This window comes from Streptomyces sp. NRRL F-5122, assembly GCF_001507435.1.
GTDB lineage: Bacteria > Actinomycetota > Actinomycetes > Streptomycetales > Streptomycetaceae > Streptomyces > Streptomyces lannensis.
Genome location: NZ_LMWH01000093.1, coordinates 1 through 57,671 on the forward strand (window position 1 = coordinate 1; position 57,671 = coordinate 57,671).

General features: G+C 71.0%; 44 protein-coding genes and 1 pseudogene (1 of these 45 running past the window's edge). 26 read left to right on the forward strand and 19 right to left on the reverse strand.

Annotation, left to right across the window (positions count from 1 at the left end):
• Positions 1-453: 453 nt before the first annotated feature.
• The 5 genes from ADL25_RS11700 to rbsD all read left to right on the forward strand — a co-directional run bounded on the left by ADL25_RS11700 (position 454) and on the right by rbsD (position 6,402).
• The gene (locus ADL25_RS11700) at positions 454-1,542 is read left to right on the forward strand and encodes a LacI family DNA-binding transcriptional regulator (protein ID WP_059127622.1); all 1,089 of its coding nucleotides are present in this window, start codon (positions 454-456) and stop codon (positions 1,540-1,542) included.
• Positions 1,539-3,068 carry a sugar ABC transporter ATP-binding protein gene (locus tag ADL25_RS11705; RefSeq protein WP_059127623.1) on the forward strand — a complete coding sequence of 510 codons (1,530 nt, stop codon included), beginning with the start codon at positions 1,539-1,541 and terminating at the stop codon, positions 3,066-3,068. Before ADL25_RS11700 ends, ADL25_RS11705 begins: the two co-directional genes overlap by 4 nt.
• Positions 3,058-5,004 (forward strand): substrate-binding domain-containing protein, encoded by a 1,947-nt coding sequence (locus ADL25_RS11710; protein ID WP_059127624.1) that lies wholly within the window; start codon positions 3,058-3,060, stop codon positions 5,002-5,004. Before ADL25_RS11705 ends, ADL25_RS11710 begins: the two co-directional genes overlap by 11 nt.
• Before the next feature lie 112 nt (positions 5,005-5,116).
• Positions 5,117-6,016 carry a ribokinase gene (locus tag ADL25_RS11715; RefSeq protein WP_059127625.1) on the forward strand — a complete coding sequence of 300 codons (900 nt, stop codon included), beginning with the start codon at positions 5,117-5,119 and terminating at the stop codon, positions 6,014-6,016.
• Positions 6,013-6,402: a D-ribose pyranase gene (gene rbsD / locus ADL25_RS11720; protein WP_059127626.1), complete on the forward strand. Its 390-nt coding sequence runs from the start codon at positions 6,013-6,015 to the stop codon at positions 6,400-6,402. The genes ADL25_RS11715 and rbsD overlap by 4 nt, the downstream gene beginning before the upstream one ends.
• 191 nt (positions 6,403-6,593) lie before the next feature.
• Here rbsD and ADL25_RS11725 read toward each other — a convergent pair whose 3' ends face one another.
• The 3 genes from ADL25_RS11725 to ADL25_RS11735 are packed head-to-tail and all read right to left on the reverse strand — an operon-like array spanning position 6,594 to position 9,726.
• On the reverse strand, positions 6,594-7,430 hold the full coding sequence (locus tag ADL25_RS11725) for a sugar phosphate isomerase/epimerase family protein (protein WP_059127627.1): 837 nt from the start codon (positions 7,428-7,430) through the stop codon (positions 6,594-6,596).
• Positions 7,427-8,578: a dihydrodipicolinate synthase family protein gene (locus tag ADL25_RS11730; RefSeq protein WP_059127628.1), complete on the reverse strand. Its 1,152-nt coding sequence runs from the start codon at positions 8,576-8,578 to the stop codon at positions 7,427-7,429. Before ADL25_RS11730 ends, ADL25_RS11725 begins: the two co-directional genes overlap by 4 nt.
• The gene (locus ADL25_RS11735; RefSeq protein WP_059127629.1) at positions 8,575-9,726 is read right to left on the reverse strand and encodes a Gfo/Idh/MocA family protein; all 1,152 of its coding nucleotides are present in this window, start codon (positions 9,724-9,726) and stop codon (positions 8,575-8,577) included. Before ADL25_RS11735 ends, ADL25_RS11730 begins: the two co-directional genes overlap by 4 nt.
• Before the next feature lie 356 nt (positions 9,727-10,082).
• Between ADL25_RS11735 and ADL25_RS11740 the strand changes: the two genes are divergently transcribed.
• From ADL25_RS11740 to ADL25_RS11755, 4 genes and pseudogenes are all read left to right on the forward strand, one after another.
• Entirely contained in the window at positions 10,083-11,138 is a 1,056-nt protein-coding gene (locus ADL25_RS11740) for a LacI family DNA-binding transcriptional regulator (RefSeq protein WP_059127630.1), read from the forward strand.
• A gap of 111 nt (positions 11,139-11,249) precedes the next feature.
• Complete coding sequence (locus tag ADL25_RS11745; RefSeq protein ID WP_059127631.1) at positions 11,250-12,185, forward strand: bifunctional helix-turn-helix transcriptional regulator/GNAT family N-acetyltransferase; 936 nt, start codon at positions 11,250-11,252, stop codon at positions 12,183-12,185.
• 37 nt (positions 12,186-12,222) lie between these two features.
• Positions 12,223-13,023: a sugar phosphate isomerase/epimerase family protein gene (locus ADL25_RS11750; RefSeq protein WP_059127632.1), complete on the forward strand. Its 801-nt coding sequence runs from the start codon at positions 12,223-12,225 to the stop codon at positions 13,021-13,023.
• An 84-nt stretch (positions 13,024-13,107) separates the two neighbouring features.
• Positions 13,108-14,390: pseudogene (locus ADL25_RS11755) on the forward strand (MFS transporter).
• Positions 14,391-14,454: 64 nt separating this feature from the next.
• Here the strand turns inward: ADL25_RS11755 and ADL25_RS11760 are convergent.
• On the reverse strand, positions 14,455-15,096 hold the full coding sequence (locus ADL25_RS11760; protein ID WP_059127633.1) for a GNAT family N-acetyltransferase: 642 nt from the start codon (positions 15,094-15,096) through the stop codon (positions 14,455-14,457).
• A 436-nt stretch (positions 15,097-15,532) separates the two neighbouring features.
• Between ADL25_RS11760 and ADL25_RS11765 the strand changes: the two genes are divergently transcribed.
• Both ADL25_RS11765 and ADL25_RS11770 read left to right on the forward strand, forming a co-directional pair.
• Positions 15,533-17,359, forward strand: coding sequence for a glycoside hydrolase family 3 protein (locus ADL25_RS11765; protein WP_059127634.1), 1,827 nt, complete (start codon positions 15,533-15,535; stop codon positions 17,357-17,359).
• Between the two features lie 102 nt (positions 17,360-17,461).
• Positions 17,462-18,085, forward strand: a complete 624-nt coding sequence (locus ADL25_RS11770; RefSeq protein ID WP_059127635.1) for a hypothetical protein — start codon at positions 17,462-17,464, stop codon at positions 18,083-18,085.
• 114 nt (positions 18,086-18,199) lie between these two features.
• Here ADL25_RS11770 and ADL25_RS11775 read toward each other — a convergent pair whose 3' ends face one another.
• From ADL25_RS11775 to ADL25_RS11810, 8 genes are all read right to left on the reverse strand, one after another.
• The gene (locus ADL25_RS11775; RefSeq protein WP_059127636.1) at positions 18,200-19,621 is read right to left on the reverse strand and encodes a S28 family serine protease; all 1,422 of its coding nucleotides are present in this window, start codon (positions 19,619-19,621) and stop codon (positions 18,200-18,202) included.
• A 122-nt stretch (positions 19,622-19,743) separates the two neighbouring features.
• Positions 19,744-20,130 (reverse strand): hypothetical protein, encoded by a 387-nt coding sequence (locus tag ADL25_RS11780; RefSeq protein WP_059127736.1) that lies wholly within the window; start codon positions 20,128-20,130, stop codon positions 19,744-19,746.
• Positions 20,131-20,254: 124 nt separating this feature from the next.
• The gene (locus ADL25_RS11785) at positions 20,255-24,022 is read right to left on the reverse strand and encodes an ABC transporter ATP-binding protein (RefSeq protein WP_059127637.1); all 3,768 of its coding nucleotides are present in this window, start codon (positions 24,020-24,022) and stop codon (positions 20,255-20,257) included.
• Between the two features lie 249 nt (positions 24,023-24,271).
• Positions 24,272-25,315, reverse strand: a complete 1,044-nt coding sequence (locus ADL25_RS11790) for an esterase-like activity of phytase family protein (protein ID WP_059127638.1) — start codon at positions 25,313-25,315, stop codon at positions 24,272-24,274.
• 70 nt (positions 25,316-25,385) lie between these two features.
• Entirely contained in the window at positions 25,386-26,306 is a 921-nt protein-coding gene (locus tag ADL25_RS11795; RefSeq protein WP_059127639.1) for a serine hydrolase, read from the reverse strand.
• Positions 26,307-26,498: 192 nt separating this feature from the next.
• Positions 26,499-28,190 carry a thiamine pyrophosphate-binding protein gene (locus tag ADL25_RS11800; protein ID WP_059127640.1) on the reverse strand — a complete coding sequence of 564 codons (1,692 nt, stop codon included), beginning with the start codon at positions 28,188-28,190 and terminating at the stop codon, positions 26,499-26,501.
• Positions 28,187-29,194, reverse strand: a complete 1,008-nt coding sequence (speB, locus tag ADL25_RS11805) for an agmatinase (RefSeq protein ID WP_059127641.1) — start codon at positions 29,192-29,194, stop codon at positions 28,187-28,189. Before speB ends, ADL25_RS11800 begins: the two co-directional genes overlap by 4 nt.
• Before the next feature lie 101 nt (positions 29,195-29,295).
• Entirely contained in the window at positions 29,296-30,756 is a 1,461-nt protein-coding gene (locus tag ADL25_RS11810) for a sodium:solute symporter (RefSeq protein ID WP_059127642.1), read from the reverse strand.
• A 200-nt stretch (positions 30,757-30,956) separates the two neighbouring features.
• Here ADL25_RS11810 and ADL25_RS11815 point away from each other — a divergent pair, with 200 nt between their 5' ends.
• Both ADL25_RS11815 and ADL25_RS11820 read left to right on the forward strand, forming a co-directional pair.
• Entirely contained in the window at positions 30,957-32,573 is a 1,617-nt protein-coding gene (locus ADL25_RS11815; RefSeq protein WP_059127643.1) for a PucR family transcriptional regulator, read from the forward strand.
• Positions 32,574-32,661: 88 nt separating this feature from the next.
• Entirely contained in the window at positions 32,662-33,450 is a 789-nt protein-coding gene (locus ADL25_RS11820) for a phosphatase (RefSeq protein ID WP_059127737.1), read from the forward strand.
• A gap of 236 nt (positions 33,451-33,686) precedes the next feature.
• Here ADL25_RS11820 and ADL25_RS11825 read toward each other — a convergent pair whose 3' ends face one another.
• The 3 genes from ADL25_RS11825 to ADL25_RS11835 all read right to left on the reverse strand — a co-directional run bounded on the left by ADL25_RS11825 (position 33,687) and on the right by ADL25_RS11835 (position 36,543).
• Positions 33,687-34,553: an acyl-CoA thioesterase gene (locus tag ADL25_RS11825; protein WP_059127644.1), complete on the reverse strand. Its 867-nt coding sequence runs from the start codon at positions 34,551-34,553 to the stop codon at positions 33,687-33,689.
• Between the two features lie 35 nt (positions 34,554-34,588).
• On the reverse strand, positions 34,589-35,746 hold the full coding sequence (locus ADL25_RS11830) for an acyl-CoA dehydrogenase family protein (protein ID WP_059127738.1): 1,158 nt from the start codon (positions 35,744-35,746) through the stop codon (positions 34,589-34,591).
• 188 nt (positions 35,747-35,934) lie between these two features.
• Positions 35,935-36,543, reverse strand: a complete 609-nt coding sequence (locus ADL25_RS11835) for a TetR/AcrR family transcriptional regulator (protein ID WP_059127645.1) — start codon at positions 36,541-36,543, stop codon at positions 35,935-35,937.
• Between the two features lie 86 nt (positions 36,544-36,629).
• Between ADL25_RS11835 and ADL25_RS11840 the strand changes: the two genes are divergently transcribed.
• The 10 genes from ADL25_RS11840 to ADL25_RS11885 all read left to right on the forward strand — a co-directional run bounded on the left by ADL25_RS11840 (position 36,630) and on the right by ADL25_RS11885 (position 49,771).
• Positions 36,630-38,246 (forward strand): carboxyl transferase domain-containing protein, encoded by a 1,617-nt coding sequence (locus tag ADL25_RS11840; protein ID WP_059127646.1) that lies wholly within the window; start codon positions 36,630-36,632, stop codon positions 38,244-38,246.
• 8 nt (positions 38,247-38,254) lie between these two features.
• Positions 38,255-40,204 (forward strand): acetyl-CoA carboxylase biotin carboxylase subunit, encoded by a 1,950-nt coding sequence (locus ADL25_RS11845; protein WP_059127647.1) that lies wholly within the window; start codon positions 38,255-38,257, stop codon positions 40,202-40,204.
• A gap of 17 nt (positions 40,205-40,221) precedes the next feature.
• The gene (locus tag ADL25_RS11850; protein WP_079050311.1) at positions 40,222-41,139 is read left to right on the forward strand and encodes a hydroxymethylglutaryl-CoA lyase; all 918 of its coding nucleotides are present in this window, start codon (positions 40,222-40,224) and stop codon (positions 41,137-41,139) included.
• A gap of 5 nt (positions 41,140-41,144) precedes the next feature.
• Positions 41,145-42,305 (forward strand): acyl-CoA dehydrogenase family protein, encoded by a 1,161-nt coding sequence (locus tag ADL25_RS11855; RefSeq protein ID WP_059127649.1) that lies wholly within the window; start codon positions 41,145-41,147, stop codon positions 42,303-42,305.
• A 529-nt stretch (positions 42,306-42,834) separates the two neighbouring features.
• Positions 42,835-43,884 (forward strand): ABC transporter substrate-binding protein, encoded by a 1,050-nt coding sequence (locus ADL25_RS11860; protein WP_059127650.1) that lies wholly within the window; start codon positions 42,835-42,837, stop codon positions 43,882-43,884.
• A gap of 479 nt (positions 43,885-44,363) precedes the next feature.
• Positions 44,364-44,663, forward strand: a complete 300-nt coding sequence (locus ADL25_RS11865) for a hypothetical protein (RefSeq protein ID WP_059127651.1) — start codon at positions 44,364-44,366, stop codon at positions 44,661-44,663.
• A 93-nt stretch (positions 44,664-44,756) separates the two neighbouring features.
• A complete protein-coding gene (desA, locus tag ADL25_RS11870; protein ID WP_059127652.1) occupies positions 44,757-46,199 on the forward strand; it encodes a lysine decarboxylase DesA in 1,443 nt (480 codons plus the stop codon).
• Positions 46,183-47,463: a lysine N(6)-hydroxylase/L-ornithine N(5)-oxygenase family protein gene (locus tag ADL25_RS11875; RefSeq protein ID WP_059127653.1), complete on the forward strand. Its 1,281-nt coding sequence runs from the start codon at positions 46,183-46,185 to the stop codon at positions 47,461-47,463. Before desA ends, ADL25_RS11875 begins: the two co-directional genes overlap by 17 nt.
• Positions 47,460-48,002, forward strand: a complete 543-nt coding sequence (locus ADL25_RS11880) for a GNAT family N-acetyltransferase (protein ID WP_059127654.1) — start codon at positions 47,460-47,462, stop codon at positions 48,000-48,002. Before ADL25_RS11875 ends, ADL25_RS11880 begins: the two co-directional genes overlap by 4 nt.
• Positions 47,999-49,771 (forward strand): IucA/IucC family protein, encoded by a 1,773-nt coding sequence (locus ADL25_RS11885; RefSeq protein ID WP_059127655.1) that lies wholly within the window; start codon positions 47,999-48,001, stop codon positions 49,769-49,771. Before ADL25_RS11880 ends, ADL25_RS11885 begins: the two co-directional genes overlap by 4 nt.
• Before the next feature lie 68 nt (positions 49,772-49,839).
• Here ADL25_RS11885 and ADL25_RS11890 read toward each other — a convergent pair whose 3' ends face one another.
• A complete protein-coding gene (locus ADL25_RS11890) occupies positions 49,840-51,432 on the reverse strand; it encodes a beta-N-acetylhexosaminidase (RefSeq protein WP_324614045.1) in 1,593 nt (530 codons plus the stop codon).
• Between the two features lie 95 nt (positions 51,433-51,527).
• Between ADL25_RS11890 and ADL25_RS11895 the strand changes: the two genes are divergently transcribed.
• Positions 51,528-52,418 (forward strand): DUF4429 domain-containing protein, encoded by an 891-nt coding sequence (locus ADL25_RS11895; RefSeq protein WP_059127656.1) that lies wholly within the window; start codon positions 51,528-51,530, stop codon positions 52,416-52,418.
• Between the two features lie 48 nt (positions 52,419-52,466).
• Here the strand turns inward: ADL25_RS11895 and ADL25_RS11900 are convergent, their stop codons facing one another.
• Complete coding sequence (locus ADL25_RS11900; RefSeq protein ID WP_181923340.1) at positions 52,467-54,032, reverse strand: purple acid phosphatase family protein; 1,566 nt, start codon at positions 54,030-54,032, stop codon at positions 52,467-52,469.
• A gap of 165 nt (positions 54,033-54,197) precedes the next feature.
• Here ADL25_RS11900 and ADL25_RS11905 point away from each other — a divergent pair, with 165 nt between their 5' ends.
• Positions 54,198-54,455 carry a hypothetical protein gene (locus ADL25_RS11905; protein WP_059127658.1) on the forward strand — a complete coding sequence of 86 codons (258 nt, stop codon included), beginning with the start codon at positions 54,198-54,200 and terminating at the stop codon, positions 54,453-54,455.
• 53 nt (positions 54,456-54,508) lie between these two features.
• Positions 54,509-56,326: a glutamine--fructose-6-phosphate transaminase (isomerizing) gene (glmS, locus tag ADL25_RS11910; protein ID WP_059127659.1), complete on the forward strand. Its 1,818-nt coding sequence runs from the start codon at positions 54,509-54,511 to the stop codon at positions 56,324-56,326.
• A gap of 147 nt (positions 56,327-56,473) precedes the next feature.
• On the opposite strand, the gene ADL25_RS11915 is transcribed toward glmS, so the two are convergent.
• Together ADL25_RS11915 and ADL25_RS11920 are read right to left on the reverse strand one after the other, a co-directional pair.
• Positions 56,474-57,037, reverse strand: coding sequence for a GPR1/FUN34/YaaH family transporter (locus tag ADL25_RS11915; RefSeq protein WP_059127660.1), 564 nt, complete (start codon positions 57,035-57,037; stop codon positions 56,474-56,476).
• Positions 57,038-57,276: 239 nt separating this feature from the next.
• Positions 57,277-57,671, reverse strand: the 3' portion of a protein-coding gene (locus ADL25_RS11920; RefSeq protein WP_059127661.1) for a universal stress protein. Its footprint extends 133 nt past the window's final position; only the last 395 of its 528 coding nucleotides appear in the window; the start codon falls outside the window, past its right edge; its stop codon occupies positions 57,277-57,279.

The following is a 57,671-nucleotide window of genomic DNA, read 5'->3' on the forward strand; positions in this document are numbered from 1 at the left end:
GACGGATCAACGTCCCCAGATCATCACTCGACCCACGCGAATCCTTCATCAGCGTCGACAGGGTCTGCGCCCCCATATCGAACTTCATCTTGCCTCCCCCTATGGCGAGTTGACCTCACTGAACGATTCTGCACTCTCCATGTTCACGTCCAGCCGTCGCACTCGCAACCACCTGACGTCACAGCCCTGCTACAGGGAGCAGACCTCGCGCCGCCGTGCGCGCACCCGTGCCGACGCGTCCCGCCTGCCCGAAAGACGGCGGCGGCGCCCGAGCAAGGCCCGCCGGACGATGGCGACATGAGACCTGGATCACACAGGTCACAATCGGGTCTCGGTAGCCCTCACCCCTTGATTCACCTTCGTGTAATCGATTCCAATCCTTCGTGTCAGTCGTGTAAACGATTCCACGACTCACAAACGGACCCAAAGGACCCACAAGGAGGTGGTCCGGCGATGGCGAGCATCAAGGACGTCGCCGCAGAGGCGGGCGTTTCCGTCGCCACTGTGTCGCGCGTCCTGAACGACCACCCGTCGGTCAGCGCCGACGCACGTACCCGCGTGCTGGCCGCCGTCGAGGCGCTGGGCTACCGCCCCAACGCCGTCGCCCGGTCCCTGCGCACCGACCAGACCCGCACCCTCGGCCTGGTCATCAGCGACGTACTGAACCCCTACTTCACCCACCTGGCCCGCTCCGTGGAGGAGCAGGCCCGCGCGCTCGGCTACAGCGTGATCATCGGCAACGCCGACGAACGGCCTGACCTCCAGGACCACCATGTGCGGACCCTGCTGGACCGCCGGATCGACGGACTGCTCGTCTCGCCGACCGACGGAGGGTCGCCGCTCATGCTGGACGCGGCGCGGTCCGGGACGCCCATGGTCTTCGTCGACCGGTGGATCGCGGGCGTCGACGTACCCGTGGTGCGGTCCGACGGACGCACCGCCGTGCACGACCTCGTCGCGCATCTGCACGGGCTCGGACACCGCCGGCTCGCGATCATCGCGGGCCCGGCGGCGACCACGACGGGACGTGAGCGTGTCGAGGCCTTCCGGCAGGCCCTGGCCGCCTACGGGCTGCCCCTCCCGGACAGCCACATAGGGCAGGGCGACTTCCAGGCCGAGAGCGGGCGCCGGGTCATGGAGCGGTTCCTGGACCTGGCCGAGCCGCCCGAGGCCGTCTTCGCCGCCGACAACCTCATGGCGCTCGGCGCGCTGGACGCCGTCCGTGTGCGCGGCCTGCGGGTACCGGACGACATCGCGCTCGCCGCGTTCGACGACATCCCGTGGTTCGTGCACACCGATCCGCCGATCACCGCCATAGCCCAGCCCACGGGCGAGCTGGGACGCGCTGCCGTGCGTGCGCTGGTCGACCGCATCGAGGGGCGGCCCCCCGAGTCCGTCACCCTTCCCGCCCGTCTCGTCGCGCGCCGCTCGTGCGGCGAGCCCGCTTCCGCAGAGCCCCGGGTTCTGCAGAAGCCCCCGGTTCTCCAGGAGGCCACGGCTTCCGCGGAGCCGTCCCCCGCAACGAACAGGAGCCAGTCGTGAGCAACCCGGACGAGTTGCTGCGCATCGAAGGCATACGCAAGACCTTCCCCGGCGTGGTCGCCCTCGACGGCGTCGACTTCGACCTGCGCAGGGGCGAGGTGCATGTGCTGCTCGGTGAGAACGGCGCGGGCAAGAGCACCCTGATCAAGATGCTCTCCGGCGCCTACCGCCCCGATGGCGGGCGGATCCTGGCCGGCGGCGAGGAGGTGCGCATCAACAGTGCGCAGGACTCCGAGCGCCTCGGGATCGCCACCATCTACCAGGAGTTCAACCTCGTTCCCGACCTGACCGTCGCCGAGAACATCTTCCTCGGCCGGCAGCCGCGCAGGCTCGGGATGATCGACAGGAAGCGGATGGAGGCCGACGCCGCCCGGCTCCTGGAACGCGTCGGTGTGCAGGTGTCCCCGCGCGCCCGGGTCCGTGAACTCGGCATCGCACGTCTGCAGATGATCGAGATCGCCAAGGCGCTGAGCCTGGACGCGCGGGTGCTCATCATGGACGAGCCGACGGCCGTGCTCACCTCCGAAGAGGTCGAGAAGCTGTTCTCCATCGTCCGCACACTGCGCGAGGACGGCGTCGGGATCGTCTTCATCACCCACCATCTCGAGGAGATCGCCGCCCTCGGGGACCGGGTGACCGTGATCCGCGACGGCAGGAGCGTCGGGCAGGTGCCCGCCTCCACACCCGAGGACGAGCTCGTACGCCTCATGGTGGGGCGGTCGATCGAGCAGCAGTACCCGCGCGAACGGCCCGCATCGGGCGGCGCGTTGCTCACCGTCGAGGGCCTCACCCGCAACGGGGTGTTCCACGACGTGTCCTTCGAGGTGCGGGCCGGTGAGGTCGTCGGCATCGCCGGGCTCGTCGGGGCCGGCCGTACGGAGGTCGTCCGGGCCGTGTTCGGTGCCGACCCCTATGACAAGGGCGCGGTGAAGGTCGCGGGTACCGAGGTCCGGCGGCACGACGTGAACGCCGCGATGGATGCCGGAATCGGGCTCGTGCCCGAGGACCGCAAGGGCCAGGGGCTTGTCCTCGACGCGTCCGTCGAGGAGAACCTGGGGCTCGTGACCATGCGGACCGCGACCCACGGCGGTCTGGTCGACCGCCGGGGCCAGCGGGCCGCCGCCGCGAAGGTCGCCGAGCAGCTCGGTGTGCGGATGGCCGGACTCGGGCAGCACGTGCGCACCCTGTCCGGCGGCAACCAGCAGAAGGTCGTCATCGGAAAGTGGCTGCTGGCGAACACCAAGGTGCTCATCCTCGACGAGCCGACGCGCGGTATCGACGTCGGCGCCAAGGTCGAGATCTACCAGCTGGTCAACGAACTCACGGCCGCCGGCGCCGCCGTCCTGATGATCTCCAGCGATCTGCCCGAGGTGCTCGGCATGAGCGACCGGGTGCTGGTGATGGCCCAGGGCCGGATCGCGGGCGAGCTGACCGCCGACGAGGCGACGCAGGACTCCGTCATGGCGCTCGCCGTCTCCACACCCACCACGTCTGTCAATGAAAGGGAGGCCACCCGTGGCCACTGACACGCTCAAGGGCACAGCGGGCGCCGGTGGCGCCACGGGGGTGCGCCGCCTGCTCCTCGACAACGGCGCGCTCACCGCGCTGATCGTCCTGGTCATCGCCATGTCGGCGCTGTCCGGTGACTTCCTCACGACGGACAACCTGCTGAACATCGGCGTGCAGGCCGCGGTGACCGCCATCCTCGCCTTCGGTGTCACCTTCGTGATCGTCTCGGCGGGCATCGACCTGTCGGTCGGCTCGGTCGCCGCGCTGTCGGCCACGGTGCTCGCCTGGAGCGCCACCTCGGCGGGGATCCCGGTCGTCATAGCCGTGCTCCTCGCCATCGCGACGGGCCTCGCGTGCGGTCTCGTCAACGGCATACTGATCTCGTACGGCAAGCTGCCGCCGTTCATCGCGACGCTCGCCATGCTGTCGGTGGGCCGCGGTCTGTCGCTGGTGATCTCACAGGGTTCCCCGATCGCGTTCCCCAGCTCGATCTCGCACCTGGGTGACACGCTCGGCGGCTGGCTGCCCGTGCCGGTGCTGGTCATGGTCGTCGTGGGCCTGATCACCGCGTTCGTGCTGGGCCGCACCTACATCGGCCGCTCGATGTACGCCATCGGCGGCAACGAGGAGGCCGCGCGCCTGTCCGGTCTGCGGGTGAAGAAGCAGAAGCTCGCGATCTACGCGCTGTCCGGTCTGTTCGCCGCGGCCGCGGGCATCGTGCTCGCCTCGCGGCTGTCGTCGGCGCAGCCCCAGGCCGCCAACGGCTACGAGCTCGACGCGATCGCCGCGGTCGTCATCGGCGGCGCCTCCCTCGCGGGCGGCACCGGCAAGGCCTCCGGCACGCTGATCGGCGCGCTGATCCTCGCGGTGCTGCGCAACGGCCTCAACCTCCTCTCGGTGTCGGCCTTCTGGCAGCAGGTCGTGATCGGTGTCGTGATCGCCCTGGCGGTCCTGCTGGACACGGTGCGGCGCAAGGCGGGGGCCACGCCGGTCGCCGCGGGCACCTCTCCGGGCGGCAAGGGCAAGCAGGCGGCGACATACGTGCTGGCCGCCGTGGTCGCGGCGGCCGTGGTGGGCGGAGTCTCCTTCCTGCACGGTGGTTCGTCCTCCACGACGCAGAAGATCGGTCTGTCGCTCTCCACCCTCAACAACCCCTTCTTCGTGCAGATCAAGTCAGGCGCGCAGGCGGAGGCGAAGAAGCTGGGCGTCGACCTGACCGTCACGGACGCCCAGAACGATGCCTCGCAGCAGGCCAACCAGCTGCAGAACTTCACCAGCTCGGGCCTGAGTTCGATCATCGTCAACCCGGTGGACTCGGACGCCGCCGGCCCCGCGGTGCGGGGCGCGAACAAGGCCGACATCCCCGTCGTGGGCGTCGACCGGGCCGTCAACAAGGCGAAGACGGCGGCGCTGGTCGCCTCCGACAACATCGAGGGCGGCAAGCTCGCCGCTCAGGCGCTCGCCGAGAAGCTGGGCGGCAAGGGCAGGATCATCATCCTGCAGGGCCAGGCGGGCACGTCCGCGAGCCGTGAGCGCGGGGCCGGCTTCGCCGAGGGTCTCAAGGCCTACCCGGGCATCCAGGTCGTGGCCAAGCAGCCGGCCGACTTCGACCGGACCAAGGGCCTCGACGTGATGTCGAACCTGCTCCAGGCGCACCCGGACGTCCAGGGCGTCTTCGCCGAGAACGACGAGATGGCGCTCGGCGCGATCAAGGCACTCGGCTCCAAGGCGGGTACGTCGGTCCAGGTCGTCGGCTTCGACGGCGAGCCCGACGGCCTGAACGCGGTCAAGGCAGGCACGCTGTACGCCTCGGTGGCACAGCAGCCGACGCAGCTCGGCCGGATCGCGGTCGACAACGCGCTGCGGGCCGCCGAGGGCAAGAAGGTCGCCGAGACGGTGAAGGTTCCGGTGAAGGTCGTCACGAAGCAGAACGTGGCCGGGTTCAGCGGCTGACCCCCGCGCCCGTTCGGCGCCTCGGCCGCGGGCCGCGCCTTGGGTGCGGTTCGTGGCCGGGCGCCGGCCTCACCGATGCAGGGATCCACGGGGATCCGTTGGGAGACAGTTCATGTACGACTACGACCTCCTGGTCGTCGGATCGGCCAACGCCGACCTGGTGATCCGGGTCGAGCGCCGGCCCGCGGCCGGGGAGACGGTGCTCGGCTCCGACCTGGTCGTCCACCCGGGCGGGAAGGGTGCGAACCAGGCGGTCGCGGCCGCCCGGCTCGGCGCCCGTACGGCGCTGCTGGCCCGGGTCGGCGACGACGGGCACGGCCGGCTGCTGCTCCAGTCCCAGCGCGCGGCCGGTGTCGACCCGGCGGGGGTCCTGGTGGGCGGAGCACCCACCGGTGTCGCGCTGATCACGGTGGACCCGTCGGGGGACAACAGCATCGTGGTCTCGCCGGGCGCCAACGCCCGGCTCGCCCCGGAGGACGTGCGGGCCGCGAGCGGTCTGCTGCACGCCTCCCGGGTGGTCTCCGCGCAGTTGGAGATCCCGCTGGAGACGGTCGTGGAGGTGGTACGGCGCCTGCCGCCCGGCACCCGCTTCGTACTGAACCCGTCGCCGCCCCGGCCGCTGCCCGCCGAGGTGCTCGCGGCGTGCGACCCGCTGATCGTCAACGAGCACGAGGCCCGGGTCATCGCCGGCGGCGAGCTGGACGGCTCGCCCGAGGACTGGGCGGCCGCGCTGCTGGCTCTCGGCCCGCGCTCGGTCGTGGTGACGCTGGGCGCGGAAGGCGCACTGGTCGCCACCGGCGAGGCCATGACCAGGATCAAGTCCGTGAAGGTGGACGCGGTGGACACGACGGGCGCGGGCGACGCCTTCACGGCGGCGCTGGCGTGGCGTCTGGGCGCGGGCTCGCCGCTGCCGGAGGCGGCGGCGTACGCGGCGCGGGTCGGCGCGGCCGCGGTGACCCGGCCCGGCGCGCAGGAGTCCTTCCCGACCGCCGAGGAGGTCGAGTCCCTGTGAAGAAGGCCGGAATTCTGAACCGTCACCTCGCGGGCGCCCTAGCCGAGCTGGGGCACGGGGACACGGTCCTCGTGTGCGATGCGGGCATGCCCATCCCGGCGGGGCCGCGGGTGGTCGACCTGGCGTTCCGCGCGGGGGTGCCGTCCTTCGCCGAGGTCCTCGACGGACTGCTGGACGAGCTGGTGGTGGAGGGTGCGACGGCGGCGCACGAGGTGCGGGGAGCGAACCCCGAGGCCTCGTCCCTGCTGGACGCCCGCTTCCCGGAGCTCGCGTTGATATCCCACGAGAAGCTGAAGGAACTGGCGGCGGACGCACGCCTGGTCGTCCGCACGGGCGAGGCCCGGCCGTACGCGAACGTGCTGCTGCGCTGCGGAGTGTTCTTCTAGCCGGGCCCGGGGCCTCGGCCCGGGAACGATTCGAGGGGGTCCGGTTCTCGAACCGGACCCCCTCGCGTTCTCCCCTCCTGCCGGAACCCCCCGCGATCCCCCCAGATCCCCCTCCAGAGGTTCCGACGCCCAGTACGACAGCCGGGGTCGGGGAAGGGTTGCACGGTCCCCGCTTGATTTTCCTCCGGGTCCTAGACCACGTGCTCCACGAAGCGCGCCACCGTTTCGGCCAGCACCTCCCGCCCGTCCCTGGCCCACAGCGCGTCGTTGAAGAGCTCGACCTCGATCGGGCCGGTGTAACCCGCCGCCTCCACGTATCCCGTCCACTCCCGCATGTCGATCGCCCCGTCACCGAGCCGGCCCCGGCCGTTGAGGACTCCCTCCGGCAGCGGGGTGGTCCAGTCGGCGAGCTGGAAGGCGTGGATGCGGCCGCCGGCGCCCGCACGCGCGATCTGCCCGGGAGCCGTGTCGTCCCACCAGATGTGGTACGTGTCGATCGTGACCCCCACCTGCCCTGCCGGGAAACGCTCGGCGAGGTCCAGTGCCTGCGCCAGGGTGGACACCACGCAGCGGTCTGCGGCGTACATCGGGTGGAGGGGCTCGAGGGCCAGTCGCACACTCCGCTCCGCGGCGTACGGTGCCAACTCGGCCAGGGCGTCCGCGACTCGTTCCCGTGCCCCGCGCAGGTCCCGGGAGCCGGCCGGAAGTCCGCCCGACACCAGGACCAGCGTGTCCGTGCCCAGGGTCGCCGCCTCGTCGACCGCCCGGCGGTTGTCGGACAGGGCGCGGACCCGTTCGACCGGGTCGATCGCGGTGAGGAAGCCGCCGCGGCACAGCGTCGTCACCGCCAGCCCGAAGTCGCGGCACAGCCTCGCCGCGGCCTGCACCCCGTACGACCGCACCGGGTCCCGCCACAGACCCGCATTGCGCACCCCCGACTCCGCGCAGGCCGAGACCAGTTCGGGGATGCTCAGCTGCTTCACCGTCATCTGGTTGACGGAGAAGCGCTCCGGTGCCGTGCCGCTCATCCGTCCACCCCGTACAGGGACAGCAGTGTCCTCATCCTTGTCTCCGCACGCTCGGGATCCGGGAACAGCCCAAGAACGTCGGCGAGTTCGTACGCCTTCACCAAGTGCGGCAGCGAGCGCGCCGACTGGAGGCCGCCCACCATGGTGAAGTGGTCCTGGTGGCCGGCGAGCCAGGCGAGGAGGACCACGCCCGTCTTGTAGAAACGGGTGGGCGACTGGAACAGGTGGCGGGACAACTCCACCGTCGGGTCGAGGAGTTCGCGGAAGCCCGCCGTATCACCCGTGTCCAGTGTCCGCACCGCCTCGGCCGCCATGGGACCCAGCGGGTCGAAGACGCCGAGCAGCGCGTGGCTGAAGCCCTTCTCGTCGCCCGCGATCAGCTCGGGATAGTGGAAGTCGTCTCCCGTGTAGCAGCGCACACCCCACGGGAGGCGGCGTCGCAGATCGATCTCACGCCGGGCGTCGAGCAGCGAGATCTTCACGCCGTCCACCTTGTCCGGGTGCGCGGCGACGATCTCCAGGAACACCTCTGTGGCCGTGTCGAGGTCGGCCGAACCCCAGTAGCCCTCGAGGGCCGGATCGAACATCGAGCCGAGCCAGTGCACGATCACCGGGTCGGCGACCTGGTGCAGCAGGTGGCCGTAGAGATCGAGATAGTCCTCTGGGCCCCCCGCGGTTGCGGCCAGCGCACGGGACGCCATGAGGATCGCCTGTGCGCCCGCCCCCTCGACGACGGCGAGTTGTTCCTCGTAGGCCGCACGGATCTCCGCCAGGGAGCCGGCCGCCAACTGGTCGGTTCCGGCGCCACAGGCGATGCGGCCGCCGACGGCATTCGCCTCGGCCGCGGACCGGCGGATCAGTTCCGCCGCGCCCGCCCAGTCCAGTCCCGTCCCGCGCTGGGCCGTGTCCATGGCCTCGGCGACACCGAGTCCGTGCGACCACAGATGGCGGCGGAAGGCCAGGGTGGCGTCCCAGTCGACGGCGGCGGGCGCGTCCGGGGACACGTCCGCGTACGGGTCGGCCACGACGTGTGCGGCGGCGTAGACCGTACGGGAGGTGAAAGGGGTGCCGGTGGAGACGACGAGGGGCGCGCGGCGCGGCTCGTACGTCCTGAGCCTGCCGTCCGCGCCCGGGAGCCGGATGGTCACAGCACGATCTCCGGTACGTCGATCCGGCGGCCCTCGGCCGAGGACATCAGGCCCAGTTCGGCGAGCTGGACGCCGCGGGCGCCGGCCAGCAGGTCCCAGTGGTAGGGCGCGTCGGCGTACACATGCCGGAGGAACAGCTCCCACTGCGCCCTGAAGCCGTTGCCGAACTCGGCGTTGTCCGGCACCTCCTGCCACTGGTCGCGGAAGGCGTCCGCGGCGGCGACGTCCGGGTTCCAGACCGGCTTGGGGGTGGCGGACCTGTGCTGCACCCGGCACCCGCGCAGCCCGGCGACGGCCGAACCCTCGGTGCCGTCGACCTGGAACTCGACGAGTTCGTCGCGGTGGACGCGCACGGCCCAGGAGGAGTTGATCTGGGCGATCACGCCGCCTTCCAGTTCGAAGACGCCGTAGGCCGCGTCGTCGGCCGTGGCGCCGTACGGCTTGCCGTTCTCGTCCCAGCGCCGGGGGACATGGGTGGTGACCAGGGCCTGGACGGAGCGGACCCGGCCGAACAGCTCGTGCAGCACATAGTCCCAGTGCGGGAACATGTCGACGGCGATCCCGCCACCGTCCTCGGCCCGGTAGTTCCAGGAGGGCCGCTGGGCGGACTGCCAGTCACCCTCGAAGACCCAGTAGCCGAACTCGCCGCGGACGGACAGGATCCGGCCGAAGAAGCCGCCGTCGACCAGGCGCTTCAGCTTCAGCAGTCCGGGCAAAAAGATCTTGTCCTGGACGACCCCGTGCCTGACGCCCCTGGCGCGGGCCAGGCGGGCCAGCTCCAGCGCGCCCTCCAGGCCCGTCGCGGTGGGCTTCTCCGTGTAGATGTGCTTGCCCGCCGCGATCGCCCTTCTGATCGACTCCTCGCGCGCCGAGGTGACCTGGGCGTCGAAGTAGATCTCGACGTCGGGTTCGGCGAGGACCGCGTCCACGTCGGTCGACCAGTGGTCGAGTCCGTAGCGCGCGGCGAGCGCCTTCAGCGCGTGCTCGCGGCGGCCGACCAGCACGGGCTCGGGCCACAGCAGGGTGCCGTCGTCCAGCTCGAGGCCGCCCTGTTCGCGGATGGCGAGGATGGAACGGACCAGGTGCTGCCGATGTCCCATGCGCCCCGTCACGCCGTTCATGGCGATGCGCACCGTCCTGCGTGTCACGTCATGACCTCCGTACACGTCCGGCGCCCCCCAACGCACAGGGGCAGCAAGCGCTTTCTGGGCGCAATGACGCTAGCGGCCGTGCGGCGGGTCGGACAAGACCACGGACCTCGGCGCGGTATGGGCCCGCACGGCATCACACAGTGCGACATGTCGCATACGTCACGGTGCCGTTGGTCGATCCGTCGAACAAAGAGGAACCGCGGACCTGTACACGGATGTCCGGAGAGCTGTAGATGGATCTCCGTGGATGCGCGCGGGCCCGCCCGAAGGTCGCCGCTCCCCGAACCACGACGACAACGGCGAGAACGCACGACAGCCACGAGCATCACAAGACACGCGACCGGAGGACGACGATGACGGTGACCCTGGCGGACGTGGCGGCGCGTGCACAGGTGTCGCCCGCCACCGTGTCGCGTGTGCTGAACGGCAACTACCCGGTGGCGGCGTCGACCAAGGAGCGGGTGCTGCGCGCGGTGGACGAACTGGACTACGTCCTCAACGGTCCGGCCAGCGCCCTCGCGGCGGCCACGTCCGACCTGGTCGGCATCCTGGTGAACGACATCGCCGATCCGTTCTTCGGGATCATGGCGAGCGCCATCCAGTCGGAGATCGGGGGTCCCGGGGGACGCGCGGGCGGCGAGCGGCTCGCCGTGGTCTGCAACACCGGCGGCTCGCCCGAGCGGGAGCTGACCTATCTGACCCTGCTGCAGCGGCAGCGGGCGGCGGCCGTGGTGCTCACCGGCGGCGCGATGGAGGACAGTGCGCACGTCGAGGCCGTGGGCTCGAAACTGCGCAAGCTCGCGGCGGCGGGGACCCGTATCGTCCTGTGCGGGCGCCCGCCCGCCCCCGAGGCGATCGCCCTGACCTTCGACAACCGCGGCGGCGCCCGGCGGCTCACCGAGCATCTGATCGCGCTCGGGCACCGGCGGCTCGGGTACATCGCGGGCCCGCAGGAGCGCACGACGACCCGGCACCGGCTGGAGGGACACCGCGCGGCTCTGGCCGCCGCCGGCGTCGAGGACGACCCCCGGCTGACGGTGCACGGCCTCTACGCCCGCCGGGCCGGGTACGAGGCCACCCTCGAACTGCTGCGCCGCGAACCGTCGTTGACGGCTGTAGTGGCGGCGAACGACACGGTGGCGCTCGGTGCCTGCGCGGCACTGCGGGACTCGGGTCTGCGCATCCCCGAGGACGTGTCGGTGGCCGGCTTCGACGACCTCCCGTTCGCGATCGACGCGGTACCGGCCCTGACGACGGTGCGCCTGCCGCTCGCGGAGGCGGGTGCCCGCGCGGGCCGGGTCGCCATGGGCCGGGAGGAGCCGCCGCCGGGCGGGATCACCACGGTGGACGGGGAGTTGATGGTCCGGGGGTCGACGGCGGCCCCCCGGTCCTCCGGGCGGGCAGGCTGAGCGAGGGACCGGCCCCGCAGCGGCCGCGGCCCCATGGACGGCGGCCGGAAGCCGACGTACGCTTCCCTCATATCTCTGACTGAGTCAACCATCGGACTGCCGGGGCCGACCATGACCGTCCAGGACATCCGCTCGTTCAACCGCTTCTACACGAACGTCATCGGCGCGCTCGACTACGGCCGCCACCTCTACGCCCCCTACACGCTCACGGAGACCCGGGTGCTGTACGAACTGGCCCACGCCCGCCGTACGGACGCGGCCGACCTGCGCGCCGAGCTCTCCCTGGACGCGGGATATCTGAGCCGCATCCTGAACAAGTTCGAGCAGGACGGGCTGATCGAGCGGGCGCCCTCCGAGACCGACCCCCGACGCCGCCGCGTCGGCCTCACCCGGCGCGGCCGGGACACCGCGGCCCTGCTGGAGGAGCGGGCCCGCGAGTCCGTCTCCGTGCTGCTCGACGGCGTCTCCCCCGACGACCGACCGCGCCTCGCGGAGGCGATGCGCACGATCCGTACGGTCCTAGGGGGCGACCGCGCACCGCGCCCCGAGGACGTGGCGCTGCGCGACCCCGCCCCGGGCGACCTGGGCTGGATCGTGCAGCGCAACGCCGCCGTGTACGCCGCCGAGTACGGCTGGAACGCCGACTACGAGGGACTTGTGGCACGGATCGTCGCCGACTTCGCCGAGGACCACGACCCGCACCTGGAACGGGTGTGGATCGCCGAGAACGCGGCGGGACGGCCGGTCGGATGCGTCATGTGCGTACGGGACGAGGCACCGGCCACCGCCCGGCTGCGGCTGCTGCTCGTCGAGCCCGACGCACGCGGCCTCGGCGTCGGCGACCGCCTGGTCGAGGCGTGCGTCGGCTTCGCGCGCGGTGTCGGCTACCGCGCGCTGGTCCTGTGGACCAACGACGTCCTCGCCGCCGCCCGCCGTATCTACCGGCGTCACGGCTTCGTCCTCGTCGGCGAGAAGCCCCACCGCTCCTTCGGCAAGGACCTGGTCGGCCAGGACTGGCGGCTCGACCTGCTCGGCCCGCCCCACTGAGGACGAAGGGCACCGCCGGCGAGTAGGGTCGGCGGGCATGAAGGCTGCGTTCTCCACCCTCGGTGTCCCCGGCCTGCCCGTAGCGGACGTGGTCCGGCTGGCGGCCGGACACGGCTATCACGGCGTGGAGTTGCGGGCGCATCCCGTGGAGCCCGTGCACCCCGACATCGGCCCGGCCGAGCGGGCCGCGGTGGCCGCGGAGTTCACGGCGTCCGGAATCGAGATCATGGGACTCGCGGGATATGCGCGGATCGCCGCGCCCGGTGACGACGGACCCGTACTCGGCGAGATCCGCGCGCTCCTGGACCTGGCCCGCGACCTGGGCGCCCCCGGTATCCGCGTCTTCCCCGGCGGCGGTGGCGAGCAGTCCCCCTCGGAGGCCGACGCCATCGCCGCGCGACGGCTGGGCACCGCCGCCGCGTACGCGGCCGACGTCGGCGTGCGCATCCTGCTGGAGACCCACGACTCGCACCCCACAGGCGCGGACGTCATGCGGGTCCTCGGTGCGGTCGGCCACCGCCACGCGGGCGCGCTGTGGGACGTGATGCACACCTGGCTGGGCGGCGAGCAGCCGGAGGAGACGTACCCGGCCCTGTCCCCCTACCTCGGCTACGTCCAGGTCAAGGACATCGCGTCCGCCGAGGACAGGACCCCGCTGCCGCTCGGTTCCGGTGTGCTCCCGCTCACCGAGTGCGTGGAGGTCCTCTCCCGCCACGGCTGGGACGGCTGGCTGTGCTGGGAGTACGAGAAGCGGTGGTACGAGGCCGCGGCGCCGCTGCCGGAACTGCTCGGACCGGGGCGGCAGCATCTGGCGCGGCTGCTCGGCGAGTCGGCGTGAGCCACGCGATATTCGCCGGCCGGGCAAGGCGGGCGGCGACTAGCCTCCGCGAGTGACTGCGCACGCCCGCCCCGCCCTGCTCTCATGAGTCTCACCCGCACGTTGATCGACGTGCGGCCGCTGCGGACGTCCCCGGCCTTCCGTCGGTTGCTGTTCGGGCGGACCGCGTCCGTGCTCGGCAGTTTCATGGCCATGGTCGCCGTCATGTACCAGGTCTGGGACATGACGCACAGCACGGTCTGGACGGGTGCCGTCGGGCTCGCGCAGGCACTGCCGATGGTGGTGGTCGGGCTGTTCGGGGGCTCCTTGGCGGACCGGGGTGACCGACGGCGGATCTTCCTCGTCGCCACCGTGGGCCAGGGGGTCTGCTCCCTGCTGCTCGCGGTGCAGGCCTTCCTCGGGCACGTCCCGGTGGCCGTCGTACTGGCCCTGCTGGCCGTGCACTCCTGCTTCGGCTCGGTGAGCGGACCGGCAGCCGGGGTGTTCGTGCCGCGGCTGCTGCCCAAGGAGGAGGTGGCGGCGGGACTGGCCCTCAACCAGATCTCCGCCCAGGCGATGATGCTGCTCGGCCCCGCGCTCGGCGGTCTCGTGCTCGGCTGGACGGGCGCCGGGGTCTGCTACCTGCTCGACGCCCTGAGTTTCGCCCTCGCCTTCTACGGCGCCTTCGGACTCCCCTCACTGCCGCCCGACGGCGAGCCCTCGCGTACCGGAGTGCACGGCGTTCTGGACGGGCTGCGTTTCCTCGCCGGGCACCGGGTGGTGCGCGGGGCGCTGCTCACCGACCTGTCCGCCACCGTGCTCGCGATGCCGATGGGCCTGTTCCCACTGGTCAACGCCGAGCGCTTCGGCGGCAGTCCGCGCACGCTCGGTCTGTTCCTGTCGGCCGTCGCCGTCGGTGGCGTCACCGCCTCGGCGCTGTCCGGCTCGATCACCCGTTTCGGGCGCCCGGGCCTGGTGATGCTGTGCGGCTCCGGCACGTGGGCGGGGCGCTGGTCCTCTTCGGTCTGACAAGCAGCCCCTGGGCCGGACTCGGGCTGCTCGTCCTGGCCGGAGCGGCCGACACCACTGCGGTGATCTCGCGCAGCACGATCGTGCAGACCCGCACCCCGGACGCCCTGCTGGGCCGGGTCACCGCGGCCGAGCAGATCGTCGGCCAGGGCGGTCCCAACCTCGGCAACCTGCGCGGCGGCCTGGTCGCCGGCTGGACCTCCGGCACGGTCGCACTCGTCAGCGGCGGCCTGCTGTGCCTGCTGGCGGTCGTGTTCGTGGGCGCGAGCACACCTGAACTGCGGGAGCACGCCGAACCCGGGGTCCCGCACAAGACCACCCCCGAACTGCGGGACGCGGCCGCACCGGATGTGTCGTGAGCCCTCTGGGCCCCGCTCCGGACGCCACCCTCGGGACGGCGGCCGCGCGCAACCGCGCCGAGGACTACCCGGCCGTCTCCGCCGCCCGAGCCGCCTTGTGCACTCGTGCCTGCAGGAGTGAGCGGCGCTCGGGCCACTCCTGCGCCGTGATCGAGTAGATCGCCGAGTCGCGGAGCAGGCCCTCCTCTCCCGGCGCCCAGGAGCGGGACCAGTTGCGCAGAACGCCCTCGAAGCGGGCGCCGACACTCTCGATGGCCGCGCGGGAGCGACTGTTGCGGGCGTCGGTCTTCAGATCGACGCGGGAGACGTCCCACTCCTCGAACGCATGGCGGAGCAGCAGCAGTTTGGCCTCGGCATTGACACCCGTGCCCTGGGCGGACCGGGCCAGCCAGGTGAAACCGACCTCGACGGCGTCCAGTCGGCCGTCCGACAGCCAGCAGCGCGGTTCCCAGTACGACGTGGCGCCGACCGCCCGTCCGGTGGCGAGGGAGATCTGGGCGTACGGCGCGAGCCTGCCGGTCGCCGCACGATCGAGTTGCGCGGCGATGTAGTCGCCCACCTCCTCGGCCCTCGGGACCCACGTGTAGGCGTACGACCCCCGGTCCTCCTCCGCCGCCACCGCCAGGTCGGCCGCATGCCGCTGCCCGAGTGGTTCCAGCCGTACGAGCGAGCCCTCCAGGACCGGCCCCGTCAAGATGAACGTCACGGCCGGAGTGTGGCGCACCCTCCCGCGCGCGTCGAACGGATTGCGCGTCCGACCGGACTCCGCCCGGTGCCGGAGGGCTTCGGCCGTGCCCCTCGGGCAGCCACAGACACCCCAGGTCGCCGTCCTGGGATCAGCGGTATCAACTTCCCGCGACATGGCCGGAACCGGGAACCCCGCCACCCTCGCGCCCGTCCCATCCGCGAGCTGCCGGATGAGTCTCCGCCTGCGGTGTCGGCCCTCGCTGCTGGCTGCGATCGCTGACCACCCTCTCCGCCGCACGCGGCCGGCAGCATGCCGTCATCGGCGCGCCCCCCTCCAACAGCGCCGATGACGGCCCCTCGCCGTTACTGCGCATTCCCTTGACTGGCAGAAACTTCCCGGATATTGGTGACTCCTTGGAAGTTTCCTTCAGCGATCTCCTCCGGAAGGAGCGCACGTGCACGGCGCCGGTACAGGAAGCACCCCCACCCCCTCCAGACGGACGGTCCTCGCCGCCACCGCGGGCCTGACCGCGGCCCTCGCACTCACCCCGGGCACAAGTCATGCCGCTGTGCCCGCCGATGGCCGGCTCCGGGACCTCATCTCCCGTATGACGCTCGAAGAGAAGGTCGGCCAACTCTTCGTGATGCGGGTCTACGGCCACTCGGCCACCGACCCGGACCAGGCCGACATCGACGCCAACCTCCAGGAGATCGGCGTACGGACGGCCGCCGAGCTGATCGCCAAGTACCGCGTCGGCGGCATCATCTACTTCACCTGGGCGCACAACACCCGTGATCCGCACCAGATCGCGGACCTGTCGAACGGGATCCAGAAGGCGTCGCTGGACCAGCCCCGCGGGCTGCCCGTCCTCATCGCCACGGACCAGGAGCACGGCATCGTGGCGCGCGTGGGCAAGCCCGCCACGCTGTTCCCGGGCGCGATGGCGGTCGGAGCGGGCGGCTCCCACGCCGACGCCCGCACCCTCGGCCGCATCTCCGGCGCGGAGTTGCACGCCCTCGGCATCCGCCAGGACTACTCGCCCGACGCCGACGTGAACGTCAATCCGGCCAACCCGGTCATCGGCGTTCGGTCCTTCGGCGCCGACCCGGACGCGGTGGCGGGCCTGGTCGCGGCCGAGGTGAAGGGCTATCAGTCCTCGGGGGTCGCCGCGACCGCCAAGCACTTCCCGGGCCACGGCGACACCGCCGTCGACAGCCACTTCGGCTTCCCGGTCATCACCCACAGCCGCGAGCTGTGGGAGCAACTCGACGCGGTGCCCTTCCGGGCGGCGATCCGCGCCGGGATCGGCGCGATCATGACGGCGCACATCATGGTCCCCGCGCTCGACGACTCCGGTGACCCGGCGACGCTCTCGCATCCGATCCTCACCGGAATCCTGCGCGAGGAGCTGGGCTACGACGGGGTCGTGGTCACCGACTCGCTGGGGATGGAGGGCGTACGCCAGAAGTACGGCGACGACCGCGTACCCGTGCTCGCCCTGAAGGCCGGCGTCGATCAGCTGCTCAACCCGCCGTCCCTGGACGTGGCGTGGAACGCGGTGCTCCAGGCCGTACGGAGCGGTGAGCTGACCGAGGCCCGGCTCGACGAGTCGCTCCTGCGCATCCTGCGGCTGAAGGCCGGACTGGGGCTGCTCGAGCGACCGTTCGTCTCCGACGCCGGCGTCGACCGGACCGTCGGCGTCCCGGCGCACCTGCGTGCGGCGGACCGTATCGCGGACCGCACCACCACGCTGCTGGTCAACGACGGGCGCCTGCTGCCGCTCTCCCGCCGCACCCACCCGCGGGTGCTGGTGGTCGGCGCCGATCCGGCCTCGCCGTCCGGCACTGACGGGCCGCCCACCACCGTCCTGGCCGACGCCCTCACCGGCCTCGGGTTCACGGCGACCGCGCTGTCCACCGGCACCGCGCCCTCACCGGCGACGATCGAGAAGGCCGTGGCCGCTGCGGGGAACGCGGACGCGGTCGTCGTGGGCACGTACAACGTGACCGCGGCGAGCTCCCAGCGGACGCTGGTGAACCAGCTGGTCGCCACCGGGAAGCCGGTCGTCGCGATCGCCCTGCGCAATCCGTACGACGTGGCCCAATTGCCCGCCGTGGACGCGTTCCTGGCGTCGTACTCCTGGACGGACGTCGAACTGCGTGCGGCCGCCCGGGTGATCGCCGGTCGTGTGCGTCCGCACGGAAAGCTGCCGGTGCCGGTGCAGCGGGCGGACGACCCGGCGCAGGTGCTGTACCCCGTCGGGTTCGGGCTGTCGTACTAGGCGTACGCCCCACACCGGTCAGCTCCTCCCCAACTGTCGCAAAGCCCCCCACATGTCTGGCGTGAGCCGTGGCCGCGGGTCACGCTGGACCGGGGGGTCGCGATGCGAGGGACACGGGCGCTGCTGGGTGCGCTGTTGACGGCTGCGCTGGCGGCGGCCGGGATCACCGGCTGCCAGACGGCGTCGGACCCGGCGAAGGGCCGGCCGAGCGGGGGCGCCACGGCCACCCGACCGATCGGCTACGGCGCCGAGTTCCTCGCGGTGGACGAGTGCAGTTCCTTCGGGACGACCAGTTTCACGGAAGTCCCGTGCACCAGCGAACGCGCGGCGGCACGGGTGATCGCACGCTACGACGGCGATCCGTCGCGCGGTCCGGCCTGCCCGGCCACCGCGGACTTCGTGCTGCACATCAGCGAATCCCGGCCCGCCTCGGACGAGGACGGGGACGGGGCGGTGCAGCAGGGCTACGCCTGCATGCGGAACCTGGAGCCGCCCCACCCGGGCGACCCCGGGGGCGGTGGCGGACCGCGCACGATCGTGGGCGACTGCGTGTACGGCGCGGGCAAGGGACAGGTCCGTGAGACGGCCTGCGACGGCAAGGGGAGCCACGCCCCCGAGTACAAGGTGACATCGGCGGTGGCACGCCGCGCGCAGTGCCCCGGGTCGACGGCTCTCTACGTCCAACTGGGCGGCGGCAGGCCGGTGGGGTGCGCGCGGCTGATGTGAGAGGGGGGGGGCCCGCTGGGGGACCCCGGCGGTCCCCGCCGCCGCACATGCCCGCCGTCGCGGCGCGGGACGCGGGGCGGCCCGGCCCCTTGTCCCCGCCGCGACGGCGACAGGTCACGGCCTGAGTGCCGGCTCGCGCTCCACGTCGCGGCGGTCCAGCCGCGCGTCGTACCGCGCCAGCGGCTTGGCCGACGACGGGTTCTCCTGGACCGTCGTCGACGCGACGCCCGCCCAGTCCAGGATGCGGGCCGTGGCCAGCGCCTTCTGGTCGGCGACCAGGCCCGCCACGTTCGCACCGTGGTTCATGCCCGGGTCCGTGAAGACGTAGGAGTCACGGGCGCCCGCGCCGACCCGGAAGCGTTCCGCGCCCCACGGGTCGTTCTGGCCGTAGACGAAGAGCATGTGCTGCGCGTGGTGCGTGACCCAGCTGTCCACGTCGTGCATCGCCCCCGGCCGGAACGTCATCGGGATGGAGCGGGGCACGAAGTTCCGGGGCGGCTGGTAGCCGTAGCGCACGTACTTCTTCTCGATGTACGGGAAGTGGATCGTCGGCGCTCCGAGCTGCGTGCCCGCCTGGTAGTAGTACGGCGTGTAGGGCTCCAGGCCCTGGTCGGTGTAGAAGGAGAAGCCGGAGATCGTGTCGACGGAGTTCCAGATCTCGTCGTCCGTCGCGTGCTTCGCGTCCGCCGGGATCGTGTCGCAGTCCGACAGCAGGCTGTACTGCCAAAAGCCCCAGACGTAGTCGAGGACGACCGCCTCGTAGGCCCGGTCCAGGCTGCCGACCGTGGTGAACGTGTACCCGTTGTCCGCCGCGTACTGCTTGTACTTCTTCTCCAGCGGCTCACGGCGCACCAGCGCCTCGCGCTGCACCGCCTCCAGCCGGTCCCGGCACTCCTTGGTGCCGACCTTCGTGAAGAAGCGGTCGTAGGCGGAGTCCTCGTTGTTCACGACATCGTTCGGGGCGACGTACGCCACGATGCCGTCCATGTCACGCGGGTAGAAACGCTCGTAGTACGTCGCTGTCATACCGCCCTTGGAGCCACCCGTCGCGAGCCAGTGGCGGCCGTAGATCGGCTTGAGCGCCTCGTAGATACGGTGCTGGTCGCTCGCCGCCTGCCAGATGTCGAGCTTCGACCAGTCGGCGGGCTGCGGGCGGGAGGGGGTGAAGAAGCGGTACTCCATGGAGACCTGGTTGCCGTCCACGATCTGGGTCGGCTCGCGGCGGCTCGGGGTCGTGGAGACGTTGTACCCGCCGGTATAGAAGACGGTCGGCCGGGAGACGTCCTTGTGCAGCACGGTGATCCGCTGCTGGAACGTGCCCTTGGACGGGTGCCGGTGGTCCACCGGCTGGGTGTAGTTGAGGACGAAGAAGCGGTACCCGGTGTACGGCTTCTCCTCGATCAGGCTCATTCCCGGTATGGCGAGCAGCCGGTCCTTGATGTCCGTATCGGCCGTGGCGGCGGTGGCCGCTCCGGCCGTACTCAGCGTGCCGACGAGTACCACGAGCGCCAGCAGCCATCTGAGCGCCTTGCGCATGCACCCTCCCCTGTGAACGCGGATGTCCGCCGGAACCTAGCGGAGCAACTGGTCTCACACCAGGGGAGGTTGGGAAAACCTGTGAGTTGGCCGAGAAGACCACCGCCGCACCCGGCGGTCCGTCAGCACAGGATCCAGCCCGAGCTCACCGAACCGGTCCCCACCGAGCCGCGGAGCCATACGCACCGGTGACCGGAGTACACGGTCACGGGACCGGCGTGATGGGTGTAGCGGCCGGTGTCGACCGCGGGGCGCAGGCCACGTGCCTGCACGCTGACCGACATCGGCTTGCGGCCGGACACCTTCTTCGCCACGGTCACGGCGCACACATAGCCGTCATGGCGGTAGACCCGCACGGAGCCGGTGGAGAACGGGAGCGTACGGACCTTTCGCCCGGAACAGGAGTCGGCCGCCACGGCGCTGCCCGGGCTCACCATCGCGAGCAGGCCGGACGCCGTCAGCACGGCCAGACCGATCGCCAGGCGTCGGCGTATCGCACCACTGTCCACCGTTGTCCTCCCCGTGACGATCAGCGTACTGATGTACGGACGCATGACGTAGTCCGGATGGTTGCGTCCGGCGGGGGGCCATGGACGGTGCGGGCGGCGGCCGCGGACGGCCGCCGTCCCGTGCTCACGCCGTGGAGCCGACCGGCTCCTCCGGCTCCGGCTCGCCGACGAAGGTGCGCCACAACTGCGCGTACCGCCCGTCGAGCGCCAGCAGTTCGTCATGGGTGCCGTCCTCGGCGACCCGGCCGTGGTCCATCACCACCACCCGGTCCGCGCGGGCGGCCGTGGTCAGCCGGTGAGCGACCACGAGCGTCGTACGGCGGCCGACGAGACGATCCGTCGCGCGGTTGACCTGCGCCTCCGTGGCCAGATCGAGAGCGGCGGTCGCCTCGTCGAGCAGCAGGACGTCCGGATCGACCAGCTCCGCGCGGGCCAGGGCGATCAACTGCCGCTGCCCGGCCGAGAGGTTGCGGCCGCGCTCGGCGACCTCGTGCAGATAGCCGCCCTCCAGCGTGGCGATCATCTCGTGCGCGCCGACCGCCCGCGCCGCGGCCTCCACCTCGGCGTCGGTGGCGTCCGGCCTGCCGTAGGCGACGGCGTCGCGCACGGTCCCTTCGAAGAGGTACGCCTCCTGCGGGACGACACCGAGCCGGTGCCGGTACGAGGACAGCTCCAGCGAGCGCACATCGGTGCCGTCGACCAGCACCCGGCCGCGCGTGGGGTCGTAGAACCGGGCGACGAGCTTCACCAGGGTCGACTTGCCGGCCCCCGTCTCGCCGACGAAGGCGACGGTCTGCCCCGCGGGGATGGTCAGGTCGATCCCGCTGAGCGCCTCCTCGTCGTCGCCGTAGGCGAAATCGACGCCGTCGAAGGCGATGTCGCCGCGCAGCGACCGCACCTCGACGGGCTCGGCGGCCTCCTTCGTCGTGGTCGGCTCGCGGAGCAGCTCCTGGATGCGGCCGAGGGAGACCGTGGCCTGCTGGTAGCCGTCGAAGACCTGGGAGAGCTGCTGCACCGGCGCGAAGAACAGGTCGATGTAGAGGAGGTAGGCGACCAGGGCGCCCGTCGTCAGGGTCCCGCCGTCCACCCGGTGCGCGCCCACCATCAGCACGGCCGCCGCGGCCACCGAGGACAGCAGCTGCACGAAGGGGAAGTACACGGAGATCAGCCACTGACCGCGGATACGCGCGCTGCGGTAGCTCTCGCTGCCCTCCGTGTAGTGCCGCCTGCCGTCCCGCTCGCGCCGGAAGGCCTGAAGGATCCGCAGACCTGACACCGACTCCTGGAGGTCGGCGTTGACCGCCGACACACGCTCACGGGCGAGTTCGTACGCCTTCACGCTCGCCCGGCGGAAGAAGAAGGTGGCCACGATCAGCGGGGGCAGCGTGGCGAAGACGACAAGCGCGAGCTGCACGTCGATCACGAGCAGCGCGCCCATGATGCCGAAGAAGGTGACCACGGAGACGCAGGCGGTGACCATGCCCGTCTGCAGGAACGTCGACAGTGCGTCCACGTCGGTCGTCATCCGGGTCATGATCCGGCCGGTCAGCTCCCGCTCGTAGTAGTCGAGTCCGAGCCGCTGGAGCTGCGCGAAGATCTTCAGCCGGAGCGAGTACAGGACACGTTCGCCGGTCCGCCCGGTCATCCGGGTCTCGCCGGACTGCGCCGCCCACTGGACGAGGACGGCGAGCAGCGCGAGCAGGGACGCGGTCCAGACGGCGCCGAGCGCCGTCCGGGAGACGCCCTGGTCGATGCCGTGCCGAATCAGGATCGGCAGCAGCAGGCCCGTGCCCGCGTCGACCGCGACGAGGGCGAGGCTGACCAGGAGGGGGAGGCCGAAACCGCGGAGCAGCCGGGTGAGGCCGTAGGAGTCCTCCGACCGGACCGCGCGCTTCTCGTCGATGCCGGGAGTGTCGGTGGCCGGGGGCAGCTTCTCGACCTGGGCGAGGAGTTCGGGGGTCGCCGGGGAGGCGGCCAGCGCCAGGTCCCTCGGTTCACGGTCGCCGCTCCACAGGCGGGGGGTGACACCGCGCTCGGTGTCGAACTCGGGGTCCAGCTCCTCCCTGCCCCACTCACGGATGGGCTCGAGCGGGGGGACCCCCAGAGTCGTGTCCTCCTGCGGGGCCGCGGGCAGGGCGTGGCCCGGGGAGACACCGCCGAGTTCGTCCGGGTCGGTCAGCAGCCTCCGGTACAGGGCCGACCGCTCCTGGAGCTCCTCGTGCGTGCCGACGTCGGCGAGACGGCCGCCGTCGAGGACGGCGATGCGGTCGGCGAGGTTGAGTGTGGAGCGGCGGTGCGCGATCAGCAGTGTCGTCCGGCCCTCCATGACCTGCCCCAGGGCCTCATGGATCTCGTGCTCGACACGGGCGTCCACCGCGGAGGTCGCATCGTCGAGGACCAGCAGACGCGGGTCGGTGAGGATCGCGCGGGCGAGGGCGATGCGCTGCCGCTGACCGCCCGAGAGGGTGAGTCCGTGCTCGCCCACCTTGGTCGCGTACCCCTGGGGCAGCTCGGAGATGAAGCGCTCGGCCTGAGCGGCGCGAGCGGCCTGCTCGATCTGCTCGTCGGTCGCGTCGGGACGGCCGTAGGCGATGTTGTTGCGGACGGTGTCCGAGAACAGGAACGAGTCCTCGGGCACCAGGCCGATCGCGGCACGCAGCGACCCGAGCGTCAGCTCGCGCACGTCGTGGCCGCCGACGAGGACGGCTCCGTGCGTCACGTCGTAGAAACGCGGGAGGAGCAGGGAGACCGTGGACTTGCCGGAGCCCGAGGAGCCGACGACGGCGAGCGTCTCGCCGGGACGGATCTCGAACGAGAGCCCGTCGAGGACCGGCCGCCCGTCCTGGTACGCGAAGGAGACGTCGTCGAACTCGACGGTGGCCGGGGCGTCGGCGGGCAGCTCCTTGGTGCCGTCCTCCAGCGACGGCTCGGTGTCGATCAGCTCCAGGACGCGCTCGGCACCGGCGCGGGCCTGCTGGCCCACGGTCAGGACGACGGCCAGCATGCGCACCGGGCCGACGAGCTGGGCGAGGTAGGACGAGAAGGCGACGAACGTGCCGAGGGTGATGTGCCCGCGTACGGCGAGCCAGCCGCCGAGGGCGAGCATGGCGACCTGACCGAGGGCCGGCACCGCCTGGAGCGCCGGGGTGTACACGGCGTTGAGCCGGATGGTGCGCATCCGGCCCGCGAAGAGCCGGCGCCCCACCTGCCGCAGCTTTCCGGTCTCCTGCTCCTCCTGCCCGAAGCCCTTCACCACGCGTACGCCGCTGACGGCGCCGTCGACCACGCCCGCCACGGCGGCGGCCTGGGCCTGTGCGTACCAGGTGGCCGGATGCAGCCGGACGCGGCTGCGCTTGGCGATGAACCACAGGGCCGGCGCGACGGCCAGCGCGACAAGGGTCAGCGGTGCCGACAGCCACGCCATGATCCCCAGGGAGATCACGAAGAGCAGGACGTTCCCGATGGTCATCGGGAGCATGAAGAGCAGTCCCTGGATCAGCTGAAGGTCGCTGGTGGCGCGGCCGACGACCTGCCCGGTGGACAGGTCGTCCTGTCGCCGTCCGTCCAGCCGGGTGATCGTGCCGTACATCTCGGTCCGCAGATCGTGCTGGACGTCGAGGGCGAGCCGTCCGCCGTAGTAGCGGCGGACGTAGGTGAGGAGATAGACGAGGACGGCAGCGCCGACGAGGGCCCCGGCCCAGGGCGCCATCGAACGGTTGTGGGCGCTGACCACATCGTCGATGATCACCTTGGTGATCAGCGGGACGACCGCCATGACGGCCATACCGCCGAGGGAGGACCCGAGCGCCAGGACCACGTCCTTCGGGTGACGCCACGCGTATCCCGCGAGCCGCCGGGCCCAGCCGCGTTTCTCCCCCTCGTGCACTGCCACGCCGTGCCCTTCCTGCCGTCTGAGATGGTCCTGATCTTCCGCAATGCACCAACGCGGACCGGCACGGATTTCATCCCGCCGCAACAATCCCGGGCTTCGGCCGATCGGGTGTCGTCGACGTCCGCGGGCGGGCACCACGGCCTCGGCCGGGCGGCTGGGAGCGGACCGTCGCAGGACTCCGGGCACGGCGTGCAGCCCGGTGGACCGGGCGCGGGACGGCACCCGGTCCTTACGGCGATCCGGCACGGGTCAGTGGGCGGCCGGGTGCGGCAGGCGGACCCGCAGGGAGTACAGACGGGTGATCTGTGCCGTGTTCTGGTTGTCGTCGCTGGCCAGGAGCACGTTCAGCCGGCCGTGCGAGGCGCCCGTGATCGTCATGCCCTCGATGTTGTCGAGGAGCGGGTTGGGCTGGGGCTGCTTTGCCTGCGCGCCGAGCGAGGGGCAGTCCACCAGGTCGGCGAGGAGGGTCTTGCGGGCGAGGCGCACGCCGTCCTGACCGGTCAGCGTGTTGATGCGCCGGGTGTCGGTGGCGTGGCGCAGGTCGGCCAGGTAAAGACGGACCGTGTTGCCGTACCCGGCGGTGAACCCGCGCTCCAGGACCAGCAGCCGGCCGTCCGGGGTCGCGGTGGTCTCGGAGACGCCGAGGCCGGTGTCGGTGCGGTAGCCGTACTGGGCCGCGAGCGAGAAGTGCCGCCCCTGCCGCGTCCAGGTCTGGAAGCGGACGATGCCGGAGGTGTCGCCGCTGAGCGAGCCCTCCATGCCCGCCAGCAGCCTGTGCCCGCCGGGCAGCAGGGCCAGGCCCTCGAAGGTCAGGTTCGAGGTGGCGCGCCCGGCCGGGGCGACCTCGAGGGCGGACGGCACGGGAAGGCTGTCGAGGATCTTTCCGTCGCGCGAGTAGCGGCGCACCGACGGCTCGGTCTCCGAGCTGACGAGCCGGGTGCCGTCGCGGTCGACGACCAGGCCCTCGGAGTCGAGCGCTGCGCCCTTGTCGTCGGTGAGACCCACGACACCCGTGGGCTTCAGGCTCCCGCGGCGGAGGGTGAACAGCGACGAGCGGTCGGAGAGCGCGGCGATCCGCCCGTCGCGGTCGACGGCGAGCGCGGAGAAGTTGCCGACGAACGTGCCCTCGTACGTCTGCTTGTCGAGGGCGTCGGAGAAGCTCTCGACGGCGACGTGGGAGGAGCATGCGTGGGTGGCCGTGGTGCCCCCGAGGGGCGAGGGCCCTGCGGCGGCCGGCGAGGCGGCCGCCGCCACAGTGGCGGTGACGGTGGCGAGCAGGATTCTCAGACGCATGCCCGCCACCGTAGGGCGAGTCGAGTGCCCGGGGGTGGACTCCCCGTGAACCACGGGGAGTTGGACCGTGTCAGCTCTCGGGGACCGCCGGTACTGCCTCCTGCGGCCTGCTCGTCGGCACGAACGCCTTCGTGCCGACGGTCGTCGGTACCAGATCCTTGTGGATGGCCTTGGCCACGTTCTGGATGGTGGTGACGCCGTAGCTCATGGTGCTGTTGTCCTGGGTGAGCACGGTGATCATGTAGTCGTGGCCGCGTCCGTTGAACGTGCCCACGCTGTGGATGCGCCAGCCGTGCGTGGCGCGCTGCAGCCAGCCGTTCTTGACGTGCACGGAGACGCCCGAGGGCGCGCCCGCGGGGGTGCCCCAGCGCTGCGAGGACACGACCTTCCCCATCAGCTTCAGGGTGTACGCACGGGAGTTGTCGCTCAGCACCGAGTTCTTGGCGGTGATGAGCTTGAGCAGCTTCTGCTCGTCCTGCACGTTGATCTGCGTCAGGCCCCAGTAGCCGTTCGCGCCCGGCTTGGTCCGGGTCATCCCGGCCGCGGAGAGGAAGCCCTTGATCTTGGTCAGGCCCAGTTGCTTCCACAGCGCGCTGGTCGCGTCGTTGTCCGACTTGGTGATCATCGCCGTGGTGAGGCTGACCTCACGGCTGGTCAGATAGCGGTTGTGCTTCTTGGCGTCCCACAGCAGCGTGGCGAGCACGGTCACCTTGACGACGCTGGCCGAGTCGTAGGCATTGGTGCTGCGCAGCGAGCAGGTGGTGTTGGTGGAGCGGTCGTAGAGGCCGACCGCCACGGTCCCCTTGCGGCCGGAGAGCGCCGCGGTGATGTCCTTCTTCAGCTTGGCCGCCAGGCCCGCCTTGCCCGAGGTGCAGCTGACCGCCGGCGTGGCGGCAGCGGCGGGCGCGGTGGCGGCCACGAGCGGTATGAGCATCCCGGCACCGAGGCTCGCGCAGAGCACACGGGCACGCCGGGACATCCGGTGTGTCATGGAAGTCCCCATCCCCTTGTGTGGAGTCGGACGTACCCGGGCACGTCCGACTTCATGACGCACGGGCACGGGTGAAAGGTTGTACGGGCATCACCCCCGCCGCGGGGAATTCACACCCGCGCCTGACGGGAAGCGGCGCGTCCGGCCCCTGGCGGCGGGACCGGGCGCGCGGCCGGTGCAGCGGTCCGGCGGTCAGTCCAGATGCGTCGGCGCGAACATGCGCAGCACCGCCGGGAGCACGACGACCGACGGGCCCGGCGCCGCAAGGGCCTTCGCCAGGTCGGTCTCCAGCGTCCCGGGCGACGTCCGCACCCCCGGGACGCCGAACGACTCCGCGAGGGCCACATAGTCCGGGCGCGTCAGCTCGGTCGCCGTGGTCCGGCCGAAGGCGTCGTTCATGTACTCGCGCAGGATGCCGTAGCCGCCGTCGTCGACGATCAGCCAGGTGACGTTGAGGTCGTACTGCCGTGCCGTCGCCAGTTCGGCGATCGAGTACAGCGCGCCCCCGTCGCCCGAGACCGCGAGCACCGGCCGCGTCGGGTCCGCCACGGCGGCGCCGAGCGCGGCCGGGAAGCCGTAGCCGAGGCCGCCCGCGCCCTGCGCCGAGTGCATGGCGTTCGTCCCCCGCGGGTCGAAGGCCGACCACGCCCAGTAGGCCAGGATCGTCATGTCCCAGAAGGACGGCGAGCCGGACGGCAGAGCCCGGCGCACCGACGCCAGCACGTCCTGCTCCAGCGTGAGTTCCTGGGCGGCGATACGGTCGGCGACCCTCGCCAGCAGCGTGCGCACGCGCTCGGGTGCCGTCTCGTCCTGCCGGTCGGCCGCCGTCTCCAGCAGCGCCTGCAACGCCAGGCGTGCGTCCGCGTGGATGCCGAGGGCGGGGTGGTTGGACTCCAGTTTGCCGAGGTCGGCCTCGATCTGGATCACCCGGCCGCGCGGCCTGAACGTGTGGTAGTTCGACGACAGTTCGCCAAGGCCCGAGCCGACCACCAGCAGCACGTCCGCGTCCTCGAGGAAGTCCGTGGTGTGGCGGTCCTCGAGCCAGGAACGCAGGGACAGGGGGTGCTCCCAGGGGAACGCCCCCTTGCCGCCGAAGGTGGTGACGACCGGGGCGTTCAGCTTCTCGGCGAGTTGCAGGAGCTTGCCGGAGGCGTCGGCCCTGACCACTCCCCCGCCCGCGATGATCGCCGGGCGTTCGGCACGGGAGAGCAGGTCGGCGGCGACCGCGGTGAGCTCCGGGCGCGGCACCAGTTCGTCAGGGGTCGCGTCCACCGCCGTCACGACCGGCAGGCTCGTCTCCGCGAGGAGCACGTCCTGCGGGATCTCCACCCACACCGGGCCGTGCGGGGCCGTCAGCGCGGACTTCCACGCCGCCGCGATCGCCGACGGGATCTGCGAGGGGGTGCGGACCGTGTGCACGGACTTGACCACGCCCCGGAAGGAGGCGGCCTGGTCGGGCAGTTCATGCAGATAGCCGCGGCGCCCGCCGCCCAGACCGGCCGTCGGGATCTGGCTGCTGATCGCCAGGACCGGGGCCGAGGCGGCCGCCGCCTCCTGGAGTGCCGCGAGCGAGGTCAGCGCTCCCGGGCCGGTGGACACGATGAGCGGGGCCGCCTCCCCCGTGATCCTGCCGTAGGCGTCCGCGGCGAAGCCCGCGTTGTTCTCCACCCGCAGCCCGACGTACTGCAGGGCGGACCGCCGGAGCGCCTCGAACATGCCGAGGGCGTGCTGGCCCGGCAGGCCGAAGACCGTCGTGGCGCCCAGCCCCGCCAGCGTCTCCACGACGAGGTCGCCGCCGTTGCGGCCGGGGGGAGGGGCGAGCGCGGCCTCGGTCTGCGCGGCCGTCGGACGAAGGACGAGGTCGTGGTCGTGGTCGTGGGTCACTTGGTCCCGGTCCCCTCACCGGCACGGTCCGCCGCGATCCGGCGGGTCATGAGGGTCGTCAGCTCGTACGCGGTGTGGGACGCGGCCACCGACGTGATCTCCGCGTGGTCGTAGGCCGGTGCCACCTCGACCACGTCGGCCGAGACCAGGTTGCAGGAGGCGAGGCCGCGCAGGATCTCCAGGAGCTCGCGCGAGGTCATGCCGCCGGCCTCGGGAGTGCCGGTGCCGGGAGCGTGCGCCGGGTCGAGGCAGTCGATGTCGATCGAGATGTACAGCGGGCGGTCGCCGATGCGCTGCCGGAGCTGGTCGGCGACCTCGTCCGCACCGCGGCGGTAGATGTCGGCGGACGTGACGATGCCGAAGCCCATCTTCTCGTCGTCGGTGAGGTCCTGCTTGCCGTAGAGCGGACCGCGGGTGCCGACGTGGGAGAGCGCGGAGGTGTCGAGGATGCCCTCCTCGACGGCGCGGCGGAACGGGGTGCCGTGCGTGTACTCGGCGCCGAAGTAGGTGTCCCAGGTGTCCAGGTGGGCGTCGAAGTGCAGCAGGGCCACCGGGCCGTGCTTCTTCGCCACCGAGCGCAGCAGGGGCAGGGCGATGGTGTGGTCTCCGCCGAGCGTCATCAGGCGGGCGCCGGTGCCGAGCAGTTCGTCGGCGGCGGCCTCGACGGTCTCCACCGCCTCGTTGATGTTGAACGGGTTCACGGCGATGTCGCCGCCGTCCGCCACCTGCGCGAGTGCGAAGGGGGAGGCGTCCTGCGCCGGGTTGTACGGGCGCAGCAGACGGGACGCCTCACGGATCGCGTTGCCGCCGAAGCGGGCGCCGGGCCGGTAGGAGACGCCCGAGTCGAAGGGCACGCCGACCACCGCGACGTCGGCGGTGCCGACCTCGTCGAGGCGGGGCAGCCGGGCGAAGGTCGCGGGTCCCGCGTACCGCGGAATGCGGGACGAGTCGACGGGTCCGCGCGGCCGGCTGTCGCCTGCTGCGGTGTTCTCGGTGCTGCTCATCGTCGGACCCCTCCAGGTCGTGCGTGTTTCCTCCAGTGTCGCGGACCCCGGGGGCCCGCCCGGCCCGGCAGCCGTACGGCTGCCGGGCCGAAGCAAGGGGGCTAGGCGCCCACTGCCGCGGGCTCGTCCACGGCGGGCGCGCCGCGGCCCGCGAGCCGCTCGCGCCAGGTGGCCAGCACGGCCTCGTCCGTCGGCTTCGTCAAGAGCGACACCACGACGTACACCGCGAGCGAGGCCAGCAGCCCGTAGTAGACCGGCTCGTTGGCGAGGATGCCGTAGGACGCCATCAGGCCAATGACGGCGAGGCCGCCGACCGCCACCGAGGCGAGGGCGCCCTGCACGGTGCCCCGCTTCCACAGCAGTCCGCCGAGGATGGGGACGAGCAGGCCGCCCACGAGCAGGTTGTAGGCGACGGTCAGCGCCTCGACCACGTTGTTCAGCGCGATGGCCGTACCGATCACGCCGACCCCCATGATCAGGATGAAGACCCGGTTGCCCTTGACCTCGTCGTGGCCCTCCTCGCCCTGGCGCACGATCCCGCGCAGCCGTGACCAGATGTCGTTGTTGGCGACGGTCGCGCACGCGATGAGCGCACCGGACGAGGTCGACATCACGGCGGCAAGAGCGGCGGCGAGCACCAGCCCCCTTATGCCGATGGGCAGTTCGTCCTTGACGATGGTCGCGAACGCGTCGTCCGGGCTGCCCAGCTTCGGGTACATCACCTTGGCCGCGGTACCGATGACGGCGCCGGCGAGTGCGTAGACGAGGCAGTAGGTGCCGGCCACGGTGCCGCCCCACTTGGCGGTGCGGTCGCCGCGCGCGGTGAAGACGCGCTGCCAGATGTCCTGCCCGATCAGCATGCCGAAGGTGTAGATCAGCACATAGGTGAAGATCGTCTCACCGCCGATGCCCAGCGGGTCGAAGTACGAGGTGGGCAACTGGGCCTTCATCTCGCTGAAGCCGCCGGCCTTGACGACCGCGATGGGCAGCAGCAGGAGCAGGACGCCGATGGTCTTCACCACGAACTGCACCATGTCGGTCAGCGTGATGGACCACATCCCGCCGAGCGTCGAGTACGCGACGACGATGGTGCCGCCGAGCACGATCGCGACGGTCCGGTTCATGTCGAAGAGGACGTCGAAAATGGTGGCGTAGGCGATGGTCGAGGTGACCGCGAGCATGAGGGTGTAGGCCCACATGACCAGGCCCGAGATCATCCCGGCCCGGCCGCCGTAGCGCAGGTCGAGCATCTCCGAGACGGTGTAGACCTTCAGGCGGGCGATGCGCGCGGAGAAGAACACCGACAGGGCGAGCAGGCCGAGGCCGATGGTGAACACCATCCAGGCGCCGGAGAGCCCGTACTGGTAGCCGAGGCCGACGCCTCCGATGGTGGACGCGCCGCCCAGCACGATCGCGGCCATCGTGCCGGAGTACATGGCGGGTCCGAGGCGGCGGCCCGCGACGAGGAACTCGCTCTTGGACCTGGCGCGGCGCATGCCCCACCAGCCCATGGCCAGCATGCCGACCAGATAGACGACGATCACTGTGTAGTCGACGGCCATAAGGGGCCCTCCTTCGCGCGCTCCGGTGGCGTGTCGTGCAGATGGGTCTCGGGGACGCGGCCGGCTGTCGGCTCGACCGGTGTGGACGGCAGCGGCTCGCGGGGACATCCGCCCGTACCCACGGCTGCCGGTCTGGACCGACCCTAGGTGGCCGGAAAGCGACACTGAAGTGTACGTTTCATCCACTCGAGCGGAGCGTTATGGAGGAACCGTCCACCATGCCGGACACAGCGACCCCCTCGGCACCGGCGGTGCCGCCGACCCCACCGGTGCCCCTGGCCGCCCTGCTCGCCCGGGAGGACCTGGCCCTGCGGCAGATCGCGGGACCGAGTGGCCCGGACACCGTGATCCACTGGGCGCACACCTCGGAGATGGCGGACCCCTATCCGTATCTGCTGGGCGGTGAGCTGCTGCTGACGGCGGGTGTGCACGTCCCGGAGGCCGCGGGCCCCGACCGGGACGCACCCGGTAGGGCCGCCTGCGCATGGGACGCGTACTTCGACGACTACGTCTCCCGGATCGTGGCGGCGGGCGGCGCGGCACTCGGTTTCGGCGTTGCGCCGGTGCACGACACGGTGCCGCGTGCGCTGGTCGAGGCCTGCGACCGGCACGGACTGCCGCTCCTCGAGGTGCCGCCCCGGACGACCTTCTCCGGTGTGGCCCGGGCGGTGTGGCAGCTGATGGCACAGGCCCGCCTCGCCGAGCTGCGCCGAGTCACCGAGGCCCAGCAGAGTCTGGCCGCGGCGGCGGCGCGCCCGGACCCGGTGCCCTCCGTGCTGCGGCAGCTGGCACAGCGGGTGGCCGGCTGGTCGGTGCTGTACGGACCGGACGGTGCGCAGATCGCGACGGCGGGCCGGGAGCAGGCCGCCGAGGCGCAGGAGGCCATGGCGGGGCTGGCGCGGGTCGTCCGGCCGGTCGTGTCCTCCGGAGCGGTCCGCGCCCTTCCGGCCGGGCGGCCGGCTCCGTCCTCCGCCGCCGACACCGTGGCCGGCACCCACCTCGCCGCCTACGCTCTCGGCACCGCACAGGGCTTTGTGCTCGGCGTCGCGTCACCGCGGCGCGACCCGGGCGACAACACCATCGCGTCGGTCGCCGCCGTCCTCCTCTCCCTCCTGACCGGTGAGCACCAGAGCGGCGACGACGCGGCGCGATCCGCGGCGCTCGTACGACTGCTGCTGGGGGCCGCGCCGGAGGCGGTCACGCCGCTGCTCGGCGCCGAACGGTGGCTCGTCGTGCACGCGCGGGCGGACGCCCGGCCGCCCTCGGTCCCGGAGCCCCGCGCGGGCGGCCGGGACGCCCGGGGCTCCGTGGCCGCCTCCGCGCTCGGCGCCGCTCTCGGGTCCGCGCTGGTCGACCTCGCGAACGGAGTCGTGCGCGTCCTCGTCCCTGCCGATCGCGAACCCGCCCCGCAGCCCGGCTGGACCCTCGGTGTCAGCGCCGCCGTCGCCCCGCACGACTGGCCCGCCGCCGACACCCAGGCCTCCCGCGCACTGGCCCGCGCCCGCGCAACCCGGACGCCGCTGGTGCGCCACGGCAAGCGCACGGGCCTGGCCGACCTGGTCCCGCCCGCGCAGGCGGAGGTGCACGCCCGCACCCTGCTCGCGCCGCTCTCCAACGCCCCCGCGCTCACCGAGACGCTGCGCGCCTGGCTCTCCCTGCACGGCAGCTGGGACCGCACGGCGGTGGCGCTCTCGGTCCACCGCAACACGGTCCGCCAGCGCATCGCCCGCTGCGCGACCCTGCTGCGGGCGGACCTCGACGATCCCGACATACGCATGGAACTGTGGTTCGCGCTGAAGCAGGTGGGACAGGACTGACGGGCCGGGACCCGTTCTCGAGTGAGCCATGTCCCATGGTGCGGGACACCGGCCCCCACCACCGGGTGCGCCCGGCAGAATGGGTGCCATGCCGATACCCGCGATCCCCAGCCGCGCCGAACTGGTCGACCACCTCGTACGGACCCGTATCGCGGGAGACGTCGCCACGCCCCGCGAGAACAACCTCTCCCACTACCGCAAGCTCTCGAACGGCGACCGCAACTTCTGGCTCGGCCTGGAGCTCGGGGACCGCTGGACCGACGAGCACGACGTCCTCGCGGTCATGGCGGAGCGCTGCGGCGTCAACGACGACCCCGAGTACCGCTACGGCCAGGACACCATCGATCCCGAACTGACCGTCGACGCCCTGGAGCGCCTCGCGGCACGCCTGCGCAAGGCCGCCGACGGGGAGCAGCGGGTCCTGTTCGCCACCGGTCACCCCGGCGGACTGCTCGACGTCCACCGCGCCACGGCCGCCGCGCTGCGCGCCGCCGGCTGCGAGATCGTCGTGATCCCGGAGGGGCTGCAGACGGAGGAGGGCTACGTCATGCAGTTCGCCGACGTGGCCGTCCTGGAGCACGGCGCCACGCTGTGGCACACCCACTCCGGCGAGCCCATGCGCGAGATCCTGAAGGGCCTCGAGCGCGAAGGCCGCCCCCTGCCGGACCTGGTCGTCGCCGACCACGGCTGGGCCGGCCGCGCGGGCCAGTCCGGGATCGACTCGGTCGGGTACGCCGACTGCAACGACCCGGCCCTGTTCCTCGCCGAGGCCGAGGGCACCGTCCAGGTGACGATCCCCCTCGACGACCATGTGACGAGCCCGCGCCACTACGACCCGATGACGGCGTACCTGCTGAACGCCGCTGGGCTGGCCTGAGTGGCGTGATCCGTCGGAGCGGGACACACGTCCCGCCCGTCGCCCCGCCCCCGTAGCCCCCGTCGCCAGGTGCGGCACGGACCCGGCAGGACCACCGATCGGCGGTCACGCCGAGTCCGGCCACCGGGACCGGCGGGTTCGCCGAGTCGGGTCCTACCCGCATTCGAGGCGGCGGGAATGCGAAACGAGGCTCCCCCGCACGGGTGAGCCCCCGGCCCCGCACACGTACCGCGACGTCACCGCGGGACGCGGACCACACCTTCCTGGATCACCGAGATCGCCAGCCGGCCGTCCTCGGTGTAGATACGGGCCTGGCCGAGCCCGCGCCCGCCGTACGCCGACGGGGACTCCTGGTCGTACAGGAGCCACTCGTCGGCGCGGAACGGCCGGTGGAACCACATGGCGTGGTCCAGTGAGGCCCCGACGACGTCGCCGAGCGCCCAGCCGCCCCGTCCGTGCGCGAGCAGGACGGAGTCGAGGAGCGTCATGTCGGAGACGTACGTGGCGAGCACGACGTGCAGCAGCGGATCGTCGTCGAGCTTGCCGTTGGTGCGGAACCACACCTGGGAGTGCGGATCGCGCGGCTCGCCGAACTTCCCGTAGGGAGGCTCCTCGACGTAGCGCAGATCGACCGCCGCCCGGGCCTCCAGCAACCGCTCCACGACATCGGACGGGATGTGGCCGTAGCCGCGCATCCGCTCGTGCGAGGTGGGCAGCGACTCCGGGTCCGGTGCGGGCGGCATCGGGGCCTGGTGGTCGAGGCCGTCCTCGTGACTCTGGAAGGACGCCGAGAGGTGGAAGATCGGCTTGCCGTGCTGCACCGCGACGACCCGGCGCGTGGTGAAGGAGCGGCCGTCGCGGATCCGGTCGACCTCGTAGACGATGGGCGCGCCCGGATCCCCGGGGCGCAGGAAGTACGCGTGCAGGGAGTGGGCGGGCCGGTCCTCGGGGACCGTCCGCCCGGCGGCCACCATCGCCTGGGCCGCCACCTGTCCGCCGAACACGCGCGGGACGACGGCCGACCGGGACCTTCCACGGAAGATGTCCTGCTCGATCCGCTCGAGGTCGAGCAGATCGAGCAGGGACTGCAGTGCCTGACTCATGGGGTCAGTTGTATCGGGCAGTCTTTTCCGGGGCCTTACAGACCCATGTCCTTGGCGATGATCGACTTCATGATCTCGCTGGTGCCGCCGTAGATCCGGTTGACGCGGTTGTCGGCGTACAGGCGGGCGATCGGGTACTCGTTCATGTAGCCGTAGCCGCCGTGCAGCTGGAGGCAGCGGTCGATGACGCGGTGCGCGACCTCGGTGCAGAAGAGCTTGGCGGAGGCGGCCTCGGCCGGGGTCAGGTCACCGGCGTCCAGGGCCTCGAGGGCGCGGTCGGCGACCGCCTCGGCGGCGTCCACCTCGGACTGGCAGGCGGCCAGCTCGAACTTGGTGTTCTGGAAGTGGGCGACCGGCTTGCCGAAGACGGTGCGGTCCTGCACGTACTGCTTGGCGAACCGGACGGCGGCCTTGGCCTGCGCGTACGCACCGAAGGCGATGCCCCAGCGCTCGGAGGGGAGGTTGGCACCGAGGTAGTAGAAGCCCTTGTTCTCCTCGCCGAGCAGGTCCTCGAGCGGGACCTTGACGTCGACGAAGGCCAGCTCGGCGGTGTCCGAGGTCTTCAGGCCGAGCTTGTCGAGCTTGCGGCCGACCGAGTAGCCCTCGGACTTGGTGTCCACCGCGAACAGGGAGATGCCGTAGCGGCGGTCCTCGGCGGTGGGCGCGGAGGTGCGGGCGCAGACGATGACCCGGTCGGCGTGGACGCCACCGGTGATGAAGGTCTTGGCGCCGTTGAGGACGTAGTGCGTGCCGTCCTCGGAGAGCTTGGCGGTGGTCTTCATGCCCGCGAGGTCGGAACCGGTGCCCGGCTCGGTCATCGCGATCGCCCACATCTCCTCGGCGGAGACGAACTTCGGGAGGTAGCGCTTCTTCTGCTCGTCGGTGGCGAGCATCTTTATGTAGGGCAGGGCGAGCAGCACGTGCACGCCGGAACCGCCGAAGGTGACGCCCGCGCGGGCGGTCTCCTCGTACTGGATCGCCTCGAACTTGTGCGTCTCCAGACCGGCGCCGCCGAACTCCTCCGGCACGTTGATGCCGAACAGGCCGAGCTCGGCGAGCTTGTAGTAGAACTCGCGCGGCGCCTGGCCGGCGGCGAACCACTCGTCGTAGACCGGGACGACCTCGGCCTCGATGAAGGCGCGCAGGGTCTCCCGGAATGCCTCGTGGTCCTCGTTGAACACCGTACGGCGCACCGCCGCCACCGCCCTTCTGTGCGCCTGAACCGGCGCCGCTCTCGCGTACCTGGTTGCTCGCCGTCCGGGTTACGCCGGCGGCGACCCCATGGCTAAGCGCTTGCTCAGCAGATACGTTACCGGCCGGTCACGACGGTCGTCCAGAGCGGTCCGCACGTAACGCTCGTCACGCTTGCGGAGCAGCCAGCTCAGTCCGACCCGGCCGCCGCGAACGCCCCCCTCGCCATCCGGTGCAGCAGCTCCGACGTCACCCCGCGGCCCGGGAGCGAACCCGGCCGCCCCAGATGCGGTGTCGAGTTGAGGAGGCCGAAGACCGAGTGCACGGCCGAGCGGGCGGTCGGCTCGGCCAGTTCCGGATACACCTCGCGGACGACACCCACCCACAGCTCGACGTACTGCCGCTGCAGCTGACGCACCAGCTTGCGGTCGGCGTCCCGGAGGCGGTCCAGCTCACGGTCGTGCAGGGTGATCAGGGGACGGTCGTCGAGCGCGAAGTCGATGTGCCCCTCGATCAGCGAGTCGAGGACCCTTCCGGGGTCGCGCCCCGCGGGCTCCCCGTCCGCCTCGGCGACCCGTCGTCTGGCCCCGGTCAGCAGCTGCCCGCTGATGCCCACGAGCAGCTCGGCGAGCATCGCGTCCTTGCCTGCGAAGTGCCGGTACAGACCGGGTCCGCTGATGCCGACCGCGGCACCTATCTCGTCCACCCCGACGCCGTGGAAGCCGCGCTCGGCGAACAGCCGCGCGGCCTCCTTGAGGATCTGCTCGCGACGGGTGGGGGCGTCGGTTCTGGTGGCCATGGAATCGATTCTAGACAGGGAGGTTAGCGGTCGTTAACCTGAAGGAAATGCGTTAACGCTCATTAACAAGGTGAGGGGACCGCAGGATGCTGGAGGCACCGGAGCTGACGAGCGCGGCCGATCCCGCGTCGGAGGCCTGGCGGGCCAATGAAGAGGCGCACCGCGAGCTGGGTGAGGAACTGCGCGCGAAGCTTGCCGCGGCCCGGCTGGGCGGCGGCGACAAGGCCCGCGCGCGCCATACGGCACGCGGCAAGCTGCTGCCGCGCGACCGGGTGGACACCCTGCTGGATCCCGGGTCGCCCTTCCTTGAGCTGGCGCCCCTCGCCGCCGACGGGATGTACGACGGACAGGCGCCCGCCGCCGGCGTGATCGCCGGGATCGGGCGGATCAGCGGCCGCGAGTGCGTGATCGTTGCCAACGACGCCACGGTCAAGGGCGGCACGTACTACCCGATGACGGTGAAGAAGCATCTGCGCGCCCAGGAGGTGGCGCTCGAGAACCGCCTCCCCTGCGTCTACCTCGTCGACTCTGGAGGCGCCTTCCTGCCCATGCAGGACGAGGTGTTCCCCGACCGCGAGCACTTCGGGCGGATCTTCTACAACCAGGCGCGGATGTCCGGCGCCGGCATTCCGCAGATCGCGGCCGTCCTCGGCTCCTGCACGGCGGGCGGGGCCTACGTCCCTGCGATGAGCGACGAGGCCGTCATCGTGCGCAACCAGGGCACCATCTTCCTGGGCGGGCCTCCCCTGGTGAAGGCGGCCACCGGCGAGGTGGTGACCGCCGAGGAGCTGGGCGGCGGCGAGGTCCACTCGCGGGTGTCCGGTGTGACGGACCACCTCGCGGAGGACGACGCGCACGCGCTGCGGATCGTCCGGACGATCGTCTCGACCCTCCCCGCCCGGGGCCCGCTGCCCTGGGAGGTCGTCCCCCCGGTGGAGCCGAAGGTGGACCCGTACGCCCTCTACGGCGCGGTGCCCGTCGACTCCCGCACCCCCTACGACGTGCGCGAGGTCATCGCGCGTGTGGTGGACGGCTCGCGCTTCGCCGAGTTCAAGGCGGAGTTCGGGCAGACCCTTGTCACCGGCTTCGCCCGGATCCACGGCCACCCGGTCGGGATCGTCGCCAACAACGGCATCCTGTTCTCCGAGTCCGCCCAGAAGGGCGCCCACTTCATCGAGCTGTGCGACCAGCGCGGCATCCCGCTGGTGTTCCTGCAGAACATCTCCGGCTTCATGGTCGGCCGCGACTACGAGGCGGGCGGCATCGCCAAGCACGGCGCGAAGATGGTCACGGCGGTCGCCTGCACTCGTGTACCGAAGCTCACGGTCGTCGTGGGCGGCTCGTTCGGCGCGGGCAACTACTCGATGTGCGGCCGGGCGTATTCACCGCGCTTCCTGTGGATGTGGCCGAACGCGAAGATCTCGGTGATGGGCGGTGAGCAGGCCGCGTCGGTCCTCGCGACCGTCAAGCGCGACCAGTTCGAGGCCCGCGGGGAGTCCTGGCCGCCGGAGGACGAGGAGTCCTTCAAGGCCCCGATCCGCGCCCAGTACGAACAGCAGGGGAACGCCTACTACGCGACGGCCCGGCTGTGGGACGACGGAGTGATCGACCCGATGGAGACCCGGCAGGTGCTGGGACTGGCCCTGACCGCCTGCGCCAACGCCCCGCTGGGCGATCCCGGCTTCGGCGTCTTCCGGATGTGAGGGGATCCATGTTCGACACAGTGCTTGTGGCCAACCGGGGCGAGATCGCGGTCCGGGTCATCCGGACGCTGCGTTCGCTCGGTGTGCGCTCGGTGGCCGTCTTCTCCGACGCGGACACCGACTCCCGGCACGTCCGGGAGGCCGACACAGCCGTACGGATCGGACCGGCACCCGCGGCCGAGAGCTATCTGTCGGTGGAGCGGCTGCTCGAGGCCGCCGCGCGGAGCGGCGCCCAGGCGGTGCACCCGGGGTACGGCTTCCTCGCGGAGAACGCCGCCTTCGCGCGGGCCTGCACGGATGCGGGGCTGGTCTTCATCGGACCCCCCGCGCAGGCCATCTCGCTCATGGGCGACAAGATCCGCGCCAAGGAGACGGTACGGGCCGCCGGGGTCCCGGTCGTCCCGGGATCGAGCGGCAGCGGACTGACGGACGCCGAACTGCACGCCGCGGCCCGTGAGATCGGCATGCCGGTGCTGCTCAAGCCGTCGGCCGGCGGTGGCGGCAAGGGCATGCGGCTGGTGCGGGAGCCGGAGCTGCTGGCCGAGGAGATCGCGGCCGCCCGCCGTGAGGCCCGCGCCTCCTTCGGTGACGACACACTGCTCGTCGAGCGCTGGATCGACCGGCCCCGCCACATCGAGATCCAGGTCCTGGCGGACGGCCACGGCAATGTGGTGCACCTGGGCGAGCGTGAGTGCTCGCTCCAGCGCCGCCACCAGAAGATCATCGAGGAGGCGCCGAGCGTCCTCCTCGACGAGACGACTCGCGCGGCGATGGGCGAGGCGGCGGTCCAGGCGGCCCGCTCGTGCGGGTACGAGGGCGCGGGCACGGTGGAGTTCATCGTGCCGGGCAGCGACCCCTCCTCCTACTACTTCATGGAGATGAACACCCGCCTTCAGGTCGAGCACCCGGTCACCGAGCTGGTCACCGGCCTGGACCTGGTCGAGTGGCAGGTACGGGTGGCGGCGGGCGAGCCGCTGTCCTTCGGGCAACGGGACGTCTCGCTCACCGGGCACGCGATCGAGGCCCGCGTCTGCGCCGAGGACCCGGCCCGCGGCTTCCTCCCCTCCGGCGGCACGGTGCTGTCGCTGCACGAACCCCAGGGCGACGGGGTGCGCACCGACTCGGGGCTGACCGAGGGCACCGAGGTCGGCAGCCTGTACGACCCGATGCTCTCGAAGGTCATCGCGTACGGCCCCGACCGTGCCACCGCGCTGCGCAGGCTGCGCGCGGCCCTCGCGCGGACCGTCACCCTGGGCGTGCAGACCAACGCCGGCTTCCTGCGCCGCCTGCTGGCCCATCCGGCCGTCGTGGCGGGTGAGTTGGACACCGGCCTCGTGGAGCGTGAGGTGGACGGCCTCGTCCCGACCGAGGTCCCCGAGGAGGTCTACGAGGCCGCCGCCGCCGTCCGTCTGGACGCGCTGCGGCCGCACGGCGAGGGCTGGACCGACCCGTTCTCCGTGCCGAGCGGCTGGCGCCTCGGGGGCGAGCCCAGGCCCGTGGCCTTCCCCCTGCGGGTGTACGAGCCGGTGGTGTACGCCCCCCGGGGTGCCCATACGGTCACCGGGGACCGGGTGTCCGTCGTCCTGGACGGCGTACGCCACACGTTCCACCGTGCCGCCGACTGGCTGGGCCGCGACGGCGACGCCTGGCACGTGCGCGACCACGACCCGGTCGCCGCGTCGCTCACCGGCGCCGCCCGCTCGGGGACCGACTCGCTGACCGCGCCCATGCCGGGCACGGTGACCGTCGTGAAGGTGGCCGTCGGGGACGAGGTGACGGCCGGGCAGAGCCTGCTGGTCGTCGAGGCGATGAAGATGGAGCACGTCATCTCCGCCCCGCACGCCGGGACCGTCGCCGAACTCGACGTCACCCCCGGCACGACGGTCGCCATGGACCAGGTGCTGGCCGTGATCGCGCCCCACGAGGACGGCCGGGTGGACGGAGAGGTGGAGAAGTGACCGCTCAGAAACTGCCCATGGTCGTGCCGTCCGAGGACCTGCCCCCGAGGGTCAGGATCCACGAGGTCGGCGCGCGCGACGGACTGCAGAACGAAGGACGCACGGTGCCCACCGAGGTGAAGGCGGAGTTCATCCGCCGGCTCGCCGACTCGGGCCTGACCACCATCGAGGCCACCAGCTTCGTCCACCCCAAGTGGGTACCCCAGCTCGCGGACGCGGAGCAGTTGTTCCCGCTCGTCAGCGAGCTGCCCGTGGAACTGCCGGTGCTCGTGCCGAACCAGCGCGGACTGGACCGCGCCCTCGCGCTCGGAGTGCGCCGGGTGGCCGTCTTCGCGAGCGCCACCGAATCCTTCGCCAAGGCCAACCTCAACCGCACACTGGACGAGTCCCTCGGGATCTTCGAGCCGGTCGTCGAGCACGCGAAGTCCCGGAAGGTGCACGTCCGCGGCTATGTCTCCATGTGCTTCGGCGATCCCTGGGAGGGCGCCGTCCCGATCCACCAGGTGGTCCGGGTCTGCAAGGCGCTCATGGACATGGGCTGCGACGAGCTGAGCCTGGGCGACACGATCGGGGTGGCGACCCCGGGCCACGTCCAGGACCTGCTCTCGGAGCTGAACGAGGAGGGCGTGCCGACCAGCGCGATCGGTGTGCACTTCCACGACACCTACGGTCAGGCGCTCGCCAACACCCTGGCGGCGCTCCAGCACGGCGTGACGACCGTCGACGCCTCCGCGGGCGGTCTCGGCGGCTGCCCGTACGCGAAGTCCGCCACCGGAAACCTCGCCACCGAGGACCTCGTGTGGATGCTTCAGGGCCTCGGTATCGAAACCGGGGTCGATCTCGGCCGGCTCACCGCCACGAGCGTGTGGATGGCCGCGCACCTGGACCGGCCCAGCCCGTCCCGAACCGTCCGAGCCCTCTCCCACAAGGAGTGAACCCCATGGACCACCACCTCTCCCCCGAACTGGAGGAACTCCGGCGCACGGTCGAGGAGTTCGCTCACGACGTCGTGGCGCCCAAGATCGGCGACTTCTACGAGCGCCATGAGTTCCCGTACGAGATCGTCCGCGAGATGGGTCGCATGGGCCTGTTCGGGCTGCCCTTCCCGGAGGAGTACGGCGGCATGGGCGGCGACTACCTGGCGCTCGGCATCGCACTGGAGGAGCTCGCCCGGGTGGACTCCTCCGTGGCCATCACCCTGGAGGCAGGCGTCTCGCTGGGCGCCATGCCGGTGTACCGCTTCGGCACGGAGGCCCAGAAGCAGGAGTGGCTCCCCCGTCTGTGCTCCGGCGAGGTCCTGGGCGCCTTCGGTCTGACGGAACCGGACGGCGGTTCGGACGCGGGCGCGACGCGCACCACGGCCCGGCTGGACACCGAGACCGACGAATGGGTGATCAACGGCACGAAGTGCTTCATCACCAACTCGGGCACGGACATCACCGGCCTGGTGACCGTCACGGCGGTCACCGGGCGTGCTCCTGACGGCCGCCCGCAGATCTCGTCGATCATCGTCCCGTCCGGCACGCCCGGCTTCACGGTGGCGGCCCCGTACTCCAAGGTCGGCTGGAACGCCTCGGACACCCGCGAGCTGTCCTTCGTGGACGTCCGCGTGCCCGCCGCGAACCTGCTCGGCGAGGAGGGCCGCGGCTACGCCCAGTTCCTGCGCATCCTGGACGAGGGCCGCGTCGCCATCTCGGCCCTGGCGACGGGCCTGGCCCAGGGCTGTGTGGACGAGTCGGTGAAGTACGCGAAGGAGCGTCATGCCTTCGGCCGCTCCATCGGCACGTACCAGGCGATCCAGTTCAAGATCGCCGATATGGAGATGAAGGCCCACACGGCCCGTCTGGCCTGGCGCGACGCCGCCTCCCGCCTTGTCTCCGGGGAGCCCTTCAAGAAGGAGGCGGCCCTGGCGAAGCTCTACTCGTCCACGGTCGCCGTCGACAACGCCCGTGACGCCACCCAGGTCCACGGCGGCTACGGCTTCATGAACGAGTACCCGGTGGCCCGCATGTGGCGTGACTCCAAGATCCTGGAGATCGGCGAGGGCACGAGCGAGGTCCAGCGGATGCTGATCGCCAGGGAGTTGGGGCTGGCGGGCTGACGTCGGCACCCCGTCCGGGCGGCCGCGGTGCGCGCGGCCGCCTCCGGGCGCGGGTGACTCAGAGGTGCCCGTGCCCGCCCGCAATGTCCCGCTGCGGCACGCGGAACGGGCCCCGAAGGCCCGCAAGCCGCCTCGGCCTGCCTCCGCCGTGTTCCCGGGCGATCCGCTCCCGGGCCCGGACCCACGGCGAAACGTCCCGTCGGCCTCGGCCCCGTCGACCGGCGCAGGCCCCCTCCGCCCGGACAGGGGCGCCCTCACGCCCGCAGGCGCCCCTCGACCACAACGCCCAATACACGCCCAGACCTTACGAGTTGACGGTGGTGCGGCCGACTCCCGTGGTCCGCCCCCGAGTGGGCGAGGTCAAGATCTGCCGGTGAAACGGTAAAGCCCGGGAATATGAGCCTCGGCACGAGGGGGTCGCCCGGTAAAGCCTCGGCACCCCCACCACTGGACAATTAGTGAGGTTAGGCTAACCTACCTTCGAATTGGCCCGGCGGATGCTCCGCCCCGTTCGAAAGCAGCCTGACTCATGTCCAACGCCCGTGCCACCCGTCTTTCCCGCCGCGGCATCCTCGCCGCCGGCGGCGCCCTCGGCCTCGGTGCCGTGCTCGCGGCCTGCGGCGACGACAAGGGGAAAGGCAGCGCCTCGGACAAGGGAACGGCCGAGGCCGAGGCCGGCCCCTGGTCGTTCAAGGACGACCGCGGCCAGACCGCGAAGGCGGACAAGACGCCGTCGAACATCGTCGCCTTCGTGGGCGTCGCCGCCGCGCTGCACGACTACGGCGTGGAGGTGAAGGGCGTCTTCGGCCCGACGAAGACCAAGGACGGCAAGGCCGACGTCCAGGCCGGCGACCTCGACATCAGCAAGGTCACCGTCCTCGGCAACGAGTGGGGCCAGTTCAACATCGAGAAGTACGCGGCCCTCACCCCCGATCTGCTCGTCTCCACGATGTTCGACGACGCCGGAACCCTGTGGTACGTCCCGGAGGAGTCCAAGAAGAAGATCCTCGCCGTCGGCGCCCCGAGCGTCGGGATCTCCGTCTACGACCGCCAGATGACCGAGCCGCTGCAGCGCATGCTCGAGCTCGCGAAGTCGCTCGGCGCGGACACCACCAGCGCGAAGATCGCCCAGGCCAAGAAGCGGTTCGAGGACGCGGCCGCCCGGCTGCGCGCGGCGACCAAGGCCAAGCCCGACATCAAGGTGCTGGCGGGTTCCGCGAGCCAGGACATCTTCTATGTCTCCGGCTCGAACCTCTCCATCGACCTGGAGTACTTCAAGGCCCTCGGCGTGAACTTCGTCGAGCCGTCCCCCTCCGTGCTCAAGGCGAGCGGCGGCTGGTTCGAGAACCTCAGCTGGGAGAACGTCGACAAGTACAAGGCCGACGTCATCATGATGGACAACCGCACCTCGGCCATCCAGCCCGCCGACATCACCGAGGCGACCTGGAAGAAGCTTCCCGCGGTCAAAGCCGGCCAGGTCATCGCCCGCGATCCCGAGCCGATCCTGTCGTACGACAAGTGCGCCCCGCTGCTCGAAAACCTCGCCAAGGCGATCGAGACGGCGAAGAAGGTCGGCTGACCCAACCCTCGCCGAGCCCCGGGGCCCCGCCCCTCGGAAGCCCCGATGGCGACGGCCGCAGCCGCCCCGTCCCGTTCCTTCTCCCTCCGGTCGGAACGGACGGGGCGGCTCGGTCCGTCTCCGGCCCGGGTCACCGTCACGGGAGGCGAACTGCGCGCGTCCCACTCGGGCGGACGGGACCAGCGCGCCCCTCCCCCCTTTTCCGCATCCCGGCGGCCCGGCCCCGCTGCCGCGTGGTCCCCGGCCGGATCAACTCCGGTCTCGTGCCGCACGGCATGAAGCCCGGCCCGACCGGACGACGGACCCCGTGACACGCCGCTCGCCGGGACGGCGCCACGCTCCCCGGCCCCGGCGACGGAAGACGACATGCGATCCGCTTCCGTCCGCCCGGACACCCGCCGCGTTCCTCCAACACCGGCCCGGGCGCCCGCGCCCATGCCTGGCCCGAGGCCGGACACGCCGCCGACGTCGAGGAACCCGTGAGCCGGACCGACACCCGGATCAGCCGGCTCGTGGACGAGGAAGCCCCGCACCGCTCCGAGAAGGAGACAGGTGTCCCCCACGACTGCGGCCCCGCCGCCATTCGTGAACCCGAACTCCCTTTGACTCACGGCTCGTACGTCCGGATCGCGGGCGAGTTCCGCCGGGTCGAGGCGTTGCGCCGGCAGTTCGTCGTCGACAGCGGGATCGACCGCCACCGCATCATCGTCCTTGGCGGCACGGCTCCAGTGGAGGGACGGCCACGCACCGGGGGGGTGACCGCGACCACGGGAGGGTAGGCGAGTAAAGTTAGGTTAGGCTAACCTAAGCTTGACCGGGCGACTTCGCCCTTCCCCACCCCGCACGGACTGTCCCCACCGGGAGGCCTCCACATGCGCTCGCACCTGCTCAATGACCTGACCGCGGAGCACTACCGCCGTTCCGTGACCGAAGGAGTCGAGCGGGTGGCCGCCAAACTCGCCGCCACCGACCGTCCGTTCACCGGCATCACGGTCGACGCCCTCGCCCCCCGCATCGAGGGGATCGACCTGGACCGCCCGCTGCACGACACCTCGGCCGCCCTGGACGAGTTGGAGGAGCTCTACCTCCGCGACGCGATCTACTTCCACCACCCCCGCTATCTCGCCCATCTCAACTGCCCGGTCGTCATCCCGGCCGTACTGGGCGAGGCCGTCCTGTCCGCCGTCAACTCCTCCCTCGACACCTGGGACCAGTCGGCGGGCGGCACCCTCATCGAGCGCAGGCTCATCGACTGGACGACCGGACGTCTCGGCCTCGGCCCGGCCGCCGACGGCGTGTTCACCTCCGGAGGCACCCAGTCCAACCTCCAGGCGCTGCTCCTGGCCCGCGAAGAGGCCAAGACCGACGACCTCGGGCGGCTGAGGATCTTCACGTCCGAGGTCAGCCACTTCAGCGTGAAGAAGTCGGCGAAACTGCTCGGCCTCGGCCCCGACGCGGTGGTCTCCGTCCCCGTCGGCCCCGACAGGCGCATGCGGACCGTGGCCCTCGCCCGCGAGCTGGATCGCTGCGTCCAGGACGGTCTGGTCCCGATGGCCGTCGTCGCGACCGCGGGCAGCACGGACTTCGGCTCCATCGACCCGCTGCCCGAGATCGCCGAGCTGAGTGCGCGGTCGGGTGTGTGGATGCACGTGGACGCGGCCTACGGCTGCGGGCTGCTGGCCTCCCTCAAGCACCGGGACCGCCTGGCCGGCATCGAGCGCGCCGACTCGGTCACCGTCGACTACCACAAGTCCTTCTTCCAGCCTGTGAGTTCCTCCGCCGTGCTGGTCGGGGACGCCGCCGCCCTGCGCCACGCGACCTATCACGCGGAGTACCTCAACCCCCGACGTATGGTCCAGGAGCGCATCCCCAACCAGGTCGACAAGTCCCTGCAGACCACCCGCCGCTTCGACGCACTCAAGCTGTGGCTGACCCTGCGCACGATGGGCGCCGACGGCATCGGACAGCTCTTCGACGAGGTGTGCGAACTGGCGCAGGAGGGCTGGAAGCTGCTGGCCGTCGACCCGCGCTTCGACGTCGTGGTCCGGCCGGAGTTGTCGACCCTGGTCTTCCGCTACATCCCGACGGCCGTCACCGACCCCGCCGAGATCGACCGCGCCAACCTGTACGCCCGCAAGGCCCTGTTCGCCTCCGGCGACGCCGTGGTCGCGGGCACCAAGGTCGGCGGCCGCCACTACCTGAAGTTCACCCTGCTCAACCCCGAGACGACGGCAGACGACATCTCCGCGGTCCTCCATCTGATCGCCGGCCACGCCGAGCAGTACCTGGGAGAGTCCCTTGACCGCGCTTGCTGAAGCCACCGACAGGACGTACGACTTCGTGGGGATCGGGCTCGGCCCCTTCAATCTCGGCCTCGCCTGTCTCACCGAGCCGATCGCCGGACTGGACGGCGTCTTCCTGGAGTCGAAGCCCACCTTCGAATGGCACTCGGGGATGTTCCTGGACGGCGCCCATCTCCAGACCCCGTTCATGTCGGACCTGGTCACCCTGGCCGACCCGACCTCCCCGTACTCCTTCCTCAACTACCTGAAGGAGCAGGGCCGGCTGTACGCGTTCTACATCCGGGAGAACTTCTATCCCCTGCGCGTCGAGTACGACGACTACTGCCGCTGGGCCGCCTCGAAGCTGGGCAACGTCCGCTTCGGCACCACGGTCACCGAGGTGACGTACGAGGGCGAGGCGTACGTCGTCCGTACGCAGTCGGGCGGCGCGTACCGGGCACGCCGTCTGGTCCTCGGCACGGGCACCCCTCCCTACATCCCGGAGTCCTGCCGCGGCCTCGCCGGCGACCTCATCCACAACTCCCGGTATCTGGACCACAAGCACCGGCTCCAGGCCAAGGAGTCGATCACGCTGGTGGGCAGTGGGCAGTCCGCCGCCGAGATCTACCAGGACCTGCTCTCCGAGATCGACCTCCACGGCTACCAGCTGAACTGGGTCACCCGCTCACCGCGCTTCTTCCCGCTGGAGTACACCAAGCTCACGCTGGAGATGACCTCCCCCGAGTACATCGACTACTTCCACGGACTGCCCGAGCGGACCCGCTACCGCCTCACCGAACAGCACAAGGGGCTGTTCAAGGGCATCGACGGCGACCTGATCGACGAGATCTTCGACCTGCTGTACCAGAAGAACCTCGACGGGCCGGTCCCCACCCGGCTCCTGACGAACTCGGCCCTGGTCAGTGCCCGTTACGACGACGACGGCCGGTACACGCTCGGCTTCCGCCAGGAGGAGCAGGAGAAGGACTTCGAGCTCCGCTCCCAGGGCCTGATCCTCGCCACCGGCTACAGGTACACCGAGCCGGAGTTCCTGAAGCCGGTCCGCGACCGGCTGCGCTACGACCGGCACGGCAACTTCGACGTGGCCCGGAACTACTCCATCGACACCACGGGCAGCGGCGTCTTCCTGCAGAACGCCGGTGTGCACACGCACAGCATCACCAGTCCCGACCTGGGCATGGGCCCGTACCGGAACGCGTACATCATCCGTGAGCTGCTCGGCACCGAGTACTACCCCGTCGAGAAGTCCATCGCCTTCCAGGAGTTCGCAGTATGAGCACGACCACCCTCGGCACCCTCGCCTTCCGCCCCCTCGACCCCCTCGAGGACGCCGAGCTCCTGCACGGCTGGGTGACGCACCCCAAGGCGGCCTTCTGGATGATGCAGGAGGCCAGGCTCGAGGACGTCGAACGCGCCTACATGGAGATCGCGGCCGACGAGCACCAGGACGCCCTCATCGGGCTGCACGACGGGAAGCCCGCCTTCCTGATGGAGAGGTACGACCCGGCCCACCGGGAGCTGGTCGGCCTGTACGAGCCCCGGCCCGGCGACGTCGGCATGCACTTCCTGGTCGCGCCGGCCGAGACCCCGGTGCACGGATTCACCCGGGCCGTCATCACCGCCGTGATGGGGCGTCTGTTCGACGACCCGGCGACCGCACGCGTCGTCGTCGAGCCCGACGTCCACAACACGGCCGTGCACGCCCTGAACGCGGCCGTCGGGTTCGTGCCCGAGCGCGAGATCCTCAAGCCGGAGAAGACGGCGCTGCTCAGTTTCTGCACCCGTGCGCAGTTCGAGAGGGCGGTGGCGGCATGACCCTCGCCGACGCGGTCTCCCACCTCTCCCCCGAACGCTGGGAGAAGGCCAACCGCCTGCTGGTACGCAAGGCCCTCGCCGAGTTCGCGCACGAGCGCCTGCTCGTCCCCGAGCCGGAGCCCAGCGGCCGTTACCTCGTCCGCAGCGACGACGGGCGCACCCGCTACCGGTTCGCGGCGACCGTCGGCACCCTCGACCACTGGCAGGTCGACCCCGGTTCGATCACCCGCCATCGGGAGGACGCCGAACTCCCGCTCGCGGCACTGGACTTCTTCATCGAGCTGCGCCACGCCCTCGGGCTGAGCGACGAGGTGCTCCCGGTCTATCTGGAGGAGATCTCCTCCACCCTCTCCGGCACCTGCTACAAGCTCACCAAACCGCAGCTCAGCGCCGCCGAGCTGGCCGCGAGCGGCTTCCAGGACATCGAGACCGGGATGACCGAGGGCCACCCCTGTTTCGTCGCCAACAACGGGCGGCTCGGCTTCGGCATCCACGAGTACCTGTCCTACGCGCCCGAGACCGCGAGCCCCGTCCGGCTGGTGTGGCTGGCCGCACACCGCTCACGGGCGGCGTTCACGGCGGGCGTGGGCGTCGAGTACGAGTCCTTTCTGCGCCAGGAGTTGGGGGCCGCGACGGTCGAGCGCTTCCATGGGCAGCTCACCCGCCAGGGCCTCGACCCGGCCGAGTACCTCCTCATACCGGTCCACCCGTGGCAGTGGTGGAACAAGCTCACCGTCACCTTCGCCGCCGAGGTCGCCCGGCGCCACCTCGTCTGCCTCGGCGAGGGCGACGACGAGTACCTGGCCCAGCAGTCCATACGGACCTTCTTCAACTCGAGCAATCCGGAGAAGCACTATGTGAAGACGGCCCTGTCCGTCCTGAACATGGGCTTCATGCGCGGTCTCTCGGCCGCCTACATGGAGGCGACCCCGGCGATCAACGACTGGCTGGAGCGGCTCATCGAGAGCGATCCGGTGCTGAGGTCGACCGGTCTCACGATCATTCGCGAGCGGGCGGCCGTCGGCTACCGCCACCTGGAGTACGAGGCCGCCACCGACCGCTACTCCCCCTATCGCAAGATGCTCGCGGCCCTGTGGCGCGAGAGTCCCGTCGCCTCGCTCCGGCCGGGCGAGACCCTCGCGACCATGGCGTCCCTCGCCCATGCCGACCACCGGGGCGCGTCCTTCGCGGGTGCGCTGATCGAGCGCTCGGGGCTCGTGCCGACCGAGTGGCTGCGCCGCTATCTGCGGGCGTACCTCACCCCGCTGCTGCACAGCTTCTACGCCTACGATCTGGTCTTCATGCCGCACGGCGAGAACGTCATCCTGGTCCTGAGGGACGGCGTCGTGCAGCGCGCGATCTTCAAGGACATAGCCGAGGAGATCGCGGTCATGGACCCGGACGCGGTGCTGCCCCCGGAGGTGGCGCGGATCCGTGTCGAGGTCCCGGAGGACCAGAAGCTGCTGTCGATCTTCACGGACGTCTTCGACTGCTTCCTGCGCTTCGTCGCCGCCCATCTCGCCGCCGAGGGCGTACTGGAGGAGCGGGACTTCTGGCGGACGGTCGCCGAGACGGTCCACGAGTACCAGGACGCCAACCCCCAGCTCGCCGACAGGTTCCGGCAGTACGACATGTTCGCCCCGGAGTTCGCGCTGTCCTGCCTCAACCGGCTCCAGCTGCGCGACAACCGGCAGATGGTGGACCTGGCCGATCCCTCGGCGGCACTCCAGCTGGTCGGGAACCTGAGGAACCCGATCGCGGGCCTGTAGCGGGCCCACACGGACGGGCGGGCACCCCGGTGTACGGTCCACCGGGGTGCCCGTTCCGATGTCCTCGCCTATCGGGTGGGCCAGGGCACCTGCGGCGACCTGTAGTACCCGATCCCGAGTGCCTCCCAGCGGGGCGCCTGCGCCGCGAGCCGCACCCGGTAGTCGTTCCAGTCGTGGGTGGAGGCCGGCGACCAGCCCAGTTCGGCCACACCCGGCAGCCGCGGGAAGGCCATGTAGTCGATGTCGGCGCTCGTGACGAGCGTCTCGCTCCACAGCGGTGCCTCGACACCGGCGATCGCCGAGGCCGGCGCCCCCGGCAGGTAGCTGCCCGGGTCCCAGTCGTAGGAGCGCCGGACCTCCACCAGTCCCGCCCAGTCCTGGCCGAGCGGCGTGTCCTCGGTGTACTTCATGTCGAGGTAGAGACGGTCTGCCGGGGACAGGATCAACCGGGTGCCGTTCTGTGCCGCCTCGGCGACCTGCGCCTTCTCGTCGGCGCCGGTGTCGTCGAGCCCCCAGTACTGCGCGAGGGCGCCCTTGACCGGGTGTGCGCCGGTGATCTGGTGCCAGCCGATCACCGTCTTGCCGTACTCGGCGACGATCGGCTGTACGCGGTCCACGAACGACACGTAGTCGTCGTGGCTGGTGGAATGGGCCTCGTCGCCGCCGATGTGGATGTAGCGGCCCGGGGTGATCGCGGCCAGCTCGCGTACGACGTCGTCCACGAAGTCGTACGTCAGCTGCTTGGACACGCACAGCGAGCTGAAGCCGACCTCGGTTCCCGTGTAGAGCGGGGGCGCCACGCCGTCGCAGTTCAGCTCGGCGTACGAGGACAGGGCGGCGTTGGTGTGGCCCGGCATGTCGATCTCCGGGACGACCTCCAGATAGCGCGAGGCCGCGTAACGGACGATCTCCTTGTACTGCGCCTTGGTGTAGTAGCCGCCCTTGCCGCCGCCCACCTCGGTCGAACCGCCGTGGGTCGTGAGGCGCGGCCAGGAGTCGACGGCGATCCGCCAGCCCTGGTCGTCGCTCAGATGCAGGTGCAGGGTGTTGATCTTGTAGAGGGCCAGCTCGTCGATGTAGCGCTTCACCTGCGAGACGGTGAAGAAGTGACGGGAGACGTCGAGCATGGCGCCGCGGTAGCCGTAGCGCGGGGAGTCCTTGATGGTGACACCCTGTACCGTCCATGGCCCGGGTTGCGCGGTCTTCTGCTCGACGGCCGCGGGCAGGAGCTGGCGCAGGGTCTGCGCGCCGTGGAAGAGCCCGGCGGGCTCGCGGGCGGTGATCGTGACCCCGTGTGCGCCGCTGTCGAGGCGGTAGCCCTCGTCGCCGAACGGACCACCGACAAGACGGAGTCGGATGCCGCCGGAACCGTGCGTCGTGACCTGCAGGGGGTAGCCCGTCGATGGCCGCAGGACGTCGGCCAGATAGTCGCCGACCTGGCGCGCCGCGCGTGAGTCGTCGACGTGGATCTGCGTGCCGCGGGTGATCCGGTACGGGGAACCGGCCGTCTCGACCGAGGCCGGTGCCGGGACCACCCGGACCGCAGGGGCCGCGGGGCGGTCGGCTGCGGCGGGTGTCGCACCGACTGCGACGGAGAGTCCGGCAGCCGCCATGAGCAGCAGCGTACCGAGGAGGCGGGGCGTTCTGTGGTGCAGTCTCACATGCGCTCCCTTCCACGAGTGTTCACGGGCTCGTCCGGCCCGGACCCGATGGGTATAGACCACTCTCTCGCACACTCGATGGAACAATCACCCTCATGGCGGAAATCATCCAGAAGGACGGCACGTGGGCCTTCGACGGTGACACGTTGCGGCTGACGCCGGGCCGGGACAGGGGCGTCAGTCTGCTGCGCCGGACCCTGGGTGAACTCACCGTCCCGCTGGGCGCATTGGCGGGCATATCGTTCGAGCAGGGCCGGAAGTCGGGGCGGCTGAGGCTGCGCCTGCGCGACGGCGCCGACCCGCTGCTGCAGGCGACCGGGGGCAGGCTCGCGGAGTCCGACGACCCCTTCCGGCTCACCGTGGAGTCCGACCGCTACGGCGTCGCCGAGTACCTGGCGGACGAGGTGCGCACCGCGATCGTGCTGGACCAGGTGCCGTCCACTCCGGCCGAGAGCTATCTGCTGCCCGGTCCCTCCGTCCCGCTGTCCGTTTCCGCCGGCGACGGCACGGCGAGCTTCGACGGCGAGCGCGTCCGGCTGGAGTGGAACTGGAAGACGGAGGAGGCGAAGTCGGCCGGAGGTGCCCGCACGCTCGCCGTGACCGACATCACCGCCGTGACCTGGCAGCCGACGGCGGGCCTGGAGAACGGCTACCTGCGCTTCACCGTGCGCGGCTCCGAGACCAAGGCGCCGCCGAAGTACGACCCTCACGCGGTGGAGCTGTGGGGCTTCAAGAAGGACCCGCTGATGGCGCTCGTCGCGGCCGCCGTGCAGGCGCGGCTGCCGCACCCCGCCGCACCCGTGGACGACGTACGGCCGGCGGGCAAGCAGCTCACCCTGCCCGCCCAGGCTCCGCCGCCTGCCGTCGAGGACGCCCACGACGCCCTGCTGCGCCGTCTGCGGGAGCTCGGCGACCTGCACCGGGCAGGCGTCCTGACGGACGAGGAGTTCACGACGGCCAAGCAGGCGGTCCTCAAGCGGATGTGAGGACCGCCCGCCGTCGGCACGTTCCGCCCTGCGGGCGGGGCGGCGTCCTTACTTGGCCCGGCGTGCCACGGTGAAGTGGTCGACCTGCTCACCGGACTCGGCGATGCCGCGCACCTTCAGCGTGGCGTAGCGCCCCCGGGACGCGGGCGTGACGTCGACACGCAGGAACGAGTAGTCGAGGTAGCGCACGCGCGACCAGGTGACGTTCTCGTTGACCTTGCCGTCCTTGGCGTTGATGAAGGAGGCCACCGACTCGACCTCGTTCTCGTGGCCCTCGTACGACAGGGGGGCACTGAAGGCGTAGAGGCTGCGGCCCGCCGCGCCCGCCGTGACGTACACGACGCCCTCGGACTCGGAGTACGCCGTACCGCCGATCGGGAGCTTCTTGGTGACCGCGCCCGCCTTGATGACGTCGGTGCGCTCGTACTGGTGGTTGTGGCCGTTGATGACCAGGTCCACGGTGTACTTCTCGAACAGCGGCACCCACTCCTGTCGCACTCCGCCCTCCGAGGCGTGCGACGTGGAGGTGCAGTAGGCGCAGTGGTGGAAGAAGACGACGATGAAGTCGACGTCGTGGCTCGCCCGGTACTTCTTGAGCTGGGCCTCCAGCCACTTGGTCTGGGTGCCGCCGGAGATGCCCAGGTTGGCCGGGATCTCGAAGGAGACGTCGTTGGCGTCCAGCGAGATGACCGCCGTGTTGCCGTAGACGAAGGAGTAGACGCCCGGCAGGTTCTCCTTGTCCGGTCCGTTGTCCGGCAGGGTCCAGCGCGCTTCCTCGCCGCCGTATCCGTTGGGCGAGTACCAGGCCTCCATGTCGTGGTTGCCGTAGGCCGGCATCCAGGGGACCTGCTTGGCGACGGACTCCGTCTGGAGCAGGAACTGGTCCCACACGCGCGAGTCGAAGCCGGTGTCGTCCTTTCTGCCCTGGCCCGCCGGGTCGCCGTAGGCGATGTCGCCGGCGTGCAGGTGGAAGGCCGGGTTCTGGCCGAGGAGCAGGCTGTTGTTGGCCAGCGCGTGGTAGCTGACGCCCTCGTCGCCGAACGCCGTGAAGGTGAACGGCTCGGCATGCGAGGGGGCGGTGGTGAAGGTGCCGAGGGTGCCCAGTAGATGGCGCTCGGCCGGGTCGAAGCCCGCGTGGCCGACTCCGTAGTAGTAGGTCTGGCCGGGACGCAGGTGGGTGAGCTTGGCGTGCAGGTAGTACTGCGTGTGGTCGCCGCTGGCCCCGACACCCGCCGGGGTGTACAGGGTGCGGACCTCCGCCGAGATCTTGCGGGAGAGGTCCCAGGGGTGGGCACCGATCCGGATGAACGGGTTCTTGACGGCGACCGGGACCTGCCAGGAGACCGTGATCTCGGTGCGCGGGTCGTTGCCGAAGGCCAGGTGGCGCCCGAAGGGGGCGACGAGAGCACCGTCGACGGACTCGGTCGCCGGGGCCGTGCGCTGGGCCGGGACGGCCGCCTGGGCGGTGGCGCCCGGGACGAACGCGCCACCCGCGACGGCACCGAGGGTGACGGCACCGCCTCTCATCATCGTGCGCCGTGAGAATCTCGCGCGCAGGTACTCGTGCTGCTCAGCCATGCTCATGTCGGCCGCGAGCTTCTCGGGAACTCCCATACGAGGTATGTCCATGTGGCCCGAACTTCCTCCACATGAGCAACGTGACGCAAGACGCAGAATGGACAGCGGTCAAACAAGGACCCATAAGAGTTTCAACTGCACCCTGCCCGAAATCGGGCATGATTCTTGCGATTCCGGCGTCCGTACCCCAGGATCTACCGGGTGCACGACGAACTTGTTGATCACCTGATGCGATCCACGCCCCTCAACCGGGGCGAGGCGCTGCGTGTGGTCCAGGACGTGCTCGCCTTCTTCGACGAGACGACCGAGGACTTCGTCCGTCGCCGCCATCGCGAGCTGCAGGCCCAGGGCCTGGTGAACGCGACGATCTTCGAACGGATCGAGGCGGATCTGAAGTACCGCGCGGTGGCACCTCCCGAGCTCACGCTCCGGCAGCTGCGCCGCATCGTCTACGGCTGAGACGCCGAGGGGCACTTCACCACAACGAGGCAAAAGGGAGATCAGGGACATATATGTGCGGAATCGTCGGATACATCGGTAGGCGTGACGTGGCTCCGCTGCTGCTGGAAGGCCTGCAGCGACTCGAGTACCGCGGCTACGACTCGGCGGGCATCGTCGTGACCTCGCCGAAGACGGTCGGCCTGAAGATGGTCAAGGCCAAGGGCCGGGTCCGCGACCTCGAGGCCAAGGTCCCCGCGCGCTTCAAGGGCACCATCGGTATCGCCCACACCCGCTGGGCCACGCACGGCGCCCCCTCCGACGTGAACGCCCACCCGCACATGTCGGCCGACAACAAGGTCGCCGTCGTCCACAACGGCATCATCGACAACGCCGCCGAGCTGCGCAGGAAGCTGGAGGCGGACGGCGTCGAGTTCCTCTCCGAGACCGACACCGAGGTCCTCACCCATCTCGTCGCCCGCTCGCAGGCCGAGACCCTGGAGGAGAAGGTCCGCCAGGCGCTGCGGGTCGTCGAGGGCACCTACGGGATCGCCGTGATGCACGCCGACTTCCCGGACCGCATCGTGGTGGCCCGCAACGGCTCCCCCGTCGTGCTCGGCATCGGCGAGAAGGAGATGTTCGTCGCCTCCGACGTCGCCGCGCTGGTCACCCACACCCGCCAGATAGTCACCCTCGACGACGGCGAGATGGCCACCCTCAAGGCCGACGACTTCCGCACGTACACCACCGAGGGCACCCGTACGACGGCCGAGCCGACCACCGTGGAGTGGGAGGCCGAGTCCTACGACATGGGCGGCCACGACACCTATATGCACAAGGAGATCCACGAGCAGGCCGACGCCGTGGACCGGGTGCTGCGCGGCCGCATCGACGACCGGTTCTCCACCGTGCACCTCGGCGGCCTGAACCTGGACGCCCGGGAGGCGCGCGCCGTGCGCCGGGTGAAGATCCTCGGCTGCGGCACCTCGTACCACGCGGGCATGATCGGCGCCCAGATGATCGAGGAGCTGGCCCGTATCCCGGCGGACGCCGAGCCGGCCTCGGAGTTCCGCTACCGCAACGCGGTGGTGGACCCCGACACGCTGTACGTCGCGGTCTCCCAGTCGGGTGAGACCTATGACGTGCTGGCCGCCGTGCAGGAGCTGAAGCGCAAGGGCGCGCGGGTGCTGGGCATCGTCAACGTGGTCGGTTCGGCGATCGCGCGTGAGGCGGACGGCGGTATGTACGTCCACGCCGGGCCCGAGGTGTGCGTGGTGTCCACCAAGTGCTTCACCAACACCACCGTCGCCTTCGCTCTGCTCGCCCTGCACCTCGGCCGCACGCGCGATCTGTCCGTGCGCGACGGCAAGCGGATCATCGAGGGTCTGCGCAGGCTGCCCGAGCAGATCTCCGAGATCCTCAAGCAGGAGGAGGAGATCAAACAGCTCGCGGACCAGTTCGCCGAGGCCCGCTCGATGCTCTTCATCGGGCGCGTGCGCGGCTACCCGGTGGCCCGCGAGGCCTCGTTGAAGCTGAAGGAGGTCTCGTACATCCACGCCGAGGCCTACCCGGCCTCCGAGCTCAAGCACGGCCCGCTGGCGCTGATCGAGCCGGCCCTTCCGACCGTCGCCATCGTGCCGGACGACGACCTGCTGGAGAAGAACCGCGCGGCCATGGAGGAGATCAAGGCCCGCAGCGGCCGGATCCTCGCGGTCGCCCACCGGGAGCAGGAGAAGGCCGACCACACGATCGTCGTCCCGAAGAACGAGGACGAGCTGGACCCGATCCTGATGGGCATTCCGCTCCAACTCCTCGCCTACCACACGGCGTTGGCGCTCGGTCGGGACATCGACAAGCCGCGCAACCTGGCCAAGTCGGTGACGGTGGAGTAGCGGCTCCCGGCTCACCGGCCCGCATGTGAACGACCCCCTGTGTGCCACCAGCACAGGGGGTCGCTCATTTCGGGGCCGGGACCGCCCTCCCCCGTATCGCCAGCCTCCGCCGACGGGGGGACCCTTCTTTCCCGGCCCGGCGCTGCGTCAGCCGGCGGCCGTCACCCCCCGGCCCGCAGCACGTCGCGGTAGGGCCGTCGGCCACTTGGCCAGTACCGCCGTCGCCGCGTACCAGGCGACCGCACCCGCGGCCACCGCGAACCAGCCGCCGACCTTGCCCAGGGAGTCGCTGTACGCGAAGCCCGCCACGGCGAGCAGGAGCATCGAGGCGCAGAGCAGCCCGTAGGTGGCCTGGTCGAGGACGCCGCCGGCCCCGAGCGCAAGGCTCAGCGCGACCAGGGCGAACAGCAGGAGGAACAGTCCGGCCGCGTTGTCCGACACCTGACTGCCGGCCCCGACGGCCCAGGTGAACCACAGGGCGCCGAGCGCCGCGAAGGCCGTACCCGTGGCGGTGTCGCGGTCGCGGAAAGCGAGCAGGCCGACGAGGAACAGGGCCACGCCGCCGACATAGTGGGCCAGTGACACGGCGTCGGCCGTCGTCACACCGTCGATCACCTTGGTGGTTCCGAGACCGAAGGCCAGCAGTGTGACGCCCAGCGCCAGTCGGCCGACGATCGAGGTGGTGCTTCCCGCAGAGACGTCGTTGTCCACGGCGGGCTCCCTTCTGTCCTGCTTGTACGGGTTGTGCGGTGACCGATATATGCCCTTCACAAAGGCACAAACACCTCTACGCGCCAGTAGATTTACGCGGTCATGCAAAGGGGACGGCACTACCCGCGGGTCATCTCACCTGGGCCAACGCCGAGTTGCGGAATGACAACGCCCGGGCTGCCGCAGCGCCCGCCGAGGGCGGCCCAAAGCTCCGCCGGGAACGGCCTGCTGAAGAAGCGTCAGGGGATGACGATCACAGGGCGCTTGGCGCGCTTGGCGAGGCGTCCGGCCACCGAGCCGAAGATCCTGCCGACTATGCCGTGCGTGGAGCCGACGACGATCGCGTCCGCCTCGTACTCCCGCCCCACTTCCTCGAGTTCGTGGCAGATGTCGCCGCCGCGCTCCACTAGGATCCACGGAACCTCGGCAAGGTGCTCCGCGCAGGCGAGTTCCAGCCCGAGCACCTCGGTGCGGTGGTCCGGGACGTCGACGAAGACCGGGGGTTCACAGCCGGCCCACACCGTGGTGGGCAGCCGGTTGGCCACGTGGACGATGATCAGGCCCGAACCGGAGCGGTGGGCCATGCCGATGGCGTACGCGAGGGCGCGCTCGCTGGACGTCGAGCCGTCGAAGC

What these genes read in the sequence shown, in the direction of transcription:
- ADL25_RS11700 (WP_059127622.1), top strand. Translation starts at nt 454, where the DNA reads ATGGCGAGCATCAAGGACGTCGCCGCAGAGGCGGGCGTTTCCGTCGCC.
- ADL25_RS11715 (WP_059127625.1), top strand. Translation starts at nt 5,117, where the DNA reads ATGTACGACTACGACCTCCTGGTCGTCGGATCGGCCAACGCCGACCTG.
- ADL25_RS11725 (WP_059127627.1), bottom strand. Translation starts at nt 7,430, where the DNA reads ATGAGCGGCACGGCACCGGAGCGCTTCTCCGTCAACCAGATGACGGTG.
- ADL25_RS11740 (WP_059127630.1), top strand. Translation starts at nt 10,083, where the DNA reads ATGACGGTGACCCTGGCGGACGTGGCGGCGCGTGCACAGGTGTCGCCC.
- ADL25_RS11745 (WP_059127631.1), top strand. Translation starts at nt 11,250, where the DNA reads ATGACCGTCCAGGACATCCGCTCGTTCAACCGCTTCTACACGAACGTC.
- ADL25_RS11750 (WP_059127632.1), top strand. Translation starts at nt 12,223, where the DNA reads ATGAAGGCTGCGTTCTCCACCCTCGGTGTCCCCGGCCTGCCCGTAGCG.
- ADL25_RS11770 (WP_059127635.1), top strand. Translation starts at nt 17,462, where the DNA reads ATGCGAGGGACACGGGCGCTGCTGGGTGCGCTGTTGACGGCTGCGCTG.
- ADL25_RS11775 (WP_059127636.1), bottom strand. Translation starts at nt 19,621, where the DNA reads ATGCGCAAGGCGCTCAGATGGCTGCTGGCGCTCGTGGTACTCGTCGGC.
- ADL25_RS11790 (WP_059127638.1), bottom strand. Translation starts at nt 25,315, where the DNA reads ATGCGTCTGAGAATCCTGCTCGCCACCGTCACCGCCACTGTGGCGGCG.
- ADL25_RS11795 (WP_059127639.1), bottom strand. Translation starts at nt 26,306, where the DNA reads ATGACACACCGGATGTCCCGGCGTGCCCGTGTGCTCTGCGCGAGCCTC.
- speB (WP_059127641.1), bottom strand. Translation starts at nt 29,194, where the DNA reads ATGAGCAGCACCGAGAACACCGCAGCAGGCGACAGCCGGCCGCGCGGA.
- ADL25_RS11810 (WP_059127642.1), bottom strand. Translation starts at nt 30,756, where the DNA reads ATGGCCGTCGACTACACAGTGATCGTCGTCTATCTGGTCGGCATGCTG.
- ADL25_RS11815 (WP_059127643.1), top strand. Translation starts at nt 30,957, where the DNA reads ATGGAGGAACCGTCCACCATGCCGGACACAGCGACCCCCTCGGCACCG.
- ADL25_RS11820 (WP_059127737.1), top strand. Translation starts at nt 32,662, where the DNA reads ATGCCGATACCCGCGATCCCCAGCCGCGCCGAACTGGTCGACCACCTC.
- ADL25_RS11825 (WP_059127644.1), bottom strand. Translation starts at nt 34,553, where the DNA reads ATGAGTCAGGCACTGCAGTCCCTGCTCGATCTGCTCGACCTCGAGCGG.
- ADL25_RS11835 (WP_059127645.1), bottom strand. Translation starts at nt 36,543, where the DNA reads ATGGCCACCAGAACCGACGCCCCCACCCGTCGCGAGCAGATCCTCAAG.
- ADL25_RS11840 (WP_059127646.1), top strand. Translation starts at nt 36,630, where the DNA reads ATGCTGGAGGCACCGGAGCTGACGAGCGCGGCCGATCCCGCGTCGGAG.
- ADL25_RS11845 (WP_059127647.1), top strand. Translation starts at nt 38,255, where the DNA reads ATGTTCGACACAGTGCTTGTGGCCAACCGGGGCGAGATCGCGGTCCGG.
- ADL25_RS11850 (WP_079050311.1), top strand. Translation starts at nt 40,222, where the DNA reads ATGGTCGTGCCGTCCGAGGACCTGCCCCCGAGGGTCAGGATCCACGAG.
- ADL25_RS11855 (WP_059127649.1), top strand. Translation starts at nt 41,145, where the DNA reads ATGGACCACCACCTCTCCCCCGAACTGGAGGAACTCCGGCGCACGGTC.
- ADL25_RS11860 (WP_059127650.1), top strand. Translation starts at nt 42,835, where the DNA reads ATGTCCAACGCCCGTGCCACCCGTCTTTCCCGCCGCGGCATCCTCGCC.
- desA (WP_059127652.1), top strand. Translation starts at nt 44,757, where the DNA reads ATGCGCTCGCACCTGCTCAATGACCTGACCGCGGAGCACTACCGCCGT.
- ADL25_RS11880 (WP_059127654.1), top strand. Translation starts at nt 47,460, where the DNA reads ATGAGCACGACCACCCTCGGCACCCTCGCCTTCCGCCCCCTCGACCCC.
- ADL25_RS11885 (WP_059127655.1), top strand. Translation starts at nt 47,999, where the DNA reads ATGACCCTCGCCGACGCGGTCTCCCACCTCTCCCCCGAACGCTGGGAG.
- ADL25_RS11895 (WP_059127656.1), top strand. Translation starts at nt 51,528, where the DNA reads ATGGCGGAAATCATCCAGAAGGACGGCACGTGGGCCTTCGACGGTGAC.
- ADL25_RS11900 (WP_181923340.1), bottom strand. Translation starts at nt 54,032, where the DNA reads ATGGGAGTTCCCGAGAAGCTCGCGGCCGACATGAGCATGGCTGAGCAG.
- glmS (WP_059127659.1), top strand. Translation starts at nt 54,509, where the DNA reads ATGTGCGGAATCGTCGGATACATCGGTAGGCGTGACGTGGCTCCGCTG.